This window comes from Rhodococcus sp. NBC_00297, from assembly GCF_036173065.1.
Classification (GTDB): Bacteria; Actinomycetota; Actinomycetes; order Mycobacteriales; family Mycobacteriaceae; genus Rhodococcoides.
Genome location: NZ_CP108042.1, coordinates 57,672 through 115,342, shown reverse-complemented (window position 1 = coordinate 115,342; position 57,671 = coordinate 57,672). Strand labels below are relative to the sequence as shown.

Genomic DNA, 57,671 nt, shown 5'->3' with positions numbered 1-57,671 from the left:
CGACGCCGACCTCGAGGCCGCCGTCGACGCCACCATCTTCGGCGTGTTCTCCCTCAACGGTGAACGTTGCACCGCCGGCAGCCGCATCCTTGTCGAGCGGTCCATCTACGACGAGTTCGTCGAACGCTATGCAGCACAGGCGAAGCGCGTGAAAGTCGGCTACCCGCACGAACCCGCGACCGAAGTCGGCGCCCTCGTGCACCCCGAGCACTACGACAAGGTCATGAGCTACATCGAGATCGGCAAGTCCGAGGCCCGACTCGTCGCCGGCGGCGGCCGGGCCGAGGGCTTCGCGCACGGCAACTTCGTCACACCCACCGTCTTCGCCGACGTCGCACCGGACGCCCGCATCTTCCAGGAGGAGATCTTCGGACCCGTCGTGGCCATCACCCCGTTCGACACCGACGACGAAGCACTCGCACTGGCCAACGGCGTCAAATACGGCCTGGCCGCCTATGTCTGGACGAACGACCTGAAGCGTTCACACAACTTCGCCCAGGCGATCGAGGCCGGCATGGTCTGGCTGAACTCGAACAATGTGCGCGACCTTCGAACCCCCTTCGGCGGCGTCAAGGCATCCGGACTGGGCCATGAGGGAGGCTACCGCTCCATCGACTTCTACACCCAGCAGCAGGCAGTGCACATCACGCTCGGCGAGGTGCACAACCCCACCTTCGGCAAAGCCGACGCAGACCACCACTGACCTCACTCCTCCCTCCCTAGGACCTCGACATGACTCTCACCCCTGACTCAACGAAGCCCGTCGTGACATCGACCAGCCCCGTCCGCTCGACGAACCCCGTCACCACCCCGCAGGCCACTCCCCCGGACGTCCTTCGCTGCGCGTACATGGAGCTCGTCGTCACCGACCTCCAGCGTTCGCGCAACTTCTACGTCGACGTGCTCGACCTCGTCGTCACCGCCGAGGACGAGAACGCCGTCTACCTCCGCTCGTTCGAGGAGTTCATCCACCACAACCTCGTCCTGCGCAAAGGCCCGGTCGCCGGTGTCGCCGCATTCTCCTACCGCGTCCGCAGTCCCGAGGACCTCGACAAGGCCGTCGCCTTCTACACCGAACTCGGTTGCCGTGTGGAACGAAACCCGCACGGCTACAACACAGGTATCGGCGACTCCGTACGCGTCGAAGATCCGCTCGGCTTCCCGTACGAGTTCTTCCACGACGTCGAGCATGTCGAGCGCCTCGCGTGGCACTACCACCTCTACACCCCCGGCGCTCTCGTCCGGCTCGACCACTTCAACCAGGTCACTCCCGACGTCCCCCGCGCCGTCGGCTACATGGAGGACCTCGGATTCCGCGTCACCGAGGACATCCAGGACGAGGCCGGAACCACGTACGCCGCGTGGATGCGTCGCAAATCCACCGTCCACGACACCGCGATGACCGGCGGCGACGGACCCCGCATGCACCACGTCGCCTTCGCGACACACGAGAAGCACAACATCATCGCCATCTGCGACAAGCTCGGCGCACTGCGGATGTCCGACCACATAGAACGCGGCCCCGGTCGGCACGGCGTCTCCAACGCCTTCTACCTCTACCTGCGCGACCCGGACGGTCACCGCGTGGAGATCTACACACAGGACTACTACACCGGCGACCCCGACAACCCGGTCGTCACCTGGGACGTCCACGACAACCAGCGCCGCGACTGGTGGGGCACTCCGGTAGTCCCCAGCTGGTACACCGACGCCTCCCTCGTGCTCGATCTCGACGGAAACCCACAACCCGTCATCGCCCGCACCGACGACTCCGAACTCGCTGTCACCATCGGCGCGGACGGCTTCTCCTACACCCGCAAGGAGGACACCGAGGAGATGCCCGAGTGGAAGAAGGGCGAGTTCAAGCTCGGCGCCCAACTCTGACTCCCCCTCGGTAACACTTCCTCAGGAGAAAGCATGCTTCCCGACCAGACGATCACCGACATCGCCGACCAGCTCGCCGGTGCCGAGCGCGATCGCACGATGATTCCGCGACTGACCGCGCGCTTCCCGAAGATGACCGTGGAGGACTCCTACGCGGTGCAGAACGAATGGCGCCGCCGTGCAGTCGAATCCGGCCGCCGCCTCGTCGGGCGCAAGATCGGGCTGACCAGCAAGGTGATGCAGGTCGCCACCGGCATCACCGAGCCCGACTACGGTGCGATCTTCGACGACCAGGTGTTCGAGAACGGTTCCGTCATCGACCACAGCCAGTTCTCGAACGTGCGCATCGAGGTGGAGTTGGCATTCGTCCTCGGCAAGGCTGTCCGCGGCCCGAATGCGACGATCTTCGACGTTCTGAAAGCCACCGAGTACGTGGTGCCGGCCCTGGAGATCCTGAGCTCTCGCATCGAGATGGAGGGCCGCACGATCGTCGACACCATCAGCGACAACGCCGCTCTCGGCGGGATGGTCGTCGGCGGGAACCCCACCAATCCGTCCACAGTGGACATGCGGTGGATCTCGGCGCTGCTCTACCGCAACGAGACCATCGAGGAATCCGGAGTGGCCGCCGCGGTCCTGAACCACCCCGCCACCGGGGTGGCATGGCTGGCGAACAAACTGGCCCAGCACGACGACCACCTCGGCGCCGGCGAAATCGTGCTCGCCGGCTCCTTCACCAGGCCCATGTGGGTATATCCCAGCGACACCGTCCTCGCCGACTACGGACCGATGGGAACCATCTCGTGTCGATTCGCCTGACCCACACGTTCCGCCACCATCTCGCCTCCGCGGACAGACCCCTCTACGGAGGATGGATCACCACCGGCTCGCCGGTCGCCGCCGAGATCATGGCGGGATCCGGTCTCGACTGGGTGCTCATCGACATGGAACACGCACCCAACGGACTCGAATCCGTTCTGGTGCAACTCTATGCGGTCTCGTCCTATCCGGTGACACCGGTGGTACGCGTACCGGCCGGTGACGCTGTCGTCATCAAACAAGTGCTGGATCTCGGTGCTCAGAACGTTCTGGTGCCGATGGTCTCGACCGCAGAGCAGGCCCGAGACGTTGCCGCGGCGGCGCAGTACCCGCCGGCCGGTCGACGCGGAGTGGGTAGTGCACTGGCCCGCTCCGGACGCTGGAACCGCATCGAGAACTATCTCGCCGAGGCCGCCGACCATGTATCGGTGTTCGTTCAGATCGAGACGGCGGACGGGGTGGACAACGCGGCGGACATCGCATCGACCCCGGGGATCGACGGGGTGTTCCTCGGACCGAGCGATCTCGCCGCATCGATGGGCCTGCTCGGACAACAGAACCATCCTGACGTCGTCGCCGCGGTGACACGAGCGTTCGATGCAGTCGACAGCACCGGACAACCGTGCGGCGTCAACGCATTCGACCCGGTGCGGGCCGACGCGTACGCCGCTCGGGGAGCCGCGTTCCTGCTGGTGGGCGCGGACACCGCCCTGATGGCGCGCGGTTCGGAAGCGCTCGCCGAGCGTTTCATAGGCACCCACACAGAGTCGCCGGAACGCACCAGTTACTGACCCCTCTCGCCCCATCCTCGCTGACGAAGGACCCACCATGACCCTTACGTACGACGATCTCCTCGCCACCATCACCGATCCCGGAGGCCGAGAGATTCTCGATCCCGCCACCGGCGACCTCGTCGGCCGGGCACCGTTCCGCAGCGTCGAGACCCTCGATGAGGCGATCACGCGCGCGAAGGCTGCTCAGCCTGCATGGGCCGGCCGAACGGACGACCAGCGCAAGGAGATGCTGCTCGCAGCGGCCGACGCCATCGACGCGGCCGCAGAACCGCTCGCGGAGTTGCTCTCCCGCGAGCAGGGCAAACCGCTGAACGGCCCTAACGCCCGCTTCGAGGTCGGAGCGTGCACGAACTGGCTGCGCGCCACCGCGGAGACCGACCTACCCGATCTCACCCTGATCGACGATGGTGAGACCCACGCCGAGCTGCACTACCGGCCACTGGGAGTCGTCGGTGCCATCGGACCGTGGAACTGGCCGATGATGATCACCGTCTGGCAGATCGCGCCTGCGCTGCGCATGGGCAACACCACCGTCGTCAAACCGTCGGAGTACACGCCGTTGAGCGTGCTGGCACTGGCGCACGTGCTGAACACTGCCCTTCCTCAGGACGTACTCACTGTGGTCGCCGGCGACGGCGAGCTCGGGGCTCGACTCGCGGGCCACCCCGACATCGCGAAGCTGATGTTCACCGGTTCCACGAGAACCGGTCAGGCCATCATCAAGAGCTCCGCCGATACGGTGAAGCGCCTGACACTCGAACTCGGCGGCAACGATGCCGGTATCGTGCTACCCGACGTCGACCCGAAAGCCATTGCGCAGGACTTGTTCTGGGGCGCGTTCATCAACACCGGCCAGACCTGCGCCGCACTCAAGCGCCTCTACGTGCACACCGACGTCTACGACGACGTGTGCAGCGCACTCACCGACGTAACCTCGGCCATGCCCATGGGGCGCGGACTTGACGAAAACAACGTATTGGGACCGCTCCAGAACAAGGCGCAGTACGACATCGTCTCGCGACTGGTCGATGCCGCACGTGATTCCGGTGCGAGAATTCTCACCGGCGGCGACCCCGATTCCGAGGGACCCGGGTACTTCTATCCCGCTACGTTGGTGGCGGACATCGATTCTGACAACCCCCTCGTGGTCGAGGAACAGTTCGGACCGGCATTGCCCATCATCCGTGTCGAGTCGATCGACGAGGCGGTCGAGCTCGCGAATGCGCTCGACGTCGGGCTGGGGTCGTCGGTGTGGAGCGCTGACGCCGATGCCGCGCGCGCGGTCGCGGCGCGTATCCAGGCCGGCACGGTGTGGATCAACTCGCACGGCGGCGTGCATCCCATGATTCCCTTCGGTGGGGTCAAGATGTCGGGGTACGGACTGGAATTCGGTGTCGAAGGCCTGAAGTCGGTCTCGGCGCCTCAGGTGATCAACGGGTGACGCACGTCGACAGCCAGTCGGAGTTTCACGCGAGAGCAGCCTCGCAAGCGGTCAGGCAGTGTCTCGGCGCAGTGAATTCGAGGCGCCTACGGCGACGGGCGAACGTCGTCGGTCTGGTCGGTGGCCGGATCGGCGAGGTGAGCGAGGTGCGCGGCAATGTGATCACGAAGTGCGCTCGGCATCGGTGAGCCGGTGATCGTGTCGTGCAGCCACAGGCCATCGGCGGCAAGGCGGGCGATGATCAGGTTCATTTGCTCCGCGGTGGGAGGCAGTGAGGTAGGGAGCGGGGGAGTCCACCGGTTGACGTTTCCGGTCCATGGGGCACTGCGCTCAGTGTTCGTGGCGGCTTCGAGAATAAGGAGCAGTTCCGCTCGTGTTGCACTGTGCGCGGCGATTCGCGCATACGCGGCCAGGCGTTCTCCTTCGGAGAGAGTTTCGGCTGATGTGGTGCCGGCGGCCTCAAGCATCGAGGACTCCCAGTGAGCGGCCAGGAACTCTTGCACAGCACTGAGCAGTGAGTCGCGAGACGGGAAGTGGTAGAGGATCCCACCTTTGGTGAGACTGGCCTCGTCCGCCACAGATTCGTAAGTCACCGCGGCAACTCCGTGTAGCTCGACGACGCGGATCGCCGCGGCGAGGATTGTGTCTCGCTTACTGGGCCGCATCAGCGGGCCCGGCGCCATGGCGCTGTCACGTGCGTGCCTCTTTCGGTGTGTTGTGGGTGTCTGTCTCCGAAAACGAGGCGGTCACTGCGGTTCCTGGACCATGATGCCGCAATAGCCACCCGGTGATGAGGGCGCCGAATGCGAGGATGACCGCTATGACGATGAGGACGATAAGATAGCCGGTGGCATAGGCGTCGTGGGCAGCTTCGAACAAACCCGGTACCGCGTCGAATGAGGTCACCGCATCGGCGAGGCTCTCGCGAGCGGATGTGGGCGCGCCGAGCGGAAGCTCGATGGTGAGCGAGTAAACGAGCGATACCAGGCTACCGATGAGCGCGACGGCGGTTAACGATCCGAACTCGAACGACACCTCCTCGACCGAGGATGCCATTCCAGCGCGGTGCGATGGGGCGTTGCTGAGGATTGCATTGGACGCCACTGCGCCGACGAATCCGAGGCCGACGCCGGTCACGACGAGGCCGATGATGAAGACAGCCAGAGTAGATTCTGCGCCGACCATGAGAACAAGTACACCACCGACGGCGATGGCAAGCCCGCCGGAGATGAGTGGTAGGAGACCGGTTCTGTGGAGGAGTGCTCCTCCCGCAAGTGTCGCGGGTATGTTGCCCGCCGCAATGGCTGCGACCAACAAGCCGGCCTGCAACGGGGTGAAGCCCTCGAGCAGTTGGAAGCGCTGCGTTGTCACCAGCTGAATTCCCACGATTGGGAACAAGGAAATGCCGGCGCCTAGGACGCCGGCAGTGAACACCCTGTTTCGAAAGAGGGTGAAATCCAACAGTGGCTCCGATAGCCGTTTCTGGCGGAGGACGAACATCGTCAGTCCGATGACAGACAGAAGCAGCGATACGGTGATCAGTGTCCAATTTTGAGGAGGGTGAGCTGACTCCTTGATGGTGAGTACTGCTCCGACCAAACCGATCAGAGCCCACAGTGAAGAGAGCTGATCCCAGTTTTTGGCTGGGTTGGGATCGTTCACAGGGGCGATCAAGATGGTTGCGACGATCGCTGCGAGTGCGATGGGTACGTTGATGAGGAATGCCGCGCCCCACCAGAACATTTCGAGCAGGGCGCCGCCGACGACGGGACCCGACGCCATCCCGATCGTCGACGCCGCTCCCCAGATGGCGAATGCGGAGTTGCGCTCGCGTTCGTCCGTGAACGTCGAGGCAATCAACGCGAGCGTTGCCGGCATCATGGCCGCGGCCCCCACCGCCAGCAGTGCTCGTGCAGCGATCAGCACCGCCGCAGTCGGCGAGAAGGCAGCCAGAAGGGACGCTGCGGCGAACACCGACAGGCCGATCAAGAACATGTTTCGGTGACCTACCCGGTCACCGAGAGTGCCAGCGCCGAGCAACAAGCCTGCCATCACGACCGGGTAAGCGTTGATGATCCACAGACTCTGCGACCCGGTCGCACCCAGATCAGTGGTCAGCGTCGGCAAGGCGGTATAGAGAATGGTGTTGTCCATCACGATCATCAGTAGTCCAGCTGTTACTGCCGCGAGTATTCCCCATCGACGCGTACGTGATATCGCTGCTGGAGCTGGTGCTATAGTCACGATCGTAACTGTACTGGATGTACTTTTGTAAATCCCAGCCGGCTGATGAAGCGCCAAGACTGGTGCACCGTCAATCTCAGTTCGCAGCGCAACCGGGTGCTCAGGGCGTGACCTTTCCGCGACCGGGTCCGGTCGACTTGGCTACCCCCTGACTCTGCAACGGCTAGGACTGTGCGTATGCGAGTGGAAGGGCCTGCCCGGCCAGTTGCGATGGTCAGGCGAAGCAATTTCTGGTGATGCGGCCATTGGGTCAGGGTTCCGGTGCATCTTGGTGACTCATGCCGATCGTTCCCGTCGTGTAGGGGCGCCGCGGTCTCGAACTGGCCCGGAGTGCGGACACTCCCGACGCCGGATGGCGTTCGAGTTCGGAGCAACCGCGTCGGAAGATGATCTGCACACCGGGAATGTCGACCACGGCGACGATGCGGTCGACGACCCGACCGCATCGGACGCATGCGGCGTACGCCCGCACGTCGTCAACCGCTGGGCGCCACCTATTCGACAAATGAACGCGGAGACGGCGGCGATCGAACTGTTGATGCCAGCTCGCCGGCGACGGGCTCTGGCTAGAGGAGGCGCACTTCACTGATGCACTTTCGAACTCGCATGCGTCATCGCAACGCCGATCGACTTGCTGATCAGGTCGCCGCGACTCGGCTGAATCACCCCAACGATCTCGGGGGCTTCTGCATTCGAGGGGCTCGGCGCGGTTGTCGAATCTGGCGGATTCCCAGCAGGGGTTGCTTCAGGGCGATGCTCCATGTATCAATGTTATTGAGCGATCAGTTAATTATAACTTGGGGGTGGGAGTGGTTGTTCTCGCACAAGTTCTGTTCACCGTGAGTATTTTGTCGTTCGCTGTGGTCGCAGCTGCTGCGGATTTGAACAAGACGCACGCGACCAACCCCGTGTGGGTCGGTCACGCACGGTTTCACGTGGTGTGGCAGGTCGCGACACACATCGGTGTCGGTGTACTCGCGCTGGTAGTCCTTTGGGTCCCCGTTGCTACCTTGCCGGCGAGGTTCGCGATCGCGGGTGCCATCACCGGCATCATTCTGGGCGGATTCTTTCTCTCCGTTCTAGCCATGCCGATGTACGGCGGTGAGATCGCCGACAGCAACGGCTACCGACCACTCACGGTCACCATCGGCGGGCGACACCGCCTCGTCGACCAGAACGTTCTCCTGTTCTCTGCTGGTGTGACCATCCTCGTCGTGGCGACTGCGCTCGCTGTCACTCTGTGAATTCATCTACCGCTGAAGGGTCTGAACATAATGAAGTTAGCCACAGGAATGATCGATGGTAAGCAGGGTGTTCTGGTCGAAGTCGCCGGCGGGAAGCTCGCGTCGGTCGAAGCGGCGACGAACGGCGGCGGTCTGACCATGCGGTCCATCATGGGCTTCAACGCAGTCGAGCGCCGCAACCTGTTGGCAATGATCGATGCGGGCGGCGAGAGGGTGATAGTCGACGCCGACGGCATCGATTGGCTCCCGCCGATGACGGACCCGTCGAAGATCGTCGGTGTGGCACTGAACAACGATGTCTTCAATTACCTGGCGGCCCGAAAGATGACCGCTCCCATGTACTTCCTGACACCACCGAGCGCGATGACCGGGCACGGTACGCACATCGAGGTCGACCCCGCGTGGGGTCTCGTGCATCCCGAACCCGAACTGGCCGCCGTCATCGGCGCCACCCTCAGACGCGCGACACCCGAGGACGCTGCGGCGGGCGTCTTCGGCTACACCATCATCAACGACATCACCTCGCCCGGACTTAAGTCCGACGACAGCGTCGAGTTGGTGATGCCCGAGGGCATGACGGTCGACGAACCTTGGCGGACGATGCGCGGCGACGACGACCGCTCCCTCTACCTCACCTACCACGCCCGATCCAAGGGAACCGACACCTTCGCGCCCATCGGACCATGGATCGTCACCGCCGACGAGATCACCGAACCGAACGACCTCACCGTCCGCGGATACCTCGACGACGACCTCGTCCTCGAGGACTCCACCGCCAACCTCACCTTCGGCATCCACGACGTCATCGCACACCTGTCCCAGACGATGACCCTCACGCCGGGAGACATCGTCCACTTCGGCACGGCCGCACGCCCGGTGCTGCCCGACCGGTACCCGACCATCCGCTCCATCGACCTCACGCGCCACGGCCATAGGGTCAGTGTGGAGATCAACGGCCTCGGCCGCTTGGACAACCCCATCCGCAGAGTGTCCACCTGACCGAAATGAGCATGATGGCGAACGACGACGAAGGCCACGCCCCCGACGGGCGCCGCGTTCGCGGTGCACGTACTCGTCGAGCCATGATCGACGCCGCGACGTCCCTGTTCTCCACCCGCGGTTACGCCGGCACGGGCATTTCGGAGATCGCTCGCAGGGCGGGCGTCAACAGCGGATCGATCTACCACGCGTTCGGCAACAAGGAAGGCCTCCTCGACGCCGTCATGCACACCGTCGCCGACACGATGATCACCTCGGTCGAGACGCTGCCGCACCAGGAGAACGCCACTGCTGCAGAACGACTCGACGCCGCCGCTCGCATTCTCGTCGGGGACCCGGTGTTCCTACGCCTGTTTCTGCTCTTGGCCCTGGAACAGGACGAGAATCCCACAGTCAGAGCCACCGTGGAATCGGTGCGCCGACGTGCACGCGATGTCGTCATCGCGGCCATCGAACCGTCCCTCGACGCGATACCGGCCGCCCGACGCCCCGCAGCAGCCACTGCCGTGGGCCGCATCGCTCTCATCCTGCTCGACGGAATCTTCGTCTCTCACCAACTCGACAGCGAGGCAGACGATCTCGACGCCACACTCGCCCTGGTGACCATGATGGTCGAGCTCGCGATCGAGCGACTCCCGACCCTCCTCGCAGACCCCGATTCGTCGCCACCGACGTCACATCACTTGGAGAATCCATGACCACGCTCGCCACTATCCGATCCGACATCGACGCTCTCGTTGCCGAATTCGCCTACCGCATCGACCATGAGGACGGGCACACGGTGCACGAATTGTTCACCGCCGACGGCACCTACGACCTGTCCGGATGGGTCATCACCGGACACGAACAGATCAAGCGGTTCTACGACGACCGCAGAAACAGCGGGCCACGGACCTCCCGCCACCTCTTCACCGGCCTACGCCTCGACCCCACCTTCACGGCGGAGGCAGTGACAGGGAGCTGCGTACTCACCCTCCATGCCCACGCCGGCGTCGCACCCCTCCCCCTCGACCCCGTCATGATCGCCGACTACGCCGACACATTTCAACGATCTATGGACGGGCAATGGCTGTTCCACCGCCGTACGGTGACACCCGTGTTCCTCAACACCATCAAGTAATCATTCACCGTGCCCGGGCGTGGCGGTCGATCAATACGCCGACTACCACTGGGCCTGGTACGCGCCGCGACGGTCTGTACGTGGAAATGCTGGATAAGAAGCTGTCGACGCATTTTGCCCGTTATGGCGTTTTCGGGCTCAGCATGAGACCTCCTCGACTGAAGGTTCAAGAGTCGCCCGCTTAAGGCGCATCATCATCGAGACGTCGAAGTCGACCGGCCAATACGTTTGAAACGTACGCCGTCACAACGCTCGAAACAGGGTGCCCGCCCCGACGGGATGGAACCACACTGCTTTGTGCACAGGTGGCGACACAGGACGATAGGCCATGTCGCTACTGATCAGACGAGATGTTCGCGAGGGCGGTCGTGCAGGCAGCATGCCCGGCGCGACGTGAAATTATTATTACCTCGTGAGGTGGCGACGCTACGAGCACTATGAGTCACGACAGCGTTTATGTTCGCGTATTTGCGGGCAGCGATCGCTCGAGTTCCTCACCCTTTCGCATTCATGCGTTCAGGTGATCAAAGGGCGGCTACGATCTCGGCCGTGACGAAACGCGAGATCGTGGAATTGACCGATGACATCGACGGCAGCGGCATCGCCGACGGGGCCGGGGAGACGATCGACTTCTCCGTCAACGGTGTCGACTACCGGATCGACCTGAAAGACAAGAACGCCAGGGAGTTTCACCGCAAGCTCGACTACTACATCGAGCACGCCGAGCGGGTTGGTGGCCGCAAGCGGAGCGCTCATTCCTCCGCTGTCATCGACGCCGCAGTTGCCGCCGGGAAGCCTGCGAAGCGTGATCCGGAACAGACGCGGGCGATCCGGGAGTGGGCGAACGCGAACGGGTACGAGGTCAGTGACCGCGGCCGGATCCCCGCGGCAGTCGTGGAGGCGTTCGACGCCGCCCACTAGCCCTCACAGGCTGCTGCTGATGATCCGGTAGTCGCTGACCTTCCACTCTCCCTCGGCGTCGTCGTTCAGCGTCACCGTGGCGGTGTAGGTGGTGCACGGGGTGGCCTGCCCGGACTGGTGCTGCACGGTCTGCGCGATGGTGATCGGGACGGTGGCGGTGTCGCCGTCGACAGCGGTGTCCCCGTCGGCCCGCACGACGGCGGTGAGGGTGTCGCCGTTGCGCGCCCACGCCGCCCAGTCCGAGATGGTTTTCGGGGCCGGTGACGGCGCTTGTGCTGCGGCGATGGCTATCGGGCCGGTGAGGTGACCGACCTGGGTGTGCAGGGCGTTCCAGGTCGAGTCCTGAACTGCCGGTTGCCAGGTGAACACGCCGGCCATGACGACGGTGGCGACGTCGACCGGGTCGGTGCCGACGGGGTCGATGGTGAACCCGGCGTCGGTGCCCCCGGCGGCGGGGGTGTCGTCACTGTCGCCGGTGACCCACAGCGCGACGGCGGTGCCGACGGCGACGATCAGGACGACAGCCAGGGCCGCGAGCACGGCAGCAGCGGTGGGGCGTCGGCGGTGGTGGGTGTCGAACACGGGTGCTCCTTGGCGGGTCATCGGGCGAGGTCGTAGTCGCCGGCGGTGGCGGTGATGGTGGTGACGTAGTTCTGCGTCTCCGCATACGGGGGGATGCCGCCGAACTGCTGCACTGCTCCGGGTCCGGCGTTGTAGCCGGCGAGCATCAGCTCCACCGGATCACCGGTGACGGCACCGGATTCCATACCGGGGCGCAGGTCGTCGAGGACGGCGCAGTTGTAGCGTCCTTGCGCCATGACCGCATCCCCCACGTCGTCCGGGTCTCCGGCTCCGGCGGGTCCGGTGACCTCACCGGTCTCGTCGTCGACGGGGAACCCGTAGGACGCCCAGGTACCGGGCAGGAACTGGGTGTAGCCGCGCGCCCCGGCAGGACTGGTCAGACCGGATTGGAACCCGGACTCCTGCTCGAGCTGTGCGGCGAGGATGGCCGGGGAGAGTTCGCGGCACTGCGCCGCGGACAGCGGCAGCCACTTCTCGAACTCCGGTGGGATCTGACCGGCCGCGAGGTCGGCGTGGTCGCCGATACCCGCGCCGGGTGCGGTGGTGCAGGTGCCGTTCGCTTTCGGGGCCGATCCCGCCCCACCCGGTGCGGCGCCGTATCTCTGCCCGGGGGCGGGCGGGCCGTGGCCGATGGTGGTGACGTGGACGTGGTCGAAGTGGTTCTGCGTCGGTGATCCCCTGTCCTCCATGACGTTCGGTTCGCCGTCGGAGGGGATGTACTGCTGTCGCCAGATCATGTACTCGATCTGCAACACGTCGCGGTTGGCCCAGAGATAGTCCTTCACCTGATCGCCGAGTGCCCTGCCCTCCTCGGAGGACCAGTTGTCGATCATGATGTCGGCGGCCCGCCCGGACGGGTGATCCTGGGAAATCGGATCCGACGGCCGCCACCCGCCGATGGTGGTGATCTGCGGGAACTTCGCGTGGACGGCGCGGGCGACGCGGACGGTGTCGACCTGGAAGTGCTCCTCCGACCCGACCGCCGCCGGGAGTGCTGCCATCTCCGCACCGCTCGCCGACACGGCGACGTCCGGTGCGGCCGGGGCCGGCGGGGTGGTCGACGGCGAGCTGCCCGGTGCCCCGGAACTGGCTGCACCGGAACCGGGCTCGGCGGCTGCGGCGTAGAACGGTGCCGGGTCGACGGCGTTGCCGAGTGCCCACCCGCCGGGGTGGTACTCGAAGTGCAGGTGCGCTCCGGTGGTGTCGCCGTTGTTGCCCTCGTTCGCGATGTGCTGGCCGGCGGTGACCCGGTCCCCGACTGTGACGAGGACGCCGTCGGGGAACATGTGCCCGTAGACGGTGGAGACGACCTGGCCGCCGATGTTGTGGTCGAGGACGATCCACTGCCCGAACCCATTGGCCGCACCGGCTTTGGAGACGACACCGTCGGCGTAGGCGTAGATCGGGGTTCCGATCGGACCGGCGAGGTCGATGCCGTTGTGCTGCGTTCCCCACCGTGGCCCGAAGCCGCTGGTGAGCCGCGCTTCGCCGGTCTTCATGGGCTTGGCGAACGAGCCGGCAGGGACTCCCCCGGCCGACGGCACGGAGGTGCCCGAGGGCAGGCAGTCATCGTCGCCCGATGGGCTCAAGGTGGTGACGAACAGGACCACGAACAGTGCCGCCGCGAGGACCGCGACGAGGGCGACGATCCCGCCCTTCCTCACCGCCGCGCCCCGCTCATGACCGACTCGGCGGTCACCGAACGCGGTGAGACCGCGGCGAGCCGGTCGGTGAGGCTCCGATTGACCGCGAGCAGCCGCTCGATCTCCGCCTCGGCGGCCCGCAGCTTCGCCACGACCTCGTCGGCGGCCGGGGCGCGGGAGGGACCGAACTCGGTCTTGATCCACCGGTTCACGGTGTTGACGTGCGCGCCGATCTGTTCGGCGATGGCGGTGACGCACTGGTCGCGGGAGGCGTAGTTGGGCCGCGAGGACCGGTAGGTGCTCAGCGCCCAGTTCCGGACGTCCGCCTCGTAGCGTGGCCGCATCTACAGGTCCCCGGTTCCGGTGTGGGCGGCGGCGAGGTCGCCGCGGCCACCCTGGAAGTACTCCGCGAAGCGGGCGTTGGTGTCGTGGACTCCGGTGTCGAGCTCGACGTCGGTGAACACCGTCTGGATGGGGATGCCGGGGGTGTTGTCCTTGGCGACCTTGATCAGAAACTTTCCCCGCCCGATGGGTGCGCGGGCGGTGCGTCGTTCCGCCGAGCGCAGCGCGGCCCCGCGGGACCAGGAGGTCACCATGCTCGCTTCGGCGGGGGTGAACTTGAGTTCGCCGGAGAGTCGTTCGACCTCGCCGATGGGCAGCCCGCCGCACACGACCATCCCGGCGCGGTCGATGAACCCTTTGGCGGTCTTGATGTCGGCTTCGGTGGGCAGGGTCTCGAGGTCGCGGCCGGTGTGGGTGATCATCAGCAGCCCGGCGCCGTCGGTGCGGTTGAGGCGGGAGATCTCGTTGACGCGGGCGACCATGCCGGGGCCGGCGCCGATGACCTGCCACAGCTCGTCGAGGGCGAGCAGGAACAGTCGTTGCTTCTCGAGGCCGGCGTCGGCGAGCAGGTGTGCCGCCTCCACGGTGCCGTAGGCGTCGGCCCAGCAGGAGAGCATCACGGCCGCTTTGAGGGTGGTGTCACCGCGGTCGAGGGAGGACACATCGATGACGATCATGGGGGCGTCGAGATCGAGCGGTTCGGAGGTGTGGTCGGCGAAGATGTCGCCGAGTGGGCCGGAGATGAGCGCGCCGAGCGCCTGCATCAGCTCGGTGATCTGTGCCCGGTATCCCTCGCGTGTGGTCTGGTAAGTCGCCTGCATCATCGCCGCCGATCCGGCGTCGATGCGCGCGTAGAGGTCCCGCAGCAGCGGCGGGTGCTGGTAGCTGAACTCACTGCCGTCGGAGTAGAGCTCACCGAGGGCGGTGCCGATGAGGGAGTTCTCGAAGGCCTTCACCGAGTGGGTGTCGTAGCGGATCAGCTCCACCAGCGCGCACACCGCGTTGACCTGCCGGGTCCGTACGGTCAGCTCGGCCGTGCCGATCAGCTCGTCGAGCATCGACGCCCTGGCGCGGTCCCCCGCGGCTGCGGCGTCGACGCGGGCGCGGCGGATGCGGGCGACGGATTGCCCGAGGGTGCCGGCGGCGAGCGGATTGAGGTGCCCGCCGCCGTGACCGAGGGTGACGACCTGACCGCCGACGAGACGCGCGAGCTTGACGTACTCCGCCTTGATGTCGCCGGCGACGATGGGCGTCTGCCCCCACGCAATCGCACCGAGCAGGATCTTGCGGATCAAAGAGGACTTCCCCAGTCCGGGAAGAGAAAGCACGAACATCGACGGGTTGGCGATGTGGTTGTCGCGGAAATAGGCGAACGGATCGCACGAGACTGCTTCCCCAGTGACGTCGTGCTGCCCGACGATGGTGCCCGAGGCCGGTGCAGCTGCGCCGATCGCCCACGGGTTGAACCCGCAGACCTGCACCGACGACGCCTCGTACTCGATGGCAGCGGGGACGGCGAGCATCCGGCCCCCGCCGGCACCGATGTGACCGCGGGCGGTGCTGCGTGTGGAACTGCGCCACCACGGATCGCCGGTCACCTCCCCGGAAGCTCTGCCGCCGGCGTTACGCCAGCGCGCCAGACCGATCCCCGTGCGCGTCCATGCGGCCGGCTCGTCCTCATCGCCTGCGGCGATGCGCTCCGCCAGCGCTGCGTAGTCGACGTCGGCGATCAACCAGCGCACCCCGCGAGGGAGCATCCGCACGGCGACTTCGACGCCGACGTCCGTGTCGAGACCGAGATCGGGTTCCAGGCGAGGGCGAAACGTGGTCGTCATGGGGACCTTCCGGTCGGGGATGTCTTCGGTGGGCGGCGAGTCGGGCGTACAGGTCGGGCGGCAGCAGCTCAGCTGTGCCGCACCAGCGCCGAGGTGGTGACGTGGTCGGGCAGCAGGAACCCGACGCCCAGGCCGGCGGCGAACGCGGCGTCCTGGAAGCCGTGGGCGCGGCGCAGCCCGAGGCGGGCGCGGGCGGCGAGCGATTCGATGACCGCGGCGGCGTTCGCGACGTCAGCGGGATCGGCCACCGTGATGGTCACCAGCGCCGAGTAGCGCAGCTGCCCGGCCCCGGCCACCATCTCCTTGCGGGTCTGCGAGGTGATCTCGAGGCGCTTCTCCGCTTCGGCGGAGCTGATCTTCGCGCCGCGGGAGTTGATGGCGTGCAGCGCGTCTCGGTGCTGCTTCTCGACCTTCTTCGCCGCGTCACCCGCGGAGAACGGCCGATAGATCAGGGTGAGCCGCTTACGCAGCAGGTCGTCGTGCGGCTGGAGCAGCGGCTTGAGGACGGTGTCGGTGAACACCGATTCCGGCGGCGCGGCCATCTCGTAGACGACGGAGACGACACCGTCGTGCCGGTACTGCCCCCACACCGAGGAGGCGCGGCCGGGACCGGCGTCCTCCCACGCCACCCCGTGATCGAGACCGGCGATGTCGAGTTCCTCGAAGTCGTTCTCCGTCGACGGGTTGTACGAGCGGTGCACCGCGGCGGTGATCTCCGCCGCGGTCATCGGCTGCGCGTCGATGCCCGCCCCGGCGAGGTTGCCGTAGAGGTCCGGCAGTCGCCGCGCCAGCTCGGCCGCCATCTCCTCCGGATCGTTCTGCCGTTCCTTGGTGGTGGCGCGGAAGGTGATCGACAACCGGGCCAGCGTGCGGTGCCGGCCCGACGGCATCCGCACCGACGACTGCCGCACGAACGCCGTGGACAGCTCCGGTGCGTACGGGACGACCTCACGCTCGACCAGACGAGACAGGCGCAGCCCGGTCGCGGGAATGTTCTCCACCACCACCTCCGCGCCGACGATGTCGCCCGGCAGGCCGAGGTCGGCGAGGTAGACGCCCCACTCGGCGGTGTAGAAGTCCTTCTCCCCGCGGGCGACGGCCTCGTCGCCGCCGGGGAGGCAGTCGATGACGACGGTGTACCGCTGCTTCTTGGGGTGATGGATCATCCCGAACTCGTTGCCGTGCCGGTCCATTCCGACGTAGAGCGTGGTGTGCGCCAACCACCCCGGCAGCCGGTAGCGGCCACCGGGGATCCGCGAGTGCGGTCCGGCGTGATACTCGGCGGAGCGGCTGACGCGGGAGCGGAAGAACTGCATTCTCAGGTGACCTTTCTCGTAGAGGGAGCGCCCGCCCGGCGCGATCGCCAACGGCGCGAGGAGCACCGCGCCGAACGCCATGAGAGCGAGGCCGGCGGGGACGTTGCCCCAGATCAGGACCGCGAACGCGAGGGCGAAGAAGCCGCCCGCGTAGGCGATGACCTTGTTGGAGAGCCCGAACGCGAAGGTGCTCTTGGGGCGCGTTCCGGCGGAGTAGATCGCCGGTTCCTCAAGCGGTGCGGCTGCTGTGAACGTGGCGGGTGCGGTCATCGCTGAATCCGTCCGTGGTAGTTACCGACTGCGCCCTCGGCGGCGGCACCGAGGTTCCCTGCGATCTGGGCGGCGCCCCGGATGCCGGTCCCGGCGGTGCGCATCGCCCCTGCCGCTCCCGTCATCCCCACAGCCGCGATCTGGCGTCCCGCGGTGCCAGCTCTCGACGCAGCGCCGAGCGGACCCGATCGGTTAGATGCGGCCGAAGATGGGGACGAGCCGCCGGTGTAGCGGCCCTGCATCCCGGGGACGGGTTTCGCGCCGGTACCCGCAGCGCCCATCCCACCGCCTCCCCCACCGGACGACGGCGGTGAGACGGTCCGGGCCACACCGCCCAGTGCGCGAGCACCGGTCGCGGCGGCCCCACCCGCCAGCGCGCCACCGGCGGCGGCGAGACCGGCGGCCTGCGCTCCGCCGGCGGCGATGGTCTCCGCGGCCGGGGCAATGATCCGCACCAGCGTGGGCAGCGCGAATCCGACGATCGCCAGCAGCACCGACCCGATGATCACCGAGGACACCGGATCACCGGACGTCGCGGACTGCGCCCAGAACGCGAACAGATACAGCAGCGTCGCAACGGGCTTGAACAGCAACGCACCGATGGTGAAGGCGATCATCGACTTGTAGGACGAGCGGCCGGTCGCCGTTGCCGAGGATGCCGCGGCGAGCGGGATGACGGCGACGACGACGCAGAGCACCGCCTCGCGGATGAGCAGCGCGATGAGCTGGGCGACGGAGCCCAGGAACGCGAATCCGGCGCACGCGAGGGCGAACACCGGTCCCAGGCCGGTCTTGTCGTCGAACGCGGTGATGGCGGTGATCTTCTCGTTGAGGTCCGCACCCACGAACTCCTTCAGCGCGAACGCCGACGCGGCATCTCCGCCCTGGTGGAGCATCAACACCAGCACCGGCAGTAGTGAGACAGTGAAGACGGTGCGCACCAACATGTTCGCGGTCTCCGTCGCCCCTTCCATCACGGCTTGTTTGCGGGCGATGGCGAGTTTGGTCATGGCGATGACGATGGAGGCGAACAGCGCCGCGATGGTGAATCCGGAGACGATGTTGCGTAGCCCCGACATCGCCGTCTCCGCCCCGAGTCCCGGAATGCCGGTGGTCATCCAGAACGTCATCACGGTGCGGAAAGCTTGCGCGTTGCCTTCCATGACGGCTTTGGCGAAGTCGCCGACGGAGTCGCCCCAGAACGCGGAGGCAGCGGACGACGCTGCGGTGGCCACGGCTGCGCCGGGGTTGTCCTCGAACGAGTTGAGCAGGCACGCCCCTTCGGCCACGACCTCGCCGGTGATCCCGTTCATGAAGTTCTGAAGGGCGTTCCCGTCGAGTGTGTCCGCGAGGCATTCGCGCCGATCCTGTTGAAAGGCATTGCCCTCGTCGGCGATCCCGGTCACCGGAGCCACCGGGGGCGGGGTCGGTTCCTGGGCGGCTGCGGTGCCGCCGCCGAGGCCGAGCAGGGCGAGGAGAACGACGACGGCCGCAGCGAGGCGCGTCAGCCGCGTCACGAGAGCGTCCAGGGGGTGAATCCGGCGATGCTCGCGACGTCGGGTGTCGCAGAGACGGATCGGCCGTCGAGTCGAGCGCGCCACTCGCCGCTGTCGTGGAACAGCGAGGCACGCATGACCTGCCAGACGGGAGTGGTGCGCCGCTGTCCGTTGTCGTCGACGGGGACGTTGATCGCGTACTCGACGGACGCGAAGTCGTCGGTGCAACTGACGATCCGGAACGCCTCGGGCGCCGGGAGCGAACCCGCCGCCGAGAAGCCGTCACCGGTCCACGACTCACCAGCCAGTTGGCTCTCGAGCTCCGGCGTCGAGACGGTCAGCTTCTCGTAGGCGTCCTTCGCCACCGGGCCTGGTCCGAAGACGCGGCCGATCCAGTTCCACCCGGCGAGCGCCGCACCCTGGGGGGTGCGGGAGTACCCGGTGAGCACGTTGCCCTCGACGCGGGTCGGTCCGTCGCTGGTGGAGACCAGCGTCGGCAGTCCGACGGTCTGCTGGATCTGCACACCGGACGGGGACGAGACAGGCCCGGCGGTGTCGCACCCGCTGCGCTCGCCTGCCGGTTCCTGCGTAAGCGGCGCTCCGACAGGGTTGTTCGGGACGGTGACCTTACGACCGAGGATGTCCACGACGGGGGTTGCGAACCCTGTGCGGCCGTTGTCGACCGAACCGGAGACGGACGGGGCCGGTGCCGGCGCGGACGTCGTCGACGGGTCGGCGGTGTCGGTGGCCCCATCGTCGTCCCCGAGGTTCGGGACGACGAAGACCAGGCCACCGATGACGGCCAGGACCACGAGGACGGCGGCCGCGATCAGCAACCGGCGGACGAGGGTACTCATGAGGCAGCTTTCAGTTCGGTGTAGCCGGCCAGGTCGTCGAGCTCGGCGGCGTCGATGTTCTCCTCGGGAGTGGGGAGCACGATCCGCCAGTCGTCGCCGACCCACTGCAGGGCGACGGGGTAGCTGTAGAGCTGCGAGTCCTCGCCGATTGTTTGTGCCACCGACACTGCGGCGGTCGACGCATCGGGTTCGTAGGCGGTGACGTCGAAGCCGACGAACCGCGGCGCGGACGCCTGCGGCACGGCCCCGGCGACGGTGACGGCGGCCCGGGCGACCGCGAACGCGTCGCGTCCCGGGCCCGGCGCGGTGACGGTGTTGACCACCTCGGGCCAGGTGCGATCGTCGGCCACGGCGAGCGCGGTCTGCCCGTTGATCGCGGCCAGAACGGCTCCCTGCGGGGTCTTGTCGTATCCGTGGCGAGTGACTCCGCTTCCCGTCGACGGTCCGGCACTGGGCGAGCTGGGCACGTCGACGCCCCCGACGGTGCGCCACTCGAGGTCGGCCGGTGCGGAGGCGGTGTCGATCTGTTCCTCGGCAGGCGCGGTGTCGCTCGACTCCGACCCGCAGGCTGCGGCGATCAGGACGACGGCGACGGCGGAGGTCAGGCAGGAGATGCGGGGCAATGTCACGGGCGGTGCACCTTTCGAGGAGTGGACGTGGCGGCGAGGGTTCATGCCAGGACGCTCTGGGCGAGTCCCGATGCGGAACCGATGACGGCGGCGCAGATGAGGATGCGGGCGAGGGTGGCGTCCTCGATGACCTGAGTGCCGGTGGACTTGCGCTGGTTGACGAAGACCGCTCCGCACACGAACAGCGCTGCGATGCAGACGATGATGGCGAACCACAGCAACCAGGACAGGGCGCTCATCAACGGATCCCACACCTCGGCGGGGAACGTCACCGGGCCGGTCGGCGGCTGTGCGAGCACCGCTTCAGTGGAGGCTTCGCCGATCACGGTGCGGTCCCGCTGCCGGTGGAGGTGGCGACGGCCGTCGTCTGTGCGGTGTCGATCATCCAGTCGATGCCGCCGCTGAGCGCGATGGTGGAGATGGCGACGCCGGCGATACCGCCGAACAGGGTGCCGACGGCGCGAGAGCTTCCGGACACCAGCAGGACCACACCGAACGCGATGGCGATACCGGACGCGATCAGAGTTCCGCGGGCGAGCGTGTCGAGCAGGCCCAGCGCGGAGTCGAGGACACCGGTGGCGGTGCCTTCGAGTTTGGCCACGCCCGTGCGGACGATAGCGGCGGTGGCGCTCACAGGACGAGGCCGTTGACCAGTCCGGCGGCACCGCCGATGATGACCGCTCCGACGAGACCGCCGACGAGTTTGCCGGTGGAATTGCCGCCGCCGCCGGTGATCTTCTCGTAGCCGAGCATCGCACCGCAGATCATGATTCCGGCGACGGAGGCGAAGATGCAGCCCCACATCAGCCAGGACATGAGGGTGGTGATCTTCTCGCCGAACTCGCCGTTGGGTGCCTGAGGATCGACGTCGCCGATGTTCTGGGCGAGGAACACGGTGGCGTCGGTGCGGAGTGTGGTGAGCATGGTGGGTCCTTTCGAGGCAGGTGGGTCGAACCGAGGTGGGTCAGTGCCCAGCGGCGCGGCGGGCGGAGTCGAAGGCGGTGTGACCGGCGGCGACGAGGCCGGGGTGCGGGGCGGCCGCGGAGGTCACCGACCGCATCCGGCCAGGAGGCGGTGGGTCCGGTTGGGCCGGCGACCACACCGCGAGGTCGGAGTAGGTGTGCACGCGCAGGTCCGGCACCCACGGCAGGTGCCACACCGCGGGTGCGGCGGACGCCACGACGTCGGCGCTGCGCCGCAGCGTCTTCGGCAACTTCCCCGGTGCGTCCGGGACCAGAGCCAGACCGAGGACGGTGCACCCACCGGTGAGACCGGCGGCCGACTGGAGCAGCAGGTCGTGGGCGGCGGCGAGCCCGGTGCGGTGGGTGCGGGCGACGACGATGACCGACCGGTACCGGTCGTGGGCCGGCCACCCGCCGTGCGCGTCGGCGGCGGGTGCCCAGACGCGCGCGAGAGTGGACACTCCTGCGCCGCCGTGCGCGCCGAGCAGCCACATCACCGGCGGTCGCCCGATACCGGCGACCGGTTCTGTGTGGACCGGTGCCTGGCGGTCGACCGGTGGGATCCGCAGACCGGCGGGGACGACGGGGGCCGATCCCGAGGTGTCGTCGCTGTAGAGCTCGTGATTGTCGATCGGCTGTGCGGCCATGTCGACGTCTCCTTCTGCGGGTGAGTCGGTCACCTGGCGGCGGTCGGGGTGGACCCGGCCGTCGTCGGCGGTGCCGGCGTGGTGGTGGTGCCGCTGGTGGTCGCGGACCGGCTGCTGGTCGGTGCGGCGCCGACGGCGGTCCGCGCACTCGCGGTGAGGATCTGGCCTGCGCTGCGGACGGTGTCGGGGGTGGCGAGGAGCTGGGCGCTGCGGCCGAGGACGGCCCCGACCTTGTCGGCGAGAGTGCTGTCACCGGTGAGATCCGCGGCGAGCGCGACGATCCACCGCACCGTCAACTGCACCGGAGTCTCGCCGCGGGTGCCGACCGGGACGCTGTCGTAGGAGCCGTGTTTGACGGCGGTGTTCCAGTACGAGGTATCGGTGACGAGCTGCGCGAGACCGGCGTTGTCGTCGATGGTGCGGGTGACTTCCTCGAACGCGACGTTCACGGCGGAGTCGATCGTTGCCGGGGGCACCAGCTCGACCGCGGCGGTGCCGACCCTCGCGGCGAGGATGCCCAGTGCGGCAGGGGGGTTGGTCAGGCCGACGGCGGCGAGCTGGCCGATGGTCTCCGGGGTGATGACGTCCTTGGCGACGGTGATGGCAGCGCCGATCGCCATGCCCGCGATCTTGGTGACCGCGCTGACCGCCTCGTCGATGGCTTCGTCGTCGCCGACGGCCGTCGGGTCGGAGTACTTGTCCATCTTCCCGAGCACTGTGTCGGGGGCGCTGGTGACCTCGAACTGACCGCGGGCACTGTCGAAGTCGAGGTTGTCGTTGACTACCGAGGCGCCGGTGAGCAGTGCGGAGCGTCCGACGGCGGTGGAGACATCGGTGAGGATCCGCACCGGGTCGCGGGTGTCCATCGAGGACTGTCCGGCGATGTTGGCGACCATCTTCGCCGCGGGGGTGTTCGCGGGTGTGTCGCACGCGAGATCGCCTGCGGTGCAGTACGAGGCGACGCGGTCGGCGACTGCGCCGAAGTCGGCCTCGGCGGGGTCGGGGGCGATGCCGCCCCCGGCGGGTGGTGTCGAGGCGACGGCCGGTGCGAGCTGCACGGACTGCACCGCCGCGCCGTCGGTACCGGGGGCGGGTGCGGGACTGGCGTCACCTCCGCCGAGGACCGGTTCGCCCTGTCCGCGCGTGGGGTCGGAGAACAGTGCACCGCCGGCGAACCGGTCGGCGTCGATGGGTCCGGTCCCGGCTCCGATCTTGCGGATGACCTCGGAGGCGATCTGACCACCCTGGGAGTACCCGGAGACGAACACCCTGGTGCCGGGACACTTCTCGGCGATGTCGCCGATCATGGTGGTGGCGTTGTCGATGCCGGTCTGCACAGATGTCGCGTAGGTGTCGGAGGAGGGGTCACCGGGCTTGCCGCCGAACGACGCCGGGTACGGGACGTAGCTGCGGTCCAGCGCGGGTTGTGCGCCGGAGTTGGCGTCGCGCATGGCCGGGACGGTGAGCCGGGAGAAGAACCCGGAATCGGCGTCGGGTGAGCTGTTCTCGTCGATCTCGGTGGTACCGGGGACGACGACCAGGTGCAGCGGTGCGCACCCGTCGGCGGCGGGTGCTGTCGTGGTCGGCGCGGCGTGCGCGGTCGCGGCGGCGAGCAGGGTCGCGGCGACGGCGGTGCCCGCGACGGCGACGCGAGCCGTTCTGCGGTGCGGGGCGGGGGTCATGGGTGGTGCCTCTCGTCGAGCTGGGATCAGCGGCGGGTGATGGCGGTGATGGAGGTGGTGCCGCCGGACTCGGCGGTGGTGAAGCGTTGAGAGGAGGTGCGCGGGTCGATGCCGGGTCCGCGTTCGAGAACGGTCACGTCGTAGACGCCGGATGCGATGGGGTCGGCGAGGACGCAGAACTCGACCTCCGTTTCGAGGGCGTCGATGCCGATGCGCAGGCGCTCGGCCGATGCCATGACGGCTTCCGGTGCTCCGACGGCGCGGGCCGCGACCGGGTCACGGTCGTAGTAGAACGCCTTCTCGAAGCGCCAGATTGTGCTCAGTCCGGGATCGGTGGTGTCCTCGGTGACCGGCTCACCGGCACCTTGGCCGGCGCACCAGGTGAAGTCCGCGGCGGCAACACCGCCCGCTGCTGGTTCCGCCGCGACGGTAGGAGCGGCCTGCGTGGTCGGGAGAAGTCGTGCTGGATCCGCGGTGAGGGTGTCCTCGGAGGCTCCGGTGAGGAACACGGCGGTGGCGCCCACCGCACCCACCAGGACGAGGAGTGACGCGGTGACCGCCACGGCGGACCGGTGACGACGCCACCACGAGGGCCTGGCAGCGGGGCCGGCGGCTCCGCAGCGCAGGGTCTCGGTCGCCGCGTCGAACGTCGATGTCGGAGCGTCCGCGAGCCAACCGTCGTCGTCCGTCTGGGGGTCTCGGTCGGCGAGGACGGTCAGGCGTCGGTTCGGTGGAGTGTCGGTGGACGCGGCGGGACTGGCGGTCGGAACGGGGGACCGTTCGCCTGTGGCGGGCGGCGCGGCGTCGAACCAGTCGTCGGCTGCTGTGTCGTCGGGATGAGCCACAGCGGGACCTCCTAGGTCGGATCGGGCGAGCGTTGGGTGCGGTCGAGCGGTGCCGGCCGCACCCGACAAAAGGTCAGGCCCCGATGTTCAGAGCGGACAGTGCGCCGGACAGGGCTGCTGCGCCCTGATCGAGCACGGGGGCGTTGTCGGCGATCACGGTGTCGACCGCGGCCAGAACGTCCGCGCCGCCGAGCACGTCGGTGACCGCGTGTCGGGCCTGCTCGACGTAGGCCGGGGCCGTGTCGACGACCTGCTGGACGCCCTGCGGCGGCGTCCACACCGGCGCGGCCGCGGCGGGAGCCGGTGCCTCGGGTGCGGGTGCGGGTGCGGGAACAGGGGCGGGTTCGGTGATGGTGGTCTGCTGACCGCCGAGTGCGGTCGCGCCGATGGCACCACCGATCGCGCCACCGATGCCGGCACCGATGACGGTGGCGGGGACGCCGAGCGCCGCAGCTCCTGCTCCTACGCCGATGGCTGCGCCGACTCCGGGTCCGAAGACCCACCCGACGCCGGGTGCCCACCATGTGAACGGCACGGTGGCCGCGCCGACCCCGAGGCCGATCAGTCCGCCGCCGACAGCGCCGAATGCGGTGGCGGGGACACCGAGTGCGGCTGCGCCGACAGCGCCGCCGACGACGATGCCCGTCGCCGCGCCTGCTGCGGTGCGGTCGGCCTGCGGTGCGTCGACGAGGCCGGCGTTCACGAGAGCGTTGGCGCCGTCCGCCTGTAGGGCGGAGGCGGAGTTGTTGAACTGCTCTGCGAAGCGGGGGTCTACCCAGTCGGGGCGGGCGATGGCCTGGCTGCCGATGAGGATGGTGCCCTCGGGTGCGTCGACCGGGGCGATGATCTTGCGGTCGACGGTGGGAACGGGAGGCGGCTGGGGCGGGGCGATCGGTGCCGGGGGTCCGACCTGTGGGGCCGGCTGCACGGTAGGTGCCGCGTAGTAGGTGGTCTGGACGGTGGAGGACTGCTGGCGGCCGGACTGGTAGTCGTCGTAGCTGCGCCACTGCGACTGCTTTACCTGCGGGGACGGGGTGAAGCCGGGCAGGAACTCGCGCTGCTGGGTCGGTGCGGGGACCGGGGTGGTGTCGGTGGTGCCGGACTGGGCGGTATCGGGAGCGGTGACGAAGTCCTGCGGGGCGGCGTTCGCCGTCGCGGAACCCATTGCCACGGCGAGTGCGATCGGGACGGCCGTCAGGACGACAGCTCGTTCCTTACGTCGACGGTGTCGGCCGCCGATTCCTTGCTGAGGAGACATGGCTGGTAGTGCCTTTCGTAAGGCGCTGCGTCGCAGCAATAGTCGAAAGAAAGTGGTTGATGGTGGAACCATCACGGTCGGGTTCAGAGGAACTGCGCGACCGAAGACGAGGGTCAGCCTTCGGGTGCGCGGTCCAGTGGACGGGCGTGATTTCAGCGGGTCACTTGGCGCCCACGAGTCGGAGCCAGAACCACGGCTGCTGAAGAGGGCCAGGCATGCGGGAGTTGCCGGGTTTCGATCGGAGAGGGCGTATGACGCCGCGGTTGTAATCCAATCTGTGCCCGAACAGCGCAGGTAGCCTGGAGCTACCACGCCCTTTTCAGGTGTGTGGGTTGGTCCCTGGACGCGCTACGCGGACGGCAATCAGCTTGCGCGTTCAGGGACTCTTCAAGTTTGTACGTCCTCTTCCAGCCCTCCTTCCTTCCGTTCTAAACAACTGGTTTTACCGTAGCATCTAAACGTCTGTTATGTGCTACAGCGTTGGCACTAGTGGCATCGTGTTCACCTGTGGGGTTCTTTCATTGAGGCGGCGACTGCGTGGCTTCGCGCCAGAACAACTCCGGGCACGCCGACTTGCCATGGGTCTCAGCGGGGCAGAGATTGCTCGTCTGGTGGGTGTCGCATCATCGACGTACTCGCAATGGGAGCGGGGCCAGTCGCACCCCCGGATCGACTCGTTGGCTCGCTGCGCGCAGGAACTCGGTCGGCCGATCAATGACTTCGTTTTCGTAGCCGAAGAAGAGGAGTACCTGGGTGATCTCCGAACTTCCCGTGGGCTGACACAGGGCGCGCTAGCCAGTGAGGTGGGTGTCAGCCCCCAGTACATCGGAGCGCTGGAGCGGGGACAGAGCCGACTCGGTGACTCCACCGCGTCACGAATCGCGGAGGTACTGGAATATCCCGCATCACGCGTCGTGGCGGCATACGAACGCGTTCGTCGCCGTCCGCGAGGCGAGCCGGCCTGAGGGTGCAGTGGCACATGAAACGACATAGGCAAACTCCCGACGCAGTATCGACGTCACGGAAGCGATCAAGCACCCGTGATGGATGGGCTGCGTCTGAAGGCCGTTCGGCCAACAGGAATCTCGACCTAGAAGGTGGAGTGCCTCGCCGAAACTATCACGACTGTCGCCGAACTGGAATCCTTGCCGGACCATCATGTGACGTCGGCGCGGACGCGGGTAGCACGGCGAGGACCAGACGCTCGCTCAACTGTCCCGGGTAAGGCCTGAGCTCCACTTCCGTGCGTTGCCACCGCCAATCAGCGCCGTCCTTGGCCCTGATGCGGATGTCTACGACGACGGGTCGGTGGGTAGACCGCGACCACTGGTCGAGGGTATTGGTCAAGACCGATCGATCTTCTTCATGGACAACATCGCGTCCGCTGGCGACATCCCTCCATCGAACCCACTCCGGTGCGTCAGTCAGCCACATCGTCAGGATTCCGGTGTGCGCATCGAACACAGCCATGCGGGTGCCCGCGCTCTCCAGCGCGCTGGGTAGGCCCAACTCGAGCAGCGTCGGCTTGTCGGGTGGAGTCGTGTCGGTGACGTCGTGCCAGAGCAGTCGCAGGCCGACGTTGCCGGGGTCAGTCCGGCCCTTGCCCCAACAGTGCCAACGCATGATGTGCCCGTCAGCGTGCAGGACGGACATCGGGCCTTCCCAACTCCCGCCGTGCTCTGGGTTCAACGCCGCGGCGAAGAGCGACTCCGAACCATCGAACTTGACGGCTTTGGCGTAGTACTCGGCGGGCGTGCGTTCAGGGACGTGATCGGCGGGGTCAACACCGGACATCAAGGCCGCCTCGAGCGACTGAGCGATCACAGTGCGCTGCAGCAACCACGAGATCCCCGAAACGATACGAGGAGGGTCAGGAACGATGCCTGGCTCGCCCAACCAGAGTTGCGCGCCGTGTGCCTCGCCTGAGGGCCCCAGCACTGGAACCACGCGGATCAGATATATTCCGCGACGGCTCGCGACCTGGTGCTCATGGACCTGCCGAGAATGGCAGGCCTGCTCGACGAGCAGGGGGAGGTCGATGTCCGACGCGGGTGACAAACGGTCGACCTTCGTCCAGTTCCGAGTTCGCCCGCCTGAGCTGACGACGGTCATCACTCCCGGTGTCAGAGTTTCGATCAAGTGCCAACTGTTCATAACATCCATGTGCGTACTCCCCCGATTAGGCGAGACCAGACGTTACATCTAATCGCAGCGTGTAAGTCGCAATCGAACACCGTGAGGTCGCAACGTGATTGCCTCCCGTACGTCCAACTCGTACTTGCCGTCAGATACCACGTCGTACCGCTGGACGATGGACGCAAGGGCCAATACCGCCTCGTGGAGCGCGAACTGACGACCGATGCACGCTCGCAACCCTGTCCCCCACGGCTTATAGACACGGTCGGGGGCATGGTTCATCCTGCCTGCCATGAACCGATCAGGGTCGAAGCTTCTGGCGTCTGCTCCCCAGGATGCAGATCGATGTACCTGTGGAAGGAGAACGAAGACCCATCCTTCGGGAATTTCGTAGCCGCCCAGTTCGGCCGGGCCGCGTTCACGCGCCTTGCGGAAGTAGCCGGGTGCAGCGGGCCAGAGACGTAGCGTCTCATCGACCACTCGGCGAACGCGACGGAGTTTCGGTACGTCGTCGAACTCGACTGCGCCTCCACGAGGAGCGACGGCTTCCACCTCGTCGCGCAAAGACCGCAACAGACCCGGGTCACGACTCAAAAAGTGAAGTGCGAACGCCATGGTTGACGCTGTCGTCTCGTTCCCTGCAACGAGGAAAGTGATGATTTGGTTCTTGATGTTGTCGACACTCAGACGATCCCTCGTTGCTGGGTCGACCGTCTCGAACATGTGTTGCAGCAGGTCAGAGTTCACATTCCCTTCGCCGTCACGTCGAGTAGCCATTCGGCTCTCGACAAGGGAGTCGACGGTGTCTCGGATAGTCGCCAGATCATCGGTGTGTTGCTTGGCAGCGGATCGGCCGGTGAGAGCTCGGACCATGGGTACATCGTTTGACGACTGATTGACGTAGCGAAGAGCCCGCGAGATCGCATCGGCGAAGGGCACTTCGCCATCGAACGTTCCGAAATCATGGGAGACTGCGCATCGCCCGATTACATCGAACGCCAGTTTCGAGCACTCCTCGTATGCATCGACCGATTCGGGAGCGGACGAGTTGTCCCAGGTTGCCAGCAGTCCGTCGATGGAACGTTGCATCGATTCGTGATAGCGGCGCATCGCGGCCTTGTTGAAAGCTGGGCCGAGTACCGAATGCCCTAGTTGCCAGTTGGGTTCGGAATTGAACGCCGTGAACAGCCCGTCGCCCGCGATGCCGCGTAGCTTTCGGTGCGGGAGACCAAGAAACTTCGTCCACACCTTCTCGTTGTTGACCTCGTTGACCAGAATCGGATCGGACACCACCACGAGCCGATGTCCGAAGATCTTGCGCTCGTAGATGCCCCCGAGCTCATCAGCCATCTTCATTTCTCGCTGCACAGGCTTGGATGAGTCGACGCTGAGCAGATCTCCCGCGATGGGAAGCCGGAACTTCGGATGCGGGAGGCGAGCGAGTGGTGGTCCAGCTTGATCCATGGGAACAGTGTCCCTCAGCGCGGTGCCGGTTATTTTGGGTCGCGATTACGGCGTGTCCTCCCCCCGCGGAACCCGTCGCAGGGCAGTATCAGCTTGCCGTCCGTGGTTGTTTGCACCGAACCCGACAAGGAGGTACACCTCATGGGACGTCCCCATCTCGGTCCGACCACTCGTCTCGGATCAGTCCCGACAGAGGTCTACGCGGCGCTGACCGCGGCGGCAGCACAGCACGGCTACAGGGAGACGACGGCGTACGTCTCGGACATTCTCAGTCTTCATGTCGGCCGGCCCGACAAACTACGCGGCGCACTCAGCCAGGAGGTACTGCCACTGACGGGCTAGATCAGCTCCGAGAACCTGCGCAGCATCCACATGCGCAGGACATACGAGCGAGCCTGTAAACACCGAACCCCCCGACCCGTGGGCCGAGGGGTTCGGTGTCAAGGACGAAGGGCCAACTTCGTCCTCGGGTGCTGCTCACCAACTGAAGGGACAGACTGTGTCGGTCTGGTCTCAGGGTACAACACACCCTGATGCAGGTTCAGGAAGCAACTGGTGTGTCTTCGCGCCCATTGCGCGGGCGGTTCTTCATGTATCCGTCCAGACCACTCGGTCTTATGGCATGACGTGGGTCGACTCGACACGGCTATCTGAAAATCTCTCGAGGTGTCGGCGTGTCGCGGCACGCCCGACGGGGCCTCGAGGCAACATTCCTGCCGTGCCCAGGCCACCGAGAACACGTCCAATAGGGCGCCCACAGCTGCCCTATCGACCGGTACAGATGAACACCAAGGTGCACCCCCAGGTCAAGCAACAGCTCACCGCACTGGCTGCGGAGCGTGGAATCACGTTGGGAGCTCTGCTCGCCGAGCTGACCGCGCGCGCCGCTGGGAGCACTGTCGAAGAGTTGATAGCAGGTGGGTTCGACCACAATCCGCAGGAGCTGCCAATGACGGGTTGAACGCACTGACACAACGTTCGTTCGGACGAGGACGCCGACGAGCTTCATAGAACAGCGCCGACATGACGAAGCCCCCGGCGGGGCGGCCGAGGGCTTCAAGGTCATTAGGAACGAGCGGGAACTCGAACCTCGGTGCTGCTGATCCCCGAAGGGACTGTCTTGCTGGACAGGTCTCAGGGTACATGCTGCCCTGATCAAGCTTCAAGTATCGATCCACGTGTCGTGTCGCCGATGTCGACACCGGACGCTATGTGGCGGCGCCTGGCGCCCATGTTGGCGGCGCGCCGGTCCATGCGCTTGTACGACGCGGCGGCGCGGTCCTTCACCTCGTCGCGGGCGTTGACGAACAAACGGCCGCTCGTGCCGGCGGCGGTACCGCTGTTCGCCCATGGGCGTGCGCGGGTGCTCGCGTTGGACTTCGACGCCAAGATTCACGGCGCCGCCGCTGTCGAGGCAGACGTGGCGCGGGTTCTCGGGTGGTTGGAGGAAACCGGTGGCCGCGCGGTCGTCGACGTCTCCACCAGCGGCGGCCGTCACATCCTCGTTCCCTTGGCCCCGGGCGTCACCGTCGGCGTCGCCGAACTGCGTCCTCTGCTGAATTTGTTGGCCGCTCGCCTGCCGACGTTGGACATCGTCCCGATGACCAACGCCACGACCGGATGCATCACCGTCCCCGGGTCCGCATGCAGAGAAGGCGGGCACCGGCACCTGATCGGAAACCTGGCCACCGCGACCGACATCCTGACCGTCGGATCCGAACCTGCGGTCCTGACCCGCCTCGCTGCGCTCCTCGGCGGACCCTCCCACGCCCGCCCACACACAGGGGCAGCTGTGCGCACCGTCGACGACGAGATCCGGGACACCACGGTCGCCGAGCGCGTTACCGGGACGGGCCGCGCAGCTCGGCTGCACAGCCGCCTCTGCCGTACCACTCCACCACCCGCGGCGGTCCGAGCGTTCGCAGCCACCGGACGACTCGACCGCTCCCGGTGGGCATCCCGCTCGGAAGCCCGACAGTCCGTCATCGCACACGCAGTACTTTCCGGCGCCACCGCCGACGACATCACCGCACGCCTCGACACACACGAATGGGCCGGCGTCCGAGACGCTTACGCCCACTACAGAGACCCTCTCGGCGCCGTCCGCCGCGACACCGCACGAGCGCTTGGCTGGGCCGCGTCGTCACTACCCGAACCAGTCCGGCACACCGGGCACAAGCTAAAGCACACAGGGGGTACCACCGACCCGGTCGTCGCGATGTGGCTGGCTTCGGCGCAAGATTGGGCGGGCCGGGAGTACGTTTCACGACGGGATCGGTGGTCCACTCATGCGGTGCTGCAGGCGTTGGCATGGGGTGCGGCAACAGCAGGAGAAGTCATAGAGGGTGTTCCCGTGGTGGCTTTGGGTGGTCGGTCGTTGTCCACAGCAGCAGGATTACTGCCGGAAACCACCGTGTGGTCCGCATTGGCTCGACTGCGGGACATCCCCGGATCCCCCGTCCTGCTCATCGACCGCGGCGTCGGCCAGAATGCCGACCGCTACGCCTTGGTACCCCCGCGGGGAGAAGCACCGATACATGGCCATTCAGACCCGAAAATAGGTGCGCCCACCATCGACTCGGTCCACCCGGCGTGGAGTGTCATCGGCTACCGCCACCGCATCCTCTACGAAACGGTCGCAGCCGCTGACCGCCCTATGACGGTCGATACCCTGCTCCAGCAGGTGCGGATCGGCCGATCCAGCGGATACGACACCGTCCTGGATTTGCGTACCGCCGGCCTGCTCACCGTCACGGATGGACACCTCCAGCTCGGCGACGCCGATCTCGACGACATCGCCCACCACAACGGCCTCGCCGCCGCATTACGCTCTCGCACTGTTCGGCACCGAGCGGAACGCGTCATCTGGCGTCAGTGGCTTGCCGAACGCGATGCCCAACGCATCCCCACTCCCCCACCGGTGTTCACGGCCGCCGTCATCGTCGACGACGGGATCGCGCCACCCGACGAAGGGCTCTGGGACTCCATCATGGCCGACGAACCCAGATACCGACCCGACTACGACCCCTACGCGTCACTGAGCACCCTGCTCGACGCAATCGACCCCGCCACCACCGCAGCCAAACAACGCAATACCGCGCCCATGGGCAGCACGACGCTCGGCGCATGACCCGGCTTCGATCGACCTTTGAGACCTGTCCCCGGAGGGAAAAAAACGCGTTACCCATCTGCGGGAAGTCGCCGACGAACCTTACGAGCTTGCGTTCCGTACCGTGCACAAGCAATCGGTTCGACTACTAGTCGGCAGAGGAAACGTCCAGGTACCTGCGCAGGGCTTCTTCGACCAGAGCGCTTCTACTCCCGGCGCCCCAATCGATGGCTAGCTGGTCAAGGAGTGATGCGTCCGAATTGATGACCCCTGCGAGGGGTACGCGTGCGCGCGGTTCTTGGTGCCGCCTGCGTGTCGGTCTGCCGGCTTCAGCCCGTTTGAACAGCCCTGTTGAGGCACTGCTCATGACGCCTACCCAGTGATCTTTCAACTCGTCCGCGTGTTTTTCTACAGCATCGAGAACTACTTGTCCGTATGAGCGGGCGGTCGCTGGGTTCGAGTTGCGCTCGTCCAGCGTGAGCGACCTCAGGGCGACGTAGACAGCCTGTGGCAGAGCAACTTCAGGGGGCGCAATGCGGCTTGCAGTCGAAGACGAGTCGCGCCGGGTGCTACGCCGACGCGCGTCCGCACGGCGACGCGTGTTCGTCTCTTCTACGACAACGGTTGTCGCAGCCCTTTCCGAGTGGTCTTCCCAGGACTTCGAGTCTTTTTGCCTTGGACCTGATGACGATGGAGTTGGCTCTTGCTGCGGCGCAGATCTGACTGGGTGATCCTCAATCGAATCGTCTTCCGTCGCACCCGAGCCCACAATCGACAGGGTGGTCGTTGGCTCGGCCGCATCGTCGCTGTTCATGGGGTCGTAGTCATTGACTTCATCGTGGCCGCCCGAAATTCGCACGGGCTCTACAGGTGGTAGAACATCGGCCAGATCCCCCAAGAGCTCGGGATTGAAGGCCGCTCGCCGTCTGCGGCTGCTCATGCGACGCCACCTTCAACACGCTGACGTTCAGCACGGGTTACGCGGGTCAGTATCTCGCGGGTGAGTGCTTGATAGTCGCTAGCGAGGCCGGAGGGGTCTCGTGACCACAGTCGCTCCCCCGGCTTGCTTTTCTGGCGAAGTCGCTGCAATCGACTCTTCTGGTCCGACTCAGCGGCTTCCACAAGTTCCAACGGGGTGAGGTGTCGAGTTCGCAGATCGACCGCAGCGGCTCTGTCCGACCGGATGAACGCTTCGAACGGATCGGCGCCGCTGCCTTCGAGTAGGTCATTGACCTGTTCGAAGACGTCGCGATTCCGGGCCGTAGCACGGGGGTTAGTGTCGAAGAGCACCACGCCGAGCAGCTCGATCACGGACCCTGCTTGTCGTGCGCGGAGGTACCGAAGAGCAAGTAATTCAACCCCCGACAAGCTTGCGTCGTCGTCCCTGGTGGGCACTATGAGGTACCTGGCTGTGCCGAGCAGCGCATCAAGAAGAGGCGCGTCGCCGGGCCCCGAGTCGATGAGGATCAGTTCGTATCCCTCAGTCGCGCACAACGAGTTGAGGGTTTGATCAAAGTTCGCGCGAAGGTCGATCCCGGTCTGGCCCGCGGTGGCCGCCACCGATGCGACGACCGCAAGAGCAGGTCCCCCGGGGATGACATCCATGTTCGGGCGCACGTTGCGGATGGGCTCTAACTCTTGCGCGAACTGCAGAGCCATGCTCAAGCCTCTACCGCCGTCGCCCTCGACACCTAAATCCGAGGAACTGACATTGGCTTGTTGGTCGGCGTCGACGACGAGCACTCTGCGACCCGCTGCAGCGACCATGCCGGCCACCGCGGACACGATGGAGCTCTTCCCAACGCCCCCCTTCTGATTGGCGACCAGCAGAGTTCGTGATGTTCCTGATGTCGTCACCCTGCAGAAAGTACTGCATCTCGGCCAGGGTGAAGTGCAGCGACACGGCCCTATCCTCAACTTGTCGAAAGAACCGACGACGCACTGTTTCGACAGCCGGACGCAAGGCGGTGAACACGGATAGGTGCTCGGCATCACATATGGCAATGTGTTCTGGCTGAAAATGAGCTTGGTCAGCAGCGTCATATCGGGTCGTTTTAATGACCGTGGTCATGGCCGCTGTAATGGGAATGAGTCAAACCCTGAGCAAGGTCGTGCGTAACGCGCAACTAATGATCGTAATGCGGAACATACATACGGTCGACGCACAGGTCGCTTGCAGCGCCGGTCAAGTGGGCGAGGTCGTGAGCATGTCGCTAGCGTGTTGTAAGGCCATGTAACGGGCCATGCAATGCGCGCAGGTATGGCCGTGTGTATGGGCGTAAGTGCGGTCTTACATCAGTCTAAAGCAGAAGGCCAGCTCAAGACGTGTAAAGCGCCGGCCTCGGACGTCCAAGGGCGTTCCTCCAGAAGGTAGCAAGCAGACGCCGTCGAGGCACCAGGACTGCAACTGTGCGGCGACTTCCCGGTCGTGGGGTGCGTTGCGGGGACGCCAAGTTCATGGCTGTTGTCTGTGTCTATCGGAACAACCCAACTCGGCCTCTTGGACTCATCAACGCAATGCCAACGGCGCCGTGAGCGAGAACCGAGGAGCCCTTCATTTACTGTCACCTATCTCTATTAGAACTAGCGGGCGCCGCGCCAGCCGTGGGGGAGCGGGATTGTCTACATGGGTTGCCAGCGATTCGACACCCGCTGGGGATCCGACAGTATGCAGCCGAGCTTGGTGGCGCCCGACGTGACCGTGCGTCGGTGGTTGACTGACAGCTCGCAACTTGACCCGAAACACGTCCGCGCACACGATCTGACGGAAGGCCATACGTAGACCCATACGTATGGCGCGTCGTATGGGTCTAATTCAAGGCGGTTGTTGCAGTGTCAGCGGGGTTCTCGGACGGGGCACCGCACACGCACTACCGACGCGCCACAAATCGCTGGGGTGTCACAGTGACGAAACTGCATGCAGAAAGAGACCGGATCTCGTGGTGTTCCCGCGGACGGTGCCGGAGAACAGCCGTCAGATGGTCATGTCTCGGAGTTTGGCGGTGCCTTCTTCGGTGACGGCGCAGAAACGATGTAGTCCAGTAGCTTCTGGCACGCGCCGTCTGTCAGGGCCGTATGCACGAGGCGCAGCCTCTCACGATGGCGTTGACCACCGATTTGCCCTTGGGTGGCGCATATCGCGGCAAGCGCAAAGGTGGCAGCGAGACCGAGAACTTGGTCGCTCCTCATGGTCATCCCTTATTTTGCTGAGGTTGACGTTGTTAATTTCAGTTAACGCACCATAAACCTCGAACCGCCAGTTCAGCACAGTTTTAGACCGCAACCACGTCGGACGATGGGTCTACGCTGCGGATATGGACTCCAGACCAGCCGAAACAGCCCCGGCGACCCCTCTGACGGCCGTCCCGGGTCCCTCGGAGGGCGCGAAAGCGCCGGAGATCCCCGCGGCGGTGGCCGCACGCATCGCCGCTGCGGTGGAGTCGTCCCGATCGGCCGGCACCCGCCGTGCCTACGGATCGGGGTGGCGCCGCTTCACCGACTGGTGCACCCGCAACGGGCACGTCGCACTGCCGGCACACCCCGTCACCGTCGCCGCCTACCTCGTCGACGCCGCCGACACCGTCACCGCGGAAGGGGAGAGGGCCTACGCCGCCAGCACCCTGTCGGCGTGGGCATCAGCAATCAACCACTTTCACCAGACCACCGGGCACCCCTCGCCCACGAAGCACTACCTCGTGACGGCTGCGCTCGCGGGAATCCGCCGACAGTACGCGTCCGCCGGCGATCGACCACGTACGCAGCGGGCACCGTTGCTCGTGTCGGACATCCGGCACCTTGTCGACACCGCCCGCGCACAATGCGACGGATGGGCCGACGATGTGTACGAACGCCGCGACAGCGTACTGCTGCTCCTCGGATTCGCCGGAGCGTTCCGCCGATCCGAACTCGCCGACCTCGAATGCCGCGACGTCAGCCTGCACCGCGAGGACGGCCTGCACATTCGACTGCGCAAGACCAAGACCGACCAGGAAGGCCACGGCGTCGTCCGTGCACTCCCGACAACCGACTCGCACACCACCTGCCCACCCTGCGCGTACGTGCGATGGGCGCAGGTTGTGTCAGCGTTCGACACAGGCGGCCGACCCTCCGTCATCCGACTGCTCCGCGGTCGTGACCCGTTCGACGAGCATGTGTGCCGCGGGGGAGTGCCTCGCACCGCCGCACGCGCACCGCTGTTCCGACCCATCGCCAAGAACGGCAACCTCGGTACCACACCCTTGTCCGGCGCCGCGATACACAAAACCATCCGCCGCCGCGGCGAACGCGCCGGCTACGACCCCACCCTCACTGCCCAGTTAGGCGGACACTCCCTCCGATCAGGGTTCGTCACCCAGGCGTTCCGCAACGGAGCCGATGCCCACGCCATCATGCGACAAACCGGACACACCACACCCGCCATGCTCGAACGCTACGCACGAGAAAACGCACCACTGATCGGCAACGCTGTAAACGAAATTGGGCTTTAGCTGCAGTCGCTGTTTCTGTGGCGCTTCCCCTTCAGCTCTTTTACAAGACCCCAAATGGTGGCGAGGGAGGGGTCTCCACCCGAGGACGTATTGTCTATCGTGCAACTGTGTTGCTTGGTGAGGGGATGTCCCCGTCAGGTGTGCGGCGTACTGTTCAAGCGGTAAGTCAACTGCCTAGAGCATGGCCGATACCGGCCCGGCCCGGCGACGCCAGGCGAAACGGCTTCCCGCGAGATGCATCGCTAACGCTGTCGCCTGGCCCGCCGTGCCGATCTCAGTCGGGCCGTTCGCGCGACATCAACGATGAGAGCCAAGTCGCTGCGCCACTTTCTACAGAGCCAGTAGGCCGTCCGGTCCTTGCATCGGTACTTGAAAGAGATGCCCTCCGGTCGAGGGACTGGCGGTGCGTCATGTGGCGTCAGCCGTATGGATGATTCCATATTAGTGTTCCGCAGTGCATCATCATCTGGCTGCGCCTCGGCGCATGAGCCCGCGTTCGCAAGATCGTTGGTAACGCGGGATTGAACTTCATAACGGCAGCAGACAGACTATCACCGAGTGCAGGAGTTCCGATGGCATCGAAGAAGGGGCTGCACGCTTCGCTGCGTATGTCCGCGGCCATGGTCGTTTTCGCCCTCATCGTCAGCTCGTGCTCCTCAAGCCCTGACGCTTCGGAAGCGAAATCATTGGAGACGGTGACAAGTGTCGTTGAAGTTGGTGCGGGCGGCTTCTCAGTTGAAGAAACCGTCAAAGAGACCAGTGTCGCGATCAGCGGAAGCGCCGGCGTAGCTCCCGCAGGCACCCACCTCAACCTAGAGGTCTTCGCTAACTCTTCGTCGGCACTGATGAACGAGACTCTCGATGAATATTTGAGCTGGTCTCCTGGCGGGATAAAACTGACATTCGACGCGGGACTACAGCCGGCGCAGCCCGTCACAATCACCTTCACGCTGCCTCGGACCGCCACACCAGAGAGCGTGGACCGCAACACACTGGTCGGTTTACGTCAGTCGGCGGACGGCTCGATCGCCGTCCTTCCTGTGCAACATACATCGCTTGATGACAACCACTACCAATTCACAGTAGTTACAGACCACTTTTCAGGAATTGTTGTCGCCGGTCTCGATCCGGGCAAGTGGTTCGATGCTGCTTTTACAGGCGTGCAACAATGGTTAAACGTAGGCGACAAGCCGGATTGTTTCGGTGACGAAGTGACGATCGCAGGGGTGCGGTACCGCGCCGAAGGCGCGCTCGTTGTTCAGGGTAGAACAATCACAGATCGGTCGAGCGAACAAATCTACGCCTGCGTGGTCGACCGGAATGGAAGCCCCGGCGTCCGACTCACGTCCGCAGACAATGTGTCCTGGGCGGTGCGGTCCGATCCCGAACCGACGAAGTCAGAGATCGGCGAGTTGAACATAGAGTCCAACATTGCTGACGATGTAAGTCGATTCGCAAGCGGCGAGGACTTCCTCATCCCCGGCGGCAGTTTGGAGCTAACCTACCCAACCATGCCCGACCTTATTCAGGCAAAAGTCGACCCAGGTCCAATGCTGGTGTTATCGACAATCTTCGGTGTGACTCAGCTGTTATCGGTCTTGGGTATGAACGATTGGGCGACGACCTCCGCCATGATCGCCACCGCGGCCTCTTGCGTGTCGGGGGAAGCAAACGCGTTCAAAGACAACGAGCCCGTCCAGTACGTGAGCTCCCACCTCGGTTGCATCACCGGCGCGGTAAGCGAAGTGCTTGAGAAGAAGGTCGGCGCTATACTCGCAGCACCAGTCATTGTGGTACTGAACGCGCTCAACGGTGGTGTCCAGCTTGTCGTTGGCCAGACAACCGGTGCGGCGAGATCGATCGCATCCGGGTTGTTCGGCTCTGAGATTTTCGGTGCTGAGTCCATCGCGATCCTAGTATCCGCCGAAGAATCTCAATCTGAAGTGCGGCCCCTTGACGACCCCGTCAAAGTGCCTACGGACGAACCAATGGATGCAACGAATATCGCGAAAGCGTGGACCTCTAAAGGGGCGCGGCTTACCTTGATCCCGAACTACACAGGGACACTGAACTTCAATTCTGGTTGTTGCAATGAGCGTGAGTGGAGCATCGCTTGGGACCAATCGGGAGCAGACGTGACTCTGCGAGTAGGAGAGCTCAAGCGGAGTCAAGGGACTGTCTCGCCTCAGCTGGTACCCGGGGACACTGTGATGGCAAAAGTCGACAACGGGGTCATGTCAATCTACGTTCCCGACGAGTACGGGCAAACCTACGAAGTCAGAGTCTGTACAGCCGAAACCGTTACTCTGTGTCCATTCTAAGAAGCCGCGCAAATCCTGGACGGAGTTTTACATGAAGTTTCATAAGAGCCCTACGGTTTTCGTTGTAATTGCGTCGGTGCTTCTGACGGCATCGTGTAAAATTTCCCTCGACTCTGTGACCGACGGAGGTGACGGTACTGCATTCTCCTATCCTGGGACTTGTGTAGGAGAGGGTGCGCCCGCGACCTATGAAATACCCGACGTGCCGTTCGTCGGGGGAATGGCGATCGATGCCGAGCGGCCTTCCTGGGCCACAAGCTGGGACGTCCACGATCCCGACATCAGTTCTGAAGATCATGGTGAGTACGACTGGATCATTACTGCGACTACATATCTTCAAGCTGATCGAAAACTGACGGACCTCGAACTGTTCAATACCGTTCGAGGGTGTTCAGGATATCAAGATTGGAGAATATCAACGGACAGTAGCACTGAAGATGGCGAAGTTCAGGTCACGGGACTGATCGGGGGCCGTCTGCTGATGCATCGAATCTATTCCCGTGACGTTCTCGACGAAAACGGCGATTATGTCATTGACGACCAGGGCGTAAGGACTGAGCAGTCGGTGGACTATTATGTAAGTAGGTTGGACGACTTCACCGCCGTTGCAATGATGACGCAACGACCATCGGGACTGATCAGCCTCCAAAAAAGTGTTTCTTTCCCTTACGACAACCACGGTGTGCTCAGCCGCAGGGTCGGGCAGGCCGTAGTTGTCTATCGATGACGTCACCACTGATTGACGAAACCAACTATTGGTGTCGCGCGACATGAAGAGCTGGTTCGCGAGCGATGCCCGTCCCGTATACGGATCGGCAGCCTGTTTACTGTGTATAACGAGACGCCACCAGCGCCTGTCAAGTTAGCCGTATACGCATCGACTACGATGCGTATACGGTCGAGAAGTGCGCCGACGTATTCGCGGGGCCGCCGCAAGCAAACCGCAGCTATGTTACGTCGAAGCCCGGGAGCATGCTTAAGCATTCCAACATGCAGCAGGATTGGTACCCACTAGCGTACGAACCTCAACAAACTTTGGGTTAATGACAGCTACGTTCCGGGCTGGAATCGCCGCCACTGACCTCTCCTGAGTGGTGCTGCGGTGGTCAGCCGCGACCCGCATCGTGACTGCGTCCTGCGATTGATGGCCAACGCGCGCGGGCGCGTTACAGATAGTTTGGGCCGCTGGACGGGCAATTGCCACCGTCAGTGAGCGCGACTTTCATGTATCGGATCACGGTGCGTTAACAGAAGTTCCGGTCAGTCTTGGTCGCGTCGTGCGATGCGCTCGGCGAGGTCGGTGACCGGTGTGTGCCACTCCTGCGACAGCCGCACCAGCATCGCGAACGCGGCATCGGCACGTAGGTCGTAGCGTTCCATGACGATGCCTTTGGCTTGTCCGATGACATCTCGGGTGGCCAGCGCTGATTCGAGTTTCTCTTCGCGTTCGGCGGCGACGAGGGCTATCGCGGCGTGGGTGGCGAGCATGATTCCGACGTCGTCGTCGGTGTCGTCGAACCCGTGCGCGGTGTCGGAGTACAGATTCAGTGCGCCGAGGTGGTCGCGGTGTGTGTAGAGGCGGAAGGTCAGCATCGACTGAACCCCCTGGTCCGCGGCGGCGGGGGAGAAGGTCGGCCACCGGTCCTCGCTGGCCATGTCGACCACGCGCACGCTGTGGTGCTTCCACACCGTGTCCAGGCACGGTCCTTCCTGGCACCGTTCCTGCAGCTCGTCGATGATGCGGGGAAGGTCGTCGGTGGCGGCGCGGGAGTCGACCTTGTGGTTCTTCGTCACCAGGGTGATGCCGGCGTGGTCGGCGCCGGGGATCAGGTGCACGGCCTGCGCGGTGATCGCGGAGAGGGTTTCGTCGACGCTGTCGTGGTCTTCCTGGATCACTCGGGCCATCTCCGCCATCGCGTGCCCGAGCGAGCGGGAGGCGTCCCCGGTGTCGGTGTGCGTGTCCGGGTCGTCGAGCATGGGAGCCTCCCCTCGTTGCTACTACGCGGGCGGCCACGCGCCCGTTGGTGAAGGTCACCTTGTCACAGCTGTCAGGCGTAGGGTGGCCGGTGTTCGGTACAACCCCTGCCGATCGGATCTTGTCATCCGGTCTCTGTCGTGTCCCTTCTTCTCCGCGAAGGGTGCGATGTCAGGAGTGTGCTCCATGGTGCCGAACGACCACCGCCGAATGCGCGACGACGACCTGCCCAGTCAGCAGGCCCGCTGGGTGCGGTCCGTCCTCGACCGCCGACGTACTCGGGCGATGGCCACGGGCATCGTGATGGCTGTCGACGACGTCGACATCGATACAGCAGATGCGCGGATCACCGCCTGTGCTGTGCGCCGTCACCTCGCCGTCTCCGCCGTGGCGGCGAGCATCTGCCGCACTCACCGATACCCGTGACCACCCGTGCTCTTCCAAGGCGCACTCGGACGCACCGTCGGTGTAGCCGGTCCCATTCCGCGGGAACGCCGCTATGTCCGGGGCGTCGCGACATACTCCGTCGCCGCGGCGGTGCCCGCTCACCGAGTGTGGAGCTGACTGTCCGGCCGAGGGCCGGTTCTGGTCCGCGTGTGTGCTCGGCGTTCGTCCGCGGTTGCAGATGCTGTTCACGGTCCGACGTGGAGTCGAATGTGGACGCGGTCACCGTCGTCGATGTTCTCGGTGCGTCGGAGAGCGACTTCCAGCGGTATCAGGTATACCCCGCGTCTCGGTATCAGCGAGGTCGCCACCTCGCTGGCGCCGGTGCCGACCCGGGCGGGGATGACGCCCCAGCCGTAGGTCAGATCACCGAGGTGCGCGTGGAGGAAGTCGTCGACTTCCGGGGGTGTGGACACGAAGAAGAACGGCGCGGGGCCGCGCCACTGGAACACGTCGGCGTCGAACTCCCAGTCCACGATTCCCCACCCTAGAGCCGCGCACCGGTACCGCGGTCGCGGACGAAAGATGTTCGCGGTCCGACTACCGTCTCGTCGTCGGCAACGATCGGGTCGATCATCGCGAGGCCACTGCTCCCGCCGGTGCCAACGGTCACGAAAGAATGCGAAGGTCCTCGACGAGGATTTCCGGTTCCTCCATCGCGGCGAAATGTCCCCCGTGGTCGACATCAGTCCGACGCTGCACGTCTTGCTCTGATTTCAGCGACACGTAATCGAGCACCCGGTCGACCCCCACCACGTCTTCCGGCAACGCGGCGATCGGCCACGTCCATGCCGTGAACCTGTCCACCATCCACGCGAGTTGGCCGACGGGGAGTCGGTCAACCCGCAAGCGGCGCTCTGCGAGCGCGCCGACTGCACCGCGATGCCGTACTCGGTGCGCATGAACTCCCCGACCCGGGTCAGCCGATCCCGTTTCAGGTCAGGCAGCTCCTTCAGCGTGGCGTCGTCGACGGACTGGCCCGGGGCAATCGCCGCGGTGGACGGCACCGAATAGTCACGGTCGCAGGCGCGTTCTTCACCGCCGAGCCTTCGTGCAGCGCAGCCTCGCCGAGACGCCGGTCGACGGTGTGAACGAGTGAGAACTTCGGACCGGAAGGAGCGCGCGTGGTCAGGCACGTACCCGGTGCCGGTACTGCTCTCGTCGCAGGCAGGTACGACGTGCGGTCGCTGGCCCTGATGTATGCGGCGTCGGGCGCAGTGCCGGCGCTCGTGGTCGCGCTGCTCGTGCCGTCCCTGGTACGACCGAACTGGCTGTGGGTACTGGCGGTGGTCACCGTGTCCGGCGTGGCCGCGGTGGCCGTGACGGTGCGAGTGGGTGTGCTCGACGACCGTCAATTCGTGGTGTTGGGGTCCACGTGCATGGTGGGGATGGCTCTGTCGGCGTCGGTGATCGCCGACCCGGCCACGACGACGGCGATCGGCGCGATGCTCGGTGTGGTCCCAGCGATCGCCGCATCGGGGTCCACGCGGGCGATCACGGTGCTGACGACGACGGCGGCGAGCGCGTTGGCGGTGGCGGTGTGCATCGACGAGACCGACGGTGCCGCACAGCTCGTCGCGGTGGGCGCGGCGATCACCGTGGTGCTGGTGCCCACAGTGCTGATGGCGTCGCTGCGGTCCTCCGTCGCGGCGGCGACACTGCGCCTCGAGGAGCAGGCCGACACGGACCCGCTCACGTCGCTGCTGAACCGGCGGGGACTGACCGCGGGTGCGGTCGCACTGCTGGACGCGGCCTGCACGTCCGGGGTCCCGGTGACGGGCTGTCTGGTCGACATCGACCACTTCAAGTCCGTCAACGACCAGTTCGGTCACGCCATGGGCGACGACGTGCTCGTCGGCGTCGCGCAGACCCTCCGCGCCGCTGCCGCACCGGACGCGCTCGTGGCGCGCCTCGGTGGGGAGGAATTCCTGGTTCTCGGGCTCGCCCCGGGCATGGCGGGTGTGGAGACGACGATCCTGCGCACGCTGCGGAACTCCGGCGGTGTGACCGTCAGTGTGGGGGTGGTGCGCTGCACCGTCGCTCCCGGCGTGCAGAACACGCGGGACACCGGTGCGGCGCTGGACGTGGTGACCGCCGCCGCCGACCGAGCCCTGTACGCGGCGAAGTCGTACGGCCGGAACCAGGCCGCGTACGCCACCACGGCACCGGTCTCCTGGTCCATGACCGACCGTCCCTGACCTGTCACGGCACTGCCCCGCGTCGATCGAAGGCTGAGGCGTCCGAAAGGCTGAGGCGTCGACGCTGTCGGACCCCGGCGGCACGATGAGGACCATGCGCATTCGCACCCTCGCCGGACCGCCCCTGCCGCACGAGCTCGTCGTCGACACCGTGCGTGCGATCGTGCTGTCGGACAACACCGCCGGCCACTGTGCTCGCGCGTCCACCGCGTCGCCGCGTCTGCAGAACAGCGGTGCAGCCGACACGGAACCGACGAGATCCACCCGAATCGCCGACGTGGTGCAGGCGAGGTCCGCTGTCTCGGCGAGTGGGCGGCGTACGGTGACGGTCATGGCGACACCCGTTGACCAGCACCGCGACTCGGCGCCCGGTGTGCCCCGTGCAGCGGTCGACGATGCGGTGCGGGTGCTGCACGACCGGCTCGATGTGCTGCTCGACCGGTTGACCGATTCGGTGATGGGCGCGCCCACACCGGGTTCGGCGTCCTGGCGGACCCGATTCGGTGCCCCGGGCGCACTCACCAGCGCCGTCCGGGCGGACGACCGCACTGCTGTCCGCGCGATGATCGCCGCCCGCGCCGGCGTCGTCGACCCCGCTGCGCCCCCTCCGGGGCGCCACCGCGGCACCTCGGGGGCGGTGTCACCGCGCCGGCGGCGGCCGCGACCGGATCCGGCGCAACTGTCGATGTTTTGACTCATCCCGCCTGCTACCGCGGTGCTGCGATCGCCACTACAACGAACAGGTGTCGACGCGTCCTGTTCGGGTGTGCGCTGGCAGCGGGGTCGGGGTGCGGCGATAACGCTCTGACCTGGCGACATTGGAGCCGGCCGCGTCCGACAACACGGAACCATGGACCCGCGTCCGCCTGAACGCCGAGCGCCTCGACTGGGTAGCCCCGTACTTCGCCGGACTCGGCCGCGACCTGTTCATCGAAGAACCAGCCGAGCTTCGAGAACAGGTCCGGGTTGTGGCCGGGCGTTTGCTCGCTGCGTGCGGTGACGACCCGAGCAAGGCCGTGGCGTCATCCGGTCCAGGATCGACACCCGCCGAAGCCTCTTGTCCCAGCTCAGCACCACTGCAGACATCGACAACACCTGTCTGATCCAACTTGGTCCATCAGCCTGAAACCCCCGGCTGCTCTGATACCACTTAGCCGTAGCTCTTCATCAGCCGGCAACACTGCTCAGCAGCAACATCAAGTGCTTCCCCTGAGTGCTCGCTGTGCCCCTTACGCTTTCACGTCGAGTTACACCCAGCCGGACGGTGAAAGCTCGGAGAGTGGTCGCGCGCCGGCCTTGACCGCCCGGGCGTGGGCCACCCTGCGGGCGTCCGCCCCAACGGACCTCGCGGCGTGGGCGCCGGACACGAGTCGACCCGGCGCAGCTGCCCATCTTCTGACTTCTCCGGTGCCACATCGGGTGTCGGGGTGTGGGACTACCGTTCACAGGCATGGGTGGCCATCAGTCGGTACCGCGCGGGTACCGCTACGAATGGGCACTGTTCACCGACTGGTGCGCCGCAGCCGAACAGCCCGCCCTCCCGGCATCACCGATGACGCTTTCCGAGTTCCTCGACGAGAACCCCGCCGGCGTAGACGCGCTGCGTCGGCGGGTCGCGGTGATCAACCGCGCCCACCGCGACGCCGGGCACTCGCCGCCGGGCACCGTGACGGCGATTCGTCTGCAGCTGCATCGATCCCGCGTCGACCGGGTCGCCGAGCGCCGAGTCGTCGCGGCACCGATCATCGCCGCCCTCCCCACCTGCGGGTGGGCGCACGGCCTGTTCGGTCGCCGAGACGCGGTGATCCTCGCCCTGTACGCCGGCGGACTGCGACCCACCGACATCTCCGCGCTCGACAGTCGAGACGTCACCGTGACCGACGGCGGGCTGAATATCGTTGGGCGCCACCACCTGCACCTGACGGACCCCGGCCACGGTGCCGCTCCGATCCCGTTCCGGTCGGTGTGGCGGAACTGGGAACAGGTTCTGCAGGTGGTTGAGCGGCACCCGTCGACGCGAGTACTGCAGCAGTGCATCGCCACCGGTGCGTTCCCCGACCGCGACGAGGCAGATGATGAAGCGCTTCTCGGCCCGGTGGTGGTGCCGATCGACCGGTGGGGCGCAGTGCCTCTACCTCCGGCCGCGATGACCCCGGCGGCGGTGGCGCAGGTGCTGTCCGCGCACCTGGCTGGCACCGCCCCGCAACACCGAACAAGCCCTTCTCGTCCTGGCCGCGGCCGATCACCCGTCCACCAGGCAGGTGGCGCGGATACCGTGTTCGTGCCTGCGGTGCGGGTCGAGAATGCTTTCGACGCCCACCTCGCCGATACCCACGCGGCCGGTGTCGCGGCACGCCGCGCGGCGCACACCGCGCTCGCAGACGTGTCCGGGGTGTTTGATGACGTCGAGGACCGCGCGGAGGAGCTCCTGCGGCGCACGCTCGCGCTGCTCGAGGGCATGTGAACGACAAAAGGCTGCGCGGGTCGCGGTGGTCGGGACCGACAGAGTCGGCGAGCGTTGCCGTTGTCGGTCTGCCGCTTCCGTGTTCGGGTCTCAGCGGTTTGTGTTCGGGTCTTAGTGGGCGGCGTTGAACGCCTCGATGATGTGCTCGGGGATGCGTCCGCGGGCGCTGACAGCGTAGCCGTTGGCGTTGGCCCACTCCCGGATGGCGCGGGTCTGTTCCCGATCCCGCGTGGTCGGAGCCGCGAACACTGCCTTGCCGGCAGCTTTCCGGGGGCCTTTCTTGCGCCCGCCGACCCGTTCGGCGTGACTGATGTAGTAGTCGAGTTTGCGGTGGAACTCGCTGGCATTCTTGGCTTTGAGATCGATGGCGTAGTCGACGCCGTTGACGGAGAACTCGATCGACTCCCCGGCTTCGTCGTCGATAGCGGTACCGTCGATGTCGTCGGTCAACTGAGTGATCACGTGCTTCGCCACGGTGCGATCCTTGCTGTCGGTACTGTTCTAGGGCCGCATCCGATCCTGGCACACAGCTCTGATCGCCCCCTCCGGAAGGAAGACTCGAGTGCCGGCCCAAACGTGGGTAACCCTGATCGTCGGCGTGTTCGCCGTCGTCGGGGTGGCCTTCACCGTCCTGCAACGTACCCGCGCCGACAACCGCGCCCAGTCCTGGCAACGCATCACCTGGTGCCTCGAACGCACAGTCAGCGACAACGACGACGAAGCCGCGCTGGGGTGGAAGGTGTTCGGTACCGTCGCGACCACCCCGTTCATCGCCGCCACCGACCGTCGCACCCTGCAGGCGATCGCCCAGCACGCCGCCAGTGACGACCTGGCGGAACCGGACGACACAGGAGACAATGGACACGACACCGAGACGGAGGATCCGCGATGACCACCACCGAACGCCGCCCTGTGCGCCGTGGCCGCTCGATGAAGGTTCGGGCCGCCGCCGCGGAAGCCTCGATCAAACTGCTCGAGTACGACAAGGACCCGGTGCCGCAGTGGCTCCGCGACGTTGCCGCAGGCAAGCCCACCACGGTGCCGCCCGAGCAGTCCTGACCAAAACAGACAACCGACAGGCAGGCCCACAACCCCACCCTTGGGGGCGGGGTGCGGGCCTGCGTCAAGTTCAGGGTGAGTCCAATACTTGCGGTGTCTCCCCCGCCGCGGTCCGTCGACGGGCCCGGACCACCACCCCTACTGCGGATCAGCCGCCGAAGATGTCCGCCATACACTCGGTACGGGCACGCGACAGCTGACTCCACGAACCGGACGAACGAGTTGGCCGTGGCAGTGATCTAGATCCCGGACGACCCGTCAGCCTGCTCCAGGCACCCCCGCGGCCGCGGGGGTGCCACACGACCCCATAGACATTCACGGCTTCGGGCTGTCGGCATGACTATTCTTCAGAACTGTCCATACGTTGTTCCATTTTCATGCGGACAACGAAGTTTTGTGGCCGTGTTATCGCGGCTCGTGATGTCTGCTCATGCGGTGATGGTTGGCTTTGCTATAGGTTGGCCTGGCCGTCCGAACAGGTGCACCCGTTCATTGTCGGGATTTCACCGGCGCCCATTGTCCGAGATGATGAGTGCGCTGGCCGCTCAGTGCCAACAGGTAGAGGTGCGCCCGGCGTACCAGCGAGCACCCCACAACGAAAGGATATTAAATGTCCAAGTTCTTGACTCTCGCGGACGCGCAGAATGTCATCAGTGTTGCCCAGAAGCGCGCTGAAGAAATCGGGCAACCGATGAATATCGCCGTGGTAGACGCCGGAGGGAATCTGGTCGCACACGTGCGTCAGGACGGCGCATGGATCGGTAGCGTCGATATTTCGATAAAGAAGGCTTGGACGTCGCGAGCTTTCGACATAGAAACCAAAGACCTCGGGGCCAACGCGCAGCCCACGCAGCAGTTCTTCGGTATTCACACAACCAATGACGGTAGGGTAGCGATCTTTGCCGGCGGTGTTCCGCTCAAGAAGGACGGACTGATCGTCGGCGGTCTGGGTGTGAGTGGAGGGTCGGGAGAGCAGGACCAGACCGTCGCAGATGCCGGCAGAGCTGCGCTCTGAGGCGTCGTCGACGGATCGTGTTGTTCAGGTGAGATCGACGCTTTATGAGCGCCCTCGTAGCTGGGTTGGTGCTGCGCCGGAGAACACGAGCATCCAGGCTCTACTGCCGTCACGTCGTTGTTGACAAGTGCGGTCCCTGCGCGTCGGTTTCTGTCGGCGCGCAGGGAACCTCGGACGCCTGAATCCGTGCACCTCGCCTCGGTGGCAGTGTCGGACTTCTCAGCAGACGCATCTTATGTTCGTTTGGCACAGCCACATGCTGCCGGTATCACTGCCCGGCGGCTGGTGTGATCCCCGCTCGAAAGCGTCGCGCACTGAACCTCGATGTCGAGGCCCGCGTAGATGGTTGCTTCACCAAATCGTTGCATTCCTTGACATCGAGCGACAGGCGCGGTTCAAACCAACGTGGCAGTCAGTGGTGCTCACGGTGACGTGGTCAGTCCTGACGGCGCAGGATTTCCATCAGTGTTTTCGCCGCAGTCCCGGGATCGATTGCGCCGTAAATTGCACTGCCAGCCACTGCGACGTCAGCACCCGCGTCACGTACCGCGGCGATTGTGTCGACTTTGACGCCGCCGGCGACTGAGAACGGCACACCCGCGACCATGCCATCGTCCAAAAGAGACTGAATCGAGTATCCGGGTTGCGCCTGCTCGTCGAGACCGGCATGAATCTCAACGAATGCGACCCCCAGCTTGACGACCTCGCGCGCGCGTTCCACGCGATTCCCGACGCCGATCAGATCTGCGACGACCCTCTTGCCGTGTTTCCGACCTGCCTCGACCGCACCGGCGATCGTGGCGTCCCCGGCGGAACCCAGCACCGTGACCAGATCAGCGCCCGCGCCGAACGCGAGGTCGGCCTCCAGGTAACCGGCGTCTGCAGTCTTGAGGTCCGCGAAAACTTCCTTGTCAGGGTGCGCGGCTTTGATCGCACTGACAACCGTGATTCCCGCGCTCTTGATGAGCGGGGTTCCGAGCTCGATGATGTCGACGTAAGGCGCGACTTTGTTCGTCAGCGCAAGGGCATCAGCAGTGGTTAGTAAATCTACTGCAACCTGCAGTTTGGTCATGTGTTCGATTCCTTCGAATGAGTGAAGTGGTGTGTTATCCGATATTTGCATGACGTTCCCATAGACGTTCTGCAGTTTCATCCCGGTAACTCCACAGCGCCTGAAACAATGAGTCGAAAGCTAGAAGTGTCGCTTGCTCGAAAAGACTGCCCGCATATTGACGGGTGACGTCGGCGCTGTGGTCCTGCTTATCGGCTGCAGGAATGATGAGGACGTTGTCGGAGTGCTGGGTGAGCGGCGTCCCGATTGTTGTCGTAACGGCAAGCACCGAAGCGGAAACCTTCTTTGCGGTTTTCGCGGCGGAGACGACAGAATCGGTCGTACCCGAACCCGATACAGCGATCAACAGATCGCCGGCTCTGATCGCAGGAGCGGTGACCTCGCCGGCGACATGGACACGCAAGCCGAGATGCATCAACCTCATTGCGACCATCTGGGCAGCGAGTCCGCTGCGTCCGCTACCGATCACGAAAACGGATCTTGCTGACGTGATGAGGTATCCCGCGTTGTCCCACGTATCCGTGTCCACTGAATTCAGCAGCTGTTGGTTCTCGCTGAGAACGATGCGACGGCCATCACTGAATCGTGTGTCTGTCCGTCCTGCGGGTGTTGTCATATTTTCCTATCATGAATCTGGTCCGACATCCCGACGGTGCCACGGCCATGTCAGAACCACACCTGATCGAACGGCCGGGTCGATGTGATCGATTGGTCAATGGCAGGACGTGAGCACGGTCGCTGCTGGGGGTCGATGTTCTGTGTCTGATCGGTTGCACGAACAACTGACGCTGAGGTGTTCCGAACCCCGTCATTCCGACTGTTCTGCACTTCCAGGGCTTGACGGCACGAGGTAAAGCGCAGAGAGTCATGTTCACTGAGCGAAAACCGGGCAACCGGACCTCGCTCACGATCATTCGCAGCCGACATGTCGCTTCATTCGAATAGAGGGGTGTGAATGTCTGGTGGATCGCCACGGGGTGCGTCGGTGGTATCGCGCACGCTGGCTGTACTCGGTGCCTTCGATGAGGATCACCGACAGTTGACACTGAGTCAGATCGCGACGCGTGCGCAGCTGCCTACGCCCACCGTTCTGCGTTTGGTCCGCCAGCTGGTGGACGGCGGCGCGTTGCAACGTGGTGACACCAGAACGTATGTGATCGGACGCAAACTGTGGATGCTCGGCTTGCTCGCGCCGGTACAAACAGACCTTCGTGACTTGACGGCACCGCACCTTCAAGACCTACAAGCGGCCACGAGAGCCACAGTGCATCTGGCGGTACGTGACGGTACTGAGGCAATGTACATAGAGCGACTCGCGGGGAGTAGAGCGGTTCCTGCGGTGAGTAAGGTCGGCGGACGGCTGCCGCTACATTGCACCGGCGTGGGCAAGGTCTTGTTGGCTTGGGCCCCGGACTTGGTCCAACAGGACGTCCTCACTTCGTTGACGAGGCATACGAGGCATACGATAACGACCCCAGCGCTACTCGTCGCCCAGATGATCCGTATCCGTCGCGACGGCTTCGCCACCACATCCGAGGAGATGACCTTGGGTGCGTGCTCGCTGGCGGTACCGATCTATGGTCCCGATGCATCCGTGGTCGCAGCTCTTGGGGTGGTCGTGCCGTCTCTGGTTCGTGAGCGTGCACGGCTCTCTGCCGCCGCGGATGTCGCGGCGCGAGGAATCGCGCGGGCGCTAGCAGCCGCAGGAAACCCGAGCGTAACGGTCGACTGACTCCGAGCCGTGCCGTGATCGAAGAGTAGGGCTGTAGCGAAACGCCGCCGGCAAAGATCTTCGGACCCCCGGGAGTTGGAGTCTCCGTGCCACTGTGATGCGTCCAGTGGCGATCAAGACGCGGTTCACGCCAAAACTTACCCGGTCCAGTCGGATAGTGCATAATATCTAGTAATGTTGTCTACGCCGCGTCGGACACGGAAGAGGAGGTTCTCATGGTCTCGGCAATGCGTGACTCGGCTGCTCGCTGGACGAACTGGCAGGGCAATCAGACCTTCGTCCCATCCTCTTTCTTCATTCCCCATAGCGAACTCGATGTAGCTCAGATCGTCGCAGGGGCTCGAGCCTCCGGATCTGCGGTACGAGTATCAGGCTCCGGACATTCGAATACACCGATCGTGCAGACGGATGGTGTCCTGCTCGATTTATCTCAGCTATCTGGAATAATCAGAACCGATGTCGCCACGGGCACGGCAGTGATAAAAGGTGGGACGCGAATCTCGCACATCGGTGAATCGATGTGGGAAGCGGGTCTGTCTCTCGACAACCAAGGCGACACGGACAGTCAGACGATTGGCGGTGCTACTGCTACCGGAACCAAGGGGTCGGGAACATCCTTGACGAACATGTCCGCAACGGTGTGCGGCCTTCGACTCGTCACAGGCACCGGTGAGCTGGCCGTTATCGATGAGTCGGATCGTGATCTACTGTCCGCCGCGCAGGTTTCCCTGGGGCTGATGGGTGTCGTCACCGAGATGACGATCAAGGTCGCCCCTGCCTACAATCTGCAGGAATCTCTCACTGTGTCGACGCTTCCAGAGGTGCTCGAACTCTGGGACGACGAACCGGATCGGCATCGGCATTTCTCATTGTTGTGGGCACCGTCCGGCGGTTCCTCGAATTTGTACGGCCTCCCGACTCTGCAAGCTGACGAATCCCTCGTCAAGATCCTCCGGCCAAGCCCAGTCGTAACAGGTGCTCCTCAGACACTTCCGCTCACTGGTATGGCGGGCAATCGAGACGGCCGCGCCTACCTTGTCTACCCGGATATACCCGACGATGGGGTCTCGGACCTGCTGGAGTTGGAGTACATGGTGGATCGCCGTGACTCGCGCGCGGCGTTTCTGGCGCTGCGAAGCTTGATGCAAGAATCCTTCCCGGACGAAATGTCGCCGGTACAGGTTCGATGGCAGAAAGCGGACGAAGCATTCTTGTCCGCTCAGTATCGCCGAGACACCGTCTCTCTGTCGGTCAGTTCGAAGCCAGACAGGCGAACTTTTCTCCCAGCTGTCGACGAATGTTTGCGGCAGTGGGATGTTCGGCCGCACTGGGGAAAACAACATTTCTCGACCCCCGACCAGATTCGCCAATCGTTTCCCATGCTCGACTCATTCTTGACCATCCGAAAGTCCTTCGACCCAGAAGGTGTATTTCTCAATGACTACTTCAAATACTTGTTCGGCATCGAAACGTGAAGGTTCGCGACCGCGTGATTTCGGACGATCGTCCGACCCGTCCTACCGGGCTCCTTGTCGTGCCGTGACTCAGAGGTCGTGACCTCACGCTTCTCCTGGCCTGCTCGTGGCGTTGACTGATTCGGCATTGCCGGCGCATGCGTGGTGGTGCACCTTGCGGGCCAGCGCAAGATGATGCAGAATATAATTTCCGAGGTAGCCGCAGGTCGAGGCGGCGACGATGCTTGCGTCGTACTTTCGATGCTCCAGGCGGCGCCTCCGGTTCTCGACCTCGCGGGCGTGCAGTGGTGCGCGTCCTCCACTCAGCAGGAAGGTGCAGTTGTGACCAGTGCAGCCGTGGTTCGCAGTCTCAGCGAGTTGGCCCAGGTCGACCGCGATCTACTGATCCACCCGAATCTCCACAGCTCAGTCAAGGATCGCTACGTGATGGTCCGAGGAGAGGGCTGCCGCGTGTGGGACGCAGACGGGACCGAGTATCTCGATGCGACGAGCGGTGGACTCTGTGTCTCGCAAGTCGGCCACGGGCGTGGAGAGATCGCAGACGTCGCCGCCGACCAGATGCGCGAGCTGGAATTCTTCACCAGTTTTTTTGATTTTTCGAATGACAAAGTGCTCAGTCTTGCCGAAAAGCTTACTGAAATTGCTCCAGGAAACATGAAGAAAGTTTTCTTCACGAGCGGTGGCTCGGAAGCGAACGAAACCTCCATCAAACTCGCTCGTCTGTACCACGCACGTAACGGCGCGCCGGAGCGAACTTGGATTCTTTCGCGGAGCTGGGCTTATCACGGCGCCGGTTACGGTAGTGGCACGTTGTCCGGAATACTTCCCGCTCACAATGGAATCGGTCCCTTGCTGCCCAACGTCGAGAGACTGACCCAAGCAGACCGGTACCACACCGAACTCTACGGTGATCAAGATCCGACAGACTACTTGATCGACGAGCTCGAGTCGACTATCGCGCGCATCGGCGCAGAAAACATCGCAGCAATGATCGGAGAACCGATCACCATGGCGGGTGGCGTGATGTTCGCGCCCACCGACTATTGGCCGAGAGTCTGTGCTGTGCTCAAGCGGCACGGCATCTTGCTGATTGCCGACGAGGTCGTCACAGCGTTCGGTCGAACGGGCACATGGTTCACGTCGGATGATCTGGGCATGGAACCGGATATCCTGGTTCTCGCCAAGGGGATAACGAGTGGCTACTCGCCTCTCGGTGCGGTGTTGATGACCGAGGCGGTCGGAAGCGCTGCTGCAAGCGCCGAGGGATTCATCCACGGCTTCACGTACTTCGGTAATCCGGTGTCGTGCGCAGTTGCACTCAAGAACATCGAAATCATCGAGAGAGAGGATCTGCCGGCCAAGGCAAAGAGGGCCGGCGAACTCCTTCTCGAGAAGCTGGCTCCTCTGCGTGAACTACCGGTTGTGGGCGATATTCGCGGCCGTGGACTGATGATCGCGATCGAACTGGTGAAGAGCAAAATAACTCGTGAACCCTTGATGCTGCCGTACGGCGAGGGGGTGGACGACTTGATGCGTCGTGATCACGGCGTGCTGGTGAGGGTCGGTGGCCCGATTCTGAGTGTCACGCCGCCACTCGTTATCAACGACGAGCAGATCGATCGCATCGTCGCTGCGTTGACCGATACGTTGACTCGGCTGCAGGCCGACGGGTCTTTCTCAGAGCGAGAAGCCTGAACCGGATCGCCACTCCTCGGTAACTGACATCAACGGAGATCCTCACTCGGTGGCCCTTGTGGTACACCGAGTGAGGATTTTCGTGGTTCAGCTCAACCTGGCGATCGACCAGACGGCCGGATCAGTATCCGCTTCGGTGGAACGCTGCTTTGTATTCGCGTCGGCGTCGATGTAGGACCGGTTCTGTGTAGCCGTTGGGCTGGCTGGTGCCAGAGAAGATGAGCTCGCAGGCGGCCTGGAAGGCGATGTTGTCTTCCAAACTTTCAGCCATGGCACGGTATGCGGGATCGGTCGAGTTCTGCCGGTCGACCACCGAAGCCATCCGCTCCAGCGACTGACGGACCTGCGCAGCTGTGACAATGCCATGGTGCAACCAGTTCGCGATGGATTGGCTGGATATGCGGAGTGTCGCGCGATCTTCCATCAACCCCACATCGTGAATATCGGGCACTTTGGAGCACCCGATTCCGAAATAGACCCAGCGCACGACGTAACCGAGAATCGATTGGCTGTTGTTGTCCAGCTCGAGTGCGATCTGTTCATCGGGCCATGCGGTCGACGGTGTAAGCGGTATCTCCAGGATCTGTTCGAAAGTGGAATGCCGTGATTGCACGATTTCAGTTTGACGAGCGAATACGTCGACTTTGTGATAATGCAGAGAGTGTAGAGTTGCTGCGGTCGGCGACGGGACCCAGGCCGTGGTTGCACCTGCCATCGGGTGTGCGATCTTCTGATCCAGCATGTCCTTCATCAGATCGGGCATAGCCCACATCCCTTTGCCGATCTGCGCTTTTCCACTCAAGCCGGCTGCAAGGCCGACATCTACGTTCGAGTTCTCGTATGCTTGCATCCACTCCTGGGCCTTCATGGACCCCTTCGGGACCATCGGACCTGCCTCCATGGACGTGTGAATCTCGTCTCCGGTCCTATCGAGAAATCCGGTATTGATGAAGACAAGACGTTCCCGAGCGACATGAATCACCTGTTTCAGGTTGACTGATGTTCGGCGCTCTTCGTCCATGATGCCGAGTTTGATCGTGTTGGGCTTCAATCCCAGGATGTTCTCGACCCGCTGCAGCGTCTCGACTGCGAAAGCGGCTTCGTCCGGCCCGTGCAGCTTGGGTTTGACGATGTAGATGGAATCGGTGCGACTATTTTTCAACATGCTGTTCGAGGGGAGGAGCGAGTGCATTCCGGCAAGAGAGGTGATGACGGCGTCCAAGATCCCTTCCGGAACTTCGTCTCCGTCGCTGTCCACGATAGCGTCCGAGGTCATGAGGTGTCCGACGTTACGAACCAACAGTAGAGAGCGGCCGTGCAGGGTCAGCTCGTGACCGTGTACTGAGGAGTAGATCCGATCTGGGTGGAGTGCACGTACATACGTTCGCCCGTTCTTGTCGATTTCCGCGGTGAGATCGCCGCGCATGAGCCCGAGCCAATTGCGGTAGCCCGCAACTTTGTCATCGGCATCCACTGCGACGACCGAATCCTCGAAGTCCATGATGGTGGTCAGTGCTGATTCGAGAACCAGATCGCTAACGCCCGCCGCGTCCTTGCTGCCGATGACGGTGGTTGAATCGATACGTACCTCGACATGCAATCCGTTGTGCAGCAGAAGAATTACTGATGGTGAGCTTTCGGCGCCCTGATACCCGACGAGCTGCGATGGGTCTTGCAACGAGACGGATGAGCCGTCCCCTAGGCGCACATTCAGAAGCCCTTGGCTCACGGTGTAACCGGTGCTGTGAGCGTGTGACCCCGCGGACAGCGGCGCTATCTCGTCCAAGAAGCTTCTTGCGTATGCCACGACTCCGGCACCGCGATTCTCGTCGTAACCTGAAACGCCGGAATCCGGCTGGTCAGAGATGGCGTCGGTACCGTACAGAGCGTCGTAGAGAGACCCCCAACGGGCATTGGCGGCATTGATAGCGAAGCGCTCATTGAGTACGGGCACGACCAACTGTGGTCCGGCGACGGAGGCAATCTCGGTGTCCACGCCCGACGTCGAAATCTGGAAATCGGATGGCGGGTCCGACAAGTAACCGATCTCGGCCAGGTATCTCGTGTAGGCCAGTTTGTCGTAGCCCGGACCCGGGTTCTCTCGGTGCCAGGAGTCCAGCTTGTCCTGTAGTTCATCGCGAGTAGCCAGAAGTTCCGCGTTGGTGGTCTTCAGATCCTTGATGAGGGACTCGACACCTGTCCAGAACTCGGACGCATCCAATCCTGTCCCGGATAGTGCTTCCTGTTCGACGAAGTCGTGGAGTACCGTCGCTACTTCGAGGCCTCCGACTGTAATGCGGTTTGTCATACATGATCCTTCGGGTCAGGGCCGATCGACGACATCGTCCTCAGCGGTGTGCGTGAGCATGAGTCGTCCGGGCCCGAACCACGGCATCTCGCCGTCCCCTCATGACCGGCGCGGCGTGCGCTGCACGAGATATTGTGCAGTATCGGAACCTGGCCGGGGGGCGCTTCTCGAGACCGCCATCAAACGATCTGGTTGCCGCACGACTCGATACGGACGGTTCCACCTGCGGTTTGTGAGCGTCAACTATCCGACGGGTGAGTTTCGCCCGCTACTTCGATTAGCGAATGCCCGATCTGGTATGATTGCATCGTGCCTTATCGAACCGCAAACCACTTCCCGCCGCGTGGGCTGCGCGGATTGAAAGAACGGTATGAGCATGGCGCGAGATGACAGGATCCAACCTCAGACCAGGACCCAGATAGTCATCCAGCGTCTGCGCGATGACATCTTGTCAGGCGTCATGCCGGCGGGAAGCCGGATTCGTCAGGTGGAGCTCGCCAAGCGATTGGGAGTGAGTACAACCCCAGTTCGGGAGGCGCTCACGGTCCTCGAACGTGAAGGCCTGGTCGTCCTCGATGCCTACCGCGGCGCGATGGTGTTGTCCATCAGATTGCAGGATCTTCGGGAGAACTTCAAGATTCGCACCCGCCTAGAGTGCTTAGCTGTCGAAGAGGCCGCACGGCAAGCGGGGGACCGTGACATTGCAGATCTAGAGCTCTTACTCGATACAATGGATGACGTCGATGATCCATTGAAATATTTCCAACTCAATCGGGACTTCCATGCCCGGATGTACGAGAGTGCGAAAATGCCGCGGCTGTGCGAGGTCATCGCTCAGTTCAGAGACGCCGCCGATGTGTATCTGCGCTTGGCTGCAGCCACGGACG

At 64.6% G+C, this 57,671-nt stretch carries 56 protein-coding genes (2 of these 56 cut by a window edge); 29 read left to right on the top strand and 27 right to left on the bottom strand.

Going from position 1 to position 57,671, the window contains the following annotated elements; all coding sequences use genetic code 11:
* The 5 genes in view from hpaE to OG947_RS22215 are tightly spaced (at most 37 nt apart) and all read left to right on the top strand, a layout consistent with a single transcriptional unit that may run on beyond the window.
* On the top strand, positions 1 to 703 hold the end of the coding sequence (gene hpaE / locus OG947_RS22235; protein WP_328814112.1) for a 5-carboxymethyl-2-hydroxymuconate semialdehyde dehydrogenase. It extends 830 nt beyond the left edge of the window; the window shows 703 of its 1,533 coding nt (coding positions 831–1,533); the start codon falls outside the window, past its left edge; its stop codon occupies positions 701 to 703.
* 29 nt (positions 704 to 732) lie between these two features.
* Positions 733 to 1,884: a 3,4-dihydroxyphenylacetate 2,3-dioxygenase gene (gene hpaD, locus OG947_RS22230; protein WP_328814110.1), complete on the top strand. Its 1,152-nt coding sequence runs from the start codon at positions 733 to 735 to the stop codon at positions 1,882 to 1,884.
* A gap of 33 nt (positions 1,885 to 1,917) precedes the next feature.
* Entirely contained in the window at positions 1,918 to 2,703 is a 786-nt protein-coding gene (gene hpaH, locus OG947_RS22225; RefSeq protein WP_328814109.1) for a 2-oxo-hept-4-ene-1,7-dioate hydratase, read from the top strand.
* On the top strand, positions 2,688 to 3,494 hold the full coding sequence (locus tag OG947_RS22220; protein ID WP_328814108.1) for an HpcH/HpaI aldolase family protein: 807 nt from the start codon (positions 2,688 to 2,690) through the stop codon (positions 3,492 to 3,494). The genes hpaH and OG947_RS22220 overlap by 16 nt, the downstream gene beginning before the upstream one ends.
* Before the next feature lie 37 nt (positions 3,495 to 3,531).
* Entirely contained in the window at positions 3,532 to 4,938 is a 1,407-nt protein-coding gene (locus tag OG947_RS22215) for an aldehyde dehydrogenase family protein (RefSeq protein ID WP_328814107.1), read from the top strand.
* An 86-nt stretch (positions 4,939 to 5,024) separates the two neighbouring features.
* Here OG947_RS22215 and OG947_RS22210 read toward each other — a convergent pair whose 3' ends face one another.
* Both OG947_RS22210 and OG947_RS22205 read right to left on the bottom strand, forming a co-directional pair.
* Entirely contained in the window at positions 5,025 to 5,531 is a 507-nt protein-coding gene (locus tag OG947_RS22210) for a TetR/AcrR family transcriptional regulator (RefSeq protein ID WP_328814106.1), read from the bottom strand.
* 97 nt (positions 5,532 to 5,628) lie between these two features.
* A complete protein-coding gene (locus OG947_RS22205; protein ID WP_328814105.1) occupies positions 5,629 to 7,101 on the bottom strand; it encodes an MFS transporter in 1,473 nt (490 codons plus the stop codon).
* 890 nt (positions 7,102 to 7,991) lie between these two features.
* On the opposite strand from OG947_RS22205, the gene OG947_RS22200 reads away from it, so the two are divergent.
* The 5 genes from OG947_RS22200 to OG947_RS22180 all read left to right on the top strand — a co-directional run bounded on the left by OG947_RS22200 (position 7,992) and on the right by OG947_RS22180 (position 11,466).
* Positions 7,992 to 8,426 (top strand): hypothetical protein, encoded by a 435-nt coding sequence (locus OG947_RS22200; RefSeq protein ID WP_328814104.1) that lies wholly within the window; start codon positions 7,992 to 7,994, stop codon positions 8,424 to 8,426.
* Between the two features lie 48 nt (positions 8,427 to 8,474).
* Positions 8,475 to 9,425 (top strand): fumarylacetoacetate hydrolase family protein, encoded by a 951-nt coding sequence (locus tag OG947_RS22195; RefSeq protein WP_328814103.1) that lies wholly within the window; start codon positions 8,475 to 8,477, stop codon positions 9,423 to 9,425.
* Positions 9,426 to 9,436: 11 nt separating this feature from the next.
* On the top strand, positions 9,437 to 10,123 hold the full coding sequence (locus OG947_RS22190) for a TetR/AcrR family transcriptional regulator (RefSeq protein ID WP_328814102.1): 687 nt from the start codon (positions 9,437 to 9,439) through the stop codon (positions 10,121 to 10,123).
* Complete coding sequence (locus tag OG947_RS22185) at positions 10,120 to 10,545, top strand: nuclear transport factor 2 family protein (protein WP_328814101.1); 426 nt, start codon at positions 10,120 to 10,122, stop codon at positions 10,543 to 10,545. Before OG947_RS22190 ends, OG947_RS22185 begins: the two co-directional genes overlap by 4 nt.
* A gap of 549 nt (positions 10,546 to 11,094) precedes the next feature.
* Complete coding sequence (locus tag OG947_RS22180; RefSeq protein WP_328814100.1) at positions 11,095 to 11,466, top strand: histone-like nucleoid-structuring protein Lsr2; 372 nt, start codon at positions 11,095 to 11,097, stop codon at positions 11,464 to 11,466.
* Positions 11,467 to 11,469: 3 nt separating this feature from the next.
* On the opposite strand, the gene OG947_RS22175 is transcribed toward OG947_RS22180, so the two are convergent.
* From OG947_RS22175 to OG947_RS22105, 15 genes are all read right to left on the bottom strand, one after another.
* Positions 11,470 to 12,048, bottom strand: coding sequence for a hypothetical protein (locus tag OG947_RS22175; protein WP_328814099.1), 579 nt, complete (start codon positions 12,046 to 12,048; stop codon positions 11,470 to 11,472).
* Between the two features lie 17 nt (positions 12,049 to 12,065).
* Positions 12,066 to 13,712: a peptidoglycan DD-metalloendopeptidase family protein gene (locus OG947_RS22170; RefSeq protein ID WP_328814098.1), complete on the bottom strand. Its 1,647-nt coding sequence runs from the start codon at positions 13,710 to 13,712 to the stop codon at positions 12,066 to 12,068.
* The gene (locus OG947_RS22165) at positions 13,709 to 14,035 is read right to left on the bottom strand and encodes a transposase (RefSeq protein ID WP_328814096.1); all 327 of its coding nucleotides are present in this window, start codon (positions 14,033 to 14,035) and stop codon (positions 13,709 to 13,711) included. Before OG947_RS22165 ends, OG947_RS22170 begins: the two co-directional genes overlap by 4 nt.
* On the bottom strand, positions 14,036 to 15,868 hold the full coding sequence (locus OG947_RS22160) for an ATP/GTP-binding protein (protein WP_328814294.1): 1,833 nt from the start codon (positions 15,866 to 15,868) through the stop codon (positions 14,036 to 14,038).
* 68 nt (positions 15,869 to 15,936) lie between these two features.
* Entirely contained in the window at positions 15,937 to 17,454 is a 1,518-nt protein-coding gene (locus OG947_RS22155) for an SCO6880 family protein (RefSeq protein ID WP_328814293.1), read from the bottom strand.
* The gene (locus OG947_RS22150) at positions 17,451 to 18,971 is read right to left on the bottom strand and encodes a hypothetical protein (protein WP_328814292.1); all 1,521 of its coding nucleotides are present in this window, start codon (positions 18,969 to 18,971) and stop codon (positions 17,451 to 17,453) included. The genes OG947_RS22155 and OG947_RS22150 overlap by 4 nt, the downstream gene beginning before the upstream one ends.
* Positions 18,968 to 19,807, bottom strand: coding sequence for a hypothetical protein (locus OG947_RS22145; protein WP_328814291.1), 840 nt, complete (start codon positions 19,805 to 19,807; stop codon positions 18,968 to 18,970). The genes OG947_RS22150 and OG947_RS22145 overlap by 4 nt, the downstream gene beginning before the upstream one ends.
* Positions 19,804 to 20,436: a hypothetical protein gene (locus OG947_RS22140; protein WP_328814290.1), complete on the bottom strand. Its 633-nt coding sequence runs from the start codon at positions 20,434 to 20,436 to the stop codon at positions 19,804 to 19,806. Before OG947_RS22140 ends, OG947_RS22145 begins: the two co-directional genes overlap by 4 nt.
* Positions 20,437 to 20,477: 41 nt before the next feature.
* Positions 20,478 to 20,762 carry a hypothetical protein gene (locus OG947_RS22135; RefSeq protein ID WP_328814289.1) on the bottom strand — a complete coding sequence of 95 codons (285 nt, stop codon included), beginning with the start codon at positions 20,760 to 20,762 and terminating at the stop codon, positions 20,478 to 20,480.
* A complete protein-coding gene (locus OG947_RS22130; protein ID WP_328814288.1) occupies positions 20,759 to 21,037 on the bottom strand; it encodes a hypothetical protein in 279 nt (92 codons plus the stop codon). The genes OG947_RS22135 and OG947_RS22130 overlap by 4 nt, the downstream gene beginning before the upstream one ends.
* Before the next feature lie 29 nt (positions 21,038 to 21,066).
* Positions 21,067 to 21,360: a hypothetical protein gene (locus tag OG947_RS22125; protein ID WP_222626672.1), complete on the bottom strand. Its 294-nt coding sequence runs from the start codon at positions 21,358 to 21,360 to the stop codon at positions 21,067 to 21,069.
* A gap of 40 nt (positions 21,361 to 21,400) precedes the next feature.
* Positions 21,401 to 22,045, bottom strand: a complete 645-nt coding sequence (locus OG947_RS22120; protein WP_328814286.1) for a DUF6668 family protein — start codon at positions 22,043 to 22,045, stop codon at positions 21,401 to 21,403.
* Positions 22,046 to 22,074: 29 nt separating this feature from the next.
* Positions 22,075 to 23,727 carry a cutinase family protein gene (locus tag OG947_RS22115; RefSeq protein ID WP_328814285.1) on the bottom strand — a complete coding sequence of 551 codons (1,653 nt, stop codon included), beginning with the start codon at positions 23,725 to 23,727 and terminating at the stop codon, positions 22,075 to 22,077.
* A 26-nt stretch (positions 23,728 to 23,753) separates the two neighbouring features.
* A complete protein-coding gene (locus OG947_RS22110; protein WP_328814284.1) occupies positions 23,754 to 24,572 on the bottom strand; it encodes a hypothetical protein in 819 nt (272 codons plus the stop codon).
* Positions 24,573 to 24,645: 73 nt separating this feature from the next.
* Positions 24,646 to 25,830, bottom strand: a complete 1,185-nt coding sequence (locus OG947_RS22105; RefSeq protein WP_328814283.1) for a hypothetical protein — start codon at positions 25,828 to 25,830, stop codon at positions 24,646 to 24,648.
* 467 nt (positions 25,831 to 26,297) lie between these two features.
* Here OG947_RS22105 and OG947_RS22705 point away from each other — a divergent pair, with 467 nt between their 5' ends.
* On the top strand, positions 26,298 to 26,795 hold the full coding sequence (locus OG947_RS22705) for a helix-turn-helix domain-containing protein (protein WP_442973142.1): 498 nt from the start codon (positions 26,298 to 26,300) through the stop codon (positions 26,793 to 26,795).
* Positions 26,796 to 26,949: 154 nt separating this feature from the next.
* Here the strand turns inward: OG947_RS22705 and OG947_RS22100 are convergent, their stop codons facing one another.
* Both OG947_RS22100 and OG947_RS22095 read right to left on the bottom strand, forming a co-directional pair.
* Positions 26,950 to 27,969: a GAF domain-containing protein gene (locus tag OG947_RS22100; RefSeq protein ID WP_328814282.1), complete on the bottom strand. Its 1,020-nt coding sequence runs from the start codon at positions 27,967 to 27,969 to the stop codon at positions 26,950 to 26,952.
* A gap of 63 nt (positions 27,970 to 28,032) precedes the next feature.
* On the bottom strand, positions 28,033 to 29,430 hold the full coding sequence (locus OG947_RS22095; protein ID WP_328814281.1) for a cytochrome P450: 1,398 nt from the start codon (positions 29,428 to 29,430) through the stop codon (positions 28,033 to 28,035).
* Positions 29,431 to 29,571: 141 nt separating this feature from the next.
* Between OG947_RS22095 and OG947_RS22090 the strand changes: the two genes are divergently transcribed.
* From OG947_RS22090 to OG947_RS22080, 3 genes are all read left to right on the top strand, one after another.
* Positions 29,572 to 29,772 (top strand): toxin-antitoxin system, encoded by a 201-nt coding sequence (locus OG947_RS22090; protein ID WP_155957142.1) that lies wholly within the window; start codon positions 29,572 to 29,574, stop codon positions 29,770 to 29,772.
* 439 nt (positions 29,773 to 30,211) lie between these two features.
* Positions 30,212 to 30,391 carry a hypothetical protein gene (locus OG947_RS22085; protein ID WP_328814279.1) on the top strand — a complete coding sequence of 60 codons (180 nt, stop codon included), beginning with the start codon at positions 30,212 to 30,214 and terminating at the stop codon, positions 30,389 to 30,391.
* A gap of 231 nt (positions 30,392 to 30,622) precedes the next feature.
* The gene (locus OG947_RS22080) at positions 30,623 to 32,560 is read left to right on the top strand and encodes a hypothetical protein (protein WP_328814278.1); all 1,938 of its coding nucleotides are present in this window, start codon (positions 30,623 to 30,625) and stop codon (positions 32,558 to 32,560) included.
* 915 nt (positions 32,561 to 33,475) lie between these two features.
* On the opposite strand, the gene OG947_RS22075 is transcribed toward OG947_RS22080, so the two are convergent.
* A complete protein-coding gene (locus tag OG947_RS22075) occupies positions 33,476 to 34,396 on the bottom strand; it encodes a ParA family protein (RefSeq protein ID WP_328814277.1) in 921 nt (306 codons plus the stop codon).
* A gap of 1,457 nt (positions 34,397 to 35,853) precedes the next feature.
* On the opposite strand from OG947_RS22075, the gene OG947_RS22070 reads away from it, so the two are divergent.
* From OG947_RS22070 to OG947_RS22060, 3 genes are all read left to right on the top strand, one after another.
* Positions 35,854 to 37,026: a site-specific integrase gene (locus OG947_RS22070; protein WP_328814276.1), complete on the top strand. Its 1,173-nt coding sequence runs from the start codon at positions 35,854 to 35,856 to the stop codon at positions 37,024 to 37,026.
* A gap of 572 nt (positions 37,027 to 37,598) precedes the next feature.
* A complete protein-coding gene (locus OG947_RS22065) occupies positions 37,599 to 39,347 on the top strand; it encodes a hypothetical protein (RefSeq protein ID WP_328814274.1) in 1,749 nt (582 codons plus the stop codon).
* A gap of 31 nt (positions 39,348 to 39,378) precedes the next feature.
* Entirely contained in the window at positions 39,379 to 40,074 is a 696-nt protein-coding gene (locus OG947_RS22060; RefSeq protein ID WP_328814273.1) for a hypothetical protein, read from the top strand.
* Positions 40,075 to 40,607: 533 nt separating this feature from the next.
* Here OG947_RS22060 and OG947_RS22055 read toward each other — a convergent pair.
* The gene (locus OG947_RS22055; protein WP_328814272.1) at positions 40,608 to 41,324 is read right to left on the bottom strand and encodes a GAF and ANTAR domain-containing protein; all 717 of its coding nucleotides are present in this window, start codon (positions 41,322 to 41,324) and stop codon (positions 40,608 to 40,610) included.
* A 184-nt stretch (positions 41,325 to 41,508) separates the two neighbouring features.
* On the opposite strand from OG947_RS22055, the gene OG947_RS22050 reads away from it, so the two are divergent.
* On the top strand, positions 41,509 to 41,748 hold the full coding sequence (locus tag OG947_RS22050; RefSeq protein WP_328814270.1) for a hypothetical protein: 240 nt from the start codon (positions 41,509 to 41,511) through the stop codon (positions 41,746 to 41,748).
* A 206-nt stretch (positions 41,749 to 41,954) separates the two neighbouring features.
* On the opposite strand, the gene OG947_RS22045 is transcribed toward OG947_RS22050, so the two are convergent.
* Both OG947_RS22045 and OG947_RS22040 read right to left on the bottom strand, forming a co-directional pair.
* On the bottom strand, positions 41,955 to 42,242 hold the full coding sequence (locus tag OG947_RS22045) for a DUF1905 domain-containing protein (RefSeq protein ID WP_328814269.1): 288 nt from the start codon (positions 42,240 to 42,242) through the stop codon (positions 41,955 to 41,957).
* Between the two features lie 133 nt (positions 42,243 to 42,375).
* Positions 42,376 to 42,576, bottom strand: coding sequence for a hypothetical protein (locus OG947_RS22040; protein WP_328814268.1), 201 nt, complete (start codon positions 42,574 to 42,576; stop codon positions 42,376 to 42,378).
* Between the two features lie 314 nt (positions 42,577 to 42,890).
* Between OG947_RS22040 and OG947_RS22035 the strand changes: the two genes are divergently transcribed.
* The 4 genes from OG947_RS22035 (at position 42,891) to OG947_RS22020 (ending at position 46,428) form a co-directional block, all read left to right on the top strand.
* Positions 42,891 to 43,964 carry a GGDEF domain-containing protein gene (locus OG947_RS22035; RefSeq protein ID WP_328814267.1) on the top strand — a complete coding sequence of 358 codons (1,074 nt, stop codon included), beginning with the start codon at positions 42,891 to 42,893 and terminating at the stop codon, positions 43,962 to 43,964.
* A 94-nt stretch (positions 43,965 to 44,058) separates the two neighbouring features.
* On the top strand, positions 44,059 to 44,658 hold the full coding sequence (locus OG947_RS22030) for a hypothetical protein (RefSeq protein WP_328814266.1): 600 nt from the start codon (positions 44,059 to 44,061) through the stop codon (positions 44,656 to 44,658).
* A gap of 124 nt (positions 44,659 to 44,782) precedes the next feature.
* Positions 44,783 to 45,067 (top strand): WYL domain-containing protein, encoded by a 285-nt coding sequence (locus tag OG947_RS22025; protein ID WP_328814265.1) that lies wholly within the window; start codon positions 44,783 to 44,785, stop codon positions 45,065 to 45,067.
* Positions 45,068 to 45,414: 347 nt separating this feature from the next.
* A complete protein-coding gene (locus OG947_RS22020) occupies positions 45,415 to 46,428 on the top strand; it encodes a hypothetical protein (protein ID WP_328814264.1) in 1,014 nt (337 codons plus the stop codon).
* 111 nt (positions 46,429 to 46,539) lie between these two features.
* On the opposite strand, the gene OG947_RS22015 is transcribed toward OG947_RS22020, so the two are convergent.
* Entirely contained in the window at positions 46,540 to 46,902 is a 363-nt protein-coding gene (locus tag OG947_RS22015; protein WP_328814263.1) for a histone-like nucleoid-structuring protein Lsr2, read from the bottom strand.
* Between the two features lie 88 nt (positions 46,903 to 46,990).
* Between OG947_RS22015 and OG947_RS22010 the strand changes: the two genes are divergently transcribed.
* The 3 genes from OG947_RS22010 to OG947_RS22000 all read left to right on the top strand — a co-directional run bounded on the left by OG947_RS22010 (position 46,991) and on the right by OG947_RS22000 (position 48,502).
* Positions 46,991 to 47,320, top strand: a complete 330-nt coding sequence (locus tag OG947_RS22010; RefSeq protein ID WP_328814262.1) for a hypothetical protein — start codon at positions 46,991 to 46,993, stop codon at positions 47,318 to 47,320.
* Entirely contained in the window at positions 47,317 to 47,487 is a 171-nt protein-coding gene (locus OG947_RS22005; RefSeq protein WP_328814261.1) for a hypothetical protein, read from the top strand. The genes OG947_RS22010 and OG947_RS22005 overlap by 4 nt, the downstream gene beginning before the upstream one ends.
* A 610-nt stretch (positions 47,488 to 48,097) precedes the next feature.
* Positions 48,098 to 48,502, top strand: coding sequence for a GlcG/HbpS family heme-binding protein (locus OG947_RS22000; RefSeq protein WP_328814260.1), 405 nt, complete (start codon positions 48,098 to 48,100; stop codon positions 48,500 to 48,502).
* Positions 48,503 to 48,938: 436 nt separating this feature from the next.
* Here OG947_RS22000 and hxlA read toward each other — a convergent pair whose 3' ends face one another.
* Positions 48,939 to 49,574, bottom strand: coding sequence for a 3-hexulose-6-phosphate synthase (gene hxlA / locus OG947_RS21995; RefSeq protein WP_328814259.1), 636 nt, complete (start codon positions 49,572 to 49,574; stop codon positions 48,939 to 48,941).
* A 34-nt stretch (positions 49,575 to 49,608) separates the two neighbouring features.
* The gene (gene hxlB / locus OG947_RS21990; RefSeq protein ID WP_328814258.1) at positions 49,609 to 50,190 is read right to left on the bottom strand and encodes a 6-phospho-3-hexuloisomerase; all 582 of its coding nucleotides are present in this window, start codon (positions 50,188 to 50,190) and stop codon (positions 49,609 to 49,611) included.
* A 339-nt stretch (positions 50,191 to 50,529) separates the two neighbouring features.
* Here hxlB and OG947_RS21985 point away from each other — a divergent pair, with 339 nt between their 5' ends.
* From OG947_RS21985 to OG947_RS21975, 3 genes are all read left to right on the top strand, one after another.
* Positions 50,530 to 51,306: an IclR family transcriptional regulator gene (locus OG947_RS21985; protein WP_328814257.1), complete on the top strand. Its 777-nt coding sequence runs from the start codon at positions 50,530 to 50,532 to the stop codon at positions 51,304 to 51,306.
* A 215-nt stretch (positions 51,307 to 51,521) separates the two neighbouring features.
* Entirely contained in the window at positions 51,522 to 52,781 is a 1,260-nt protein-coding gene (locus tag OG947_RS21980) for a D-arabinono-1,4-lactone oxidase (RefSeq protein WP_328814256.1), read from the top strand.
* Between the two features lie 321 nt (positions 52,782 to 53,102).
* On the top strand, positions 53,103 to 54,476 hold the full coding sequence (locus tag OG947_RS21975) for an aminotransferase family protein (RefSeq protein ID WP_328814255.1): 1,374 nt from the start codon (positions 53,103 to 53,105) through the stop codon (positions 54,474 to 54,476).
* 121 nt (positions 54,477 to 54,597) lie between these two features.
* Here the strand turns inward: OG947_RS21975 and OG947_RS21970 are convergent, their stop codons facing one another.
* On the bottom strand, positions 54,598 to 56,784 hold the full coding sequence (locus OG947_RS21970; RefSeq protein ID WP_328814254.1) for a malate synthase G: 2,187 nt from the start codon (positions 56,782 to 56,784) through the stop codon (positions 54,598 to 54,600).
* A gap of 370 nt (positions 56,785 to 57,154) precedes the next feature.
* On the opposite strand from OG947_RS21970, the gene OG947_RS21965 reads away from it, so the two are divergent.
* A protein-coding gene (locus OG947_RS21965; RefSeq protein WP_328814253.1) for a GntR family transcriptional regulator crosses the window boundary here: on the top strand, positions 57,155 to 57,671 show its 5' portion. 263 nt of this gene lie beyond the right edge of the window; the window shows 517 of its 780 coding nt (coding positions 1–517); the start codon lies at positions 57,155 to 57,157; its stop codon lies beyond the right edge, outside the window.

Bases quoted from the DNA above. Each gene is read 5' to 3' on its own strand.
- hpaD (WP_328814110.1), top strand. From the start codon at position 733: ATGACTCTCACCCCTGACTCAACGAAGCCCGTCGTGACATCGACCAGC.
- hpaH (WP_328814109.1), top strand. From the start codon at position 1,918: ATGCTTCCCGACCAGACGATCACCGACATCGCCGACCAGCTCGCCGGT.
- OG947_RS22215 (WP_328814107.1), top strand. From the start codon at position 3,532: ATGACCCTTACGTACGACGATCTCCTCGCCACCATCACCGATCCCGGA.
- OG947_RS22205 (WP_328814105.1), bottom strand. From the start codon at position 7,101: ATGATCGTGATGGACAACACCATTCTCTATACCGCCTTGCCGACGCTG.
- OG947_RS22195 (WP_328814103.1), top strand. From the start codon at position 8,475: ATGATCGATGGTAAGCAGGGTGTTCTGGTCGAAGTCGCCGGCGGGAAG.
- OG947_RS22190 (WP_328814102.1), top strand. From the start codon at position 9,437: ATGATGGCGAACGACGACGAAGGCCACGCCCCCGACGGGCGCCGCGTT.
- OG947_RS22185 (WP_328814101.1), top strand. From the start codon at position 10,120: ATGACCACGCTCGCCACTATCCGATCCGACATCGACGCTCTCGTTGCC.
- OG947_RS22165 (WP_328814096.1), bottom strand. From the start codon at position 14,035: ATGCGGCCACGCTACGAGGCGGACGTCCGGAACTGGGCGCTGAGCACC.
- OG947_RS22160 (WP_328814294.1), bottom strand. From the start codon at position 15,868: ATGACGACCACGTTTCGCCCTCGCCTGGAACCCGATCTCGGTCTCGAC.
- OG947_RS22155 (WP_328814293.1), bottom strand. From the start codon at position 17,454: ATGACCGCACCCGCCACGTTCACAGCAGCCGCACCGCTTGAGGAACCG.
- OG947_RS22145 (WP_328814291.1), bottom strand. From the start codon at position 19,807: ATGAGTACCCTCGTCCGCCGGTTGCTGATCGCGGCCGCCGTCCTCGTG.
- OG947_RS22125 (WP_222626672.1), bottom strand. From the start codon at position 21,360: ATGCTCACCACACTCCGCACCGACGCCACCGTGTTCCTCGCCCAGAAC.
- OG947_RS22120 (WP_328814286.1), bottom strand. From the start codon at position 22,045: ATGGCCGCACAGCCGATCGACAATCACGAGCTCTACAGCGACGACACC.
- OG947_RS22115 (WP_328814285.1), bottom strand. From the start codon at position 23,727: ATGACCCCCGCCCCGCACCGCAGAACGGCTCGCGTCGCCGTCGCGGGC.
- OG947_RS22105 (WP_328814283.1), bottom strand. From the start codon at position 25,830: ATGTCTCCTCAGCAAGGAATCGGCGGCCGACACCGTCGACGTAAGGAA.
- OG947_RS22705 (WP_442973142.1), top strand. From the start codon at position 26,298: ATGTGCTACAGCGTTGGCACTAGTGGCATCGTGTTCACCTGTGGGGTT.
- OG947_RS22095 (WP_328814281.1), bottom strand. From the start codon at position 29,430: ATGGATCAAGCTGGACCACCACTCGCTCGCCTCCCGCATCCGAAGTTC.
- OG947_RS22090 (WP_155957142.1), top strand. From the start codon at position 29,572: ATGGGACGTCCCCATCTCGGTCCGACCACTCGTCTCGGATCAGTCCCG.
- OG947_RS22085 (WP_328814279.1), top strand. From the start codon at position 30,212: ATGAACACCAAGGTGCACCCCCAGGTCAAGCAACAGCTCACCGCACTG.
- OG947_RS22080 (WP_328814278.1), top strand. From the start codon at position 30,623: ATGTCGACACCGGACGCTATGTGGCGGCGCCTGGCGCCCATGTTGGCG.
- OG947_RS22070 (WP_328814276.1), top strand. From the start codon at position 35,854: ATGGACTCCAGACCAGCCGAAACAGCCCCGGCGACCCCTCTGACGGCC.
- OG947_RS22065 (WP_328814274.1), top strand. From the start codon at position 37,599: ATGGCATCGAAGAAGGGGCTGCACGCTTCGCTGCGTATGTCCGCGGCC.
- OG947_RS22060 (WP_328814273.1), top strand. From the start codon at position 39,379: ATGAAGTTTCATAAGAGCCCTACGGTTTTCGTTGTAATTGCGTCGGTG.
- OG947_RS22055 (WP_328814272.1), bottom strand. From the start codon at position 41,324: ATGCTCGACGACCCGGACACGCACACCGACACCGGGGACGCCTCCCGC.
- OG947_RS22050 (WP_328814270.1), top strand. From the start codon at position 41,509: ATGGTGCCGAACGACCACCGCCGAATGCGCGACGACGACCTGCCCAGT.
- OG947_RS22040 (WP_328814268.1), bottom strand. From the start codon at position 42,576: ATGGTGGACAGGTTCACGGCATGGACGTGGCCGATCGCCGCGTTGCCG.
- OG947_RS22030 (WP_328814266.1), top strand. From the start codon at position 44,059: ATGCGCATTCGCACCCTCGCCGGACCGCCCCTGCCGCACGAGCTCGTC.
- OG947_RS22020 (WP_328814264.1), top strand. From the start codon at position 45,415: ATGGGTGGCCATCAGTCGGTACCGCGCGGGTACCGCTACGAATGGGCA.
- OG947_RS22005 (WP_328814261.1), top strand. From the start codon at position 47,317: ATGACCACCACCGAACGCCGCCCTGTGCGCCGTGGCCGCTCGATGAAG.
- OG947_RS22000 (WP_328814260.1), top strand. From the start codon at position 48,098: ATGTCCAAGTTCTTGACTCTCGCGGACGCGCAGAATGTCATCAGTGTT.
- hxlA (WP_328814259.1), bottom strand. From the start codon at position 49,574: ATGACCAAACTGCAGGTTGCAGTAGATTTACTAACCACTGCTGATGCC.
- hxlB (WP_328814258.1), bottom strand. From the start codon at position 50,190: ATGACAACACCCGCAGGACGGACAGACACACGATTCAGTGATGGCCGT.
- OG947_RS21985 (WP_328814257.1), top strand. From the start codon at position 50,530: ATGTCTGGTGGATCGCCACGGGGTGCGTCGGTGGTATCGCGCACGCTG.
- OG947_RS21980 (WP_328814256.1), top strand. From the start codon at position 51,522: ATGGTCTCGGCAATGCGTGACTCGGCTGCTCGCTGGACGAACTGGCAG.
- OG947_RS21970 (WP_328814254.1), bottom strand. From the start codon at position 56,784: ATGACAAACCGCATTACAGTCGGAGGCCTCGAAGTAGCGACGGTACTC.